The sequence below is a fragment of the Aestuarium sp. genome (assembly GCF_023253315.1).
Lineage (GTDB): Bacteria > Pseudomonadota > Alphaproteobacteria > Rhodobacterales > Rhodobacteraceae > Marivivens > Marivivens donghaensis.
Genome location: NZ_JALRGW010000003.1, coordinates 56,445 through 112,729 on the forward strand (window position 1 = coordinate 56,445; position 56,285 = coordinate 112,729).

The window sequence follows — 56,285 nt, forward strand, 5'->3', positions numbered from 1 at the left end:
GTAAATCGCAACAGGTCCGAGGACGAGCGCGAGAGTGGCGGCGATGGCATGTATCTGAATAGTGGGTGAGGCTGCGAGGAATGGGGCGAACGACATTTGCTTCTCCTTTGGGAATGAGTTGTTTAGGTTGAAGCCGAACCAACCAAGCCGCTCAACGCGGGATACGTGAAAAGGCGTAAGACGACCGTGACCACACAGCCATCGCATTCTGCGCTTCGTGAATTGCGACGCCATTTTAGCCAACCTGTTACGGCGGCTGTGATTGTGGGCGTTGCTGTGGTCCTCACCGTGGTGGCTCCTTTCGGATCGGGAGAGACGATGCGCGCGCTCCCGCGCCTTGGCTACTGGCTGGTGATGATCGCCCTGACCTACGCGGGCGGCTATGGTGTCAGCGCATACTGCCGCGCCGCCATGCCAGACCGCTTTTCCCCGCCTCTCCGCTCTCTCGTCACGGCTGTGGCAAATGGCCTGACCATTATGGCGATCGTTCTTGCGGTGAACTGGGCGCTTATCGATTTTGTGCCGTCAGGTCAGGACGCCTATACCCTACCCTTGTCAGTCTTTGTTATCGGTGCGGTCGTAACCCTGATCCTACAGCTCGTCGCTAAACCATCGACAGCGCCTGCTGCAGCTCCCAGCCTCCCCTCGATCCTCTCGCGTCTGCCGATGGAAAAGCGCGGCGCATTGGTGGCGATTTCGGTCGAGGATCATTATGTCCGTATCCGAACCGATAAGGGCGAAGAGATGATTCTGATGCGATTGGCAGATGCGATCAAAGAGGTGGGGCAGACCGCTGGCCTACAGGTGCATCGGTCCCATTGGGTTGCCACCGCCGCAGTCACATCGGCCAAACGCACGGGCGACCGCGCGATCCTGACGATGTCTTATGGCGCGGATATTCCCGTCAGCCGAACCTATATCCCCGCAATTAAGGAGGCAGGGCTTTTGCCCGCATGAACCATGGTAGAATGGATCACCTCAACTGGATTGACCGACTATAACGAAGCCGTCGCCTTTATGGAGGCGCGCGCCGAAGCCATTCACGCAGGCGAGGCTGAAGAAGCAATTTGGCTGGTCGAACATCCTCCGCTTTACACGGCGGGCACTTCTGCGAAACCTGCGGACCTGCTCGAACCTGATCGGTTCCCTGTCTTTGAGAGCAAACGTGGCGGGCAATATACATACCACGGCCCTGGTCAGCGCGTAGCCTATGTGATGCTCAACGTGGGCGAACGCGGGCGCGATGTGCGGTGCTTTGTGCGCGATATGGAACAGTGGATCATCGCAGCCCTCGCCGAATTCAACGTGCACGGCGAAATTCGCGATGGTCGCGTCGGTGTTTGGGTGCCTCGCCCCGATAAGCCCCTTTTGCCCGATGGATCTGTGCGCGAAGATAAAATCGCGGCCCTTGGTGTTCGGCTCAAGAAATGGGTGAGCTTCCATGGCCTGTCGATCAACGTAGAGCCCGACCTCAGCCATTTTGGCGGGATCGTGCCCTGCGGGATCACTCAGCACGGTGTCACGTCACTTGTTGATCTAGGACTTCCCGTGACAATGGAAGATGTCGACGTTGCGTTGATGTCCACATTCGACCGTGTGGTAACACCGCGCTGCGCGGGTTAACGGCAGCGATCTAGCGCCTCGCGAATTTCCGAATAGAGCCGTTTGCGTTCGCTGACAGTGAGAAACGCCCCTATCTCTACCTCGCGGTCAGACTGGCCTTTCATCGTCAGATATTCTGGCACAGGACCGCCAGTCGCATGGCGGGTCAAACGCACCCAATAGGGGTTGGCCTCCCAATTCTGGGTCGGCTTGCGCGGGTTGTGACGGGTGAGCGTGAGGTGATCGTTCCAGATCAACAGCTCTTCCAATATCTCGCCATCCCGATAACTACGCTGGAGCGCGGCCCACATCGCCCAAGTGACGAGCAAGATAAACGGCAGCAGCCCCCACAGAACCGCCGTCCCAATCACTGCCAAAAGCGGCAGCGACAGCAGTGTCACCGTTCCCCCGACAAACCAGACGAACCCCGCTTTCGGCAGGCTTCGATAAGGCCAGAGGTGCAGTTCAGCCAAGGGCGCGTCGGCCTCCGGCACAGGGTCAATCCATTCGTAAGGCATGTGAGTTTTGCAGCTGTTTCTGCGCGTAACTATAGGCGGGCAGAGACATGGGTAAAGGGGACGCCCTGTCGCGGTCCAACAAATGAAAACCCCGGCGCTGAGGCCGGGGTTTTGCGTATCTTAGTGGGCGTGCTGTTTGTCCCAGTCTTCCTGCTTCGGCAGCTGCTCGAAGGTGTGCTCCGGCGGCGGCGAAGGCAGGGTCCATTCCAGCGTGTCAGCGAATTCGCCCCACGGGTTCGGACGGGTCTCACGACGGCCTGCAAGCAGGGTGTACGCAAGAACGACGATGAAGAAACAGAACGATGCGAAGGCGATGAATGCACCGATCGACGATACGTAGTTCCACTGAGCGAATGCTTCTGGATACTCGATGTAACGACGCGGCATACCCTGACGGCCCAAGAAGTGCTGCGGGAAGAAGGTCAGGTTTGCACCGATGAACATCATCCAGAAGTGCAGCTTTGCGGCCCATTCCGGTGCAGCGCGGCCCGAGAATTTCGGCAGGTAGAAGTAGATACCTGCGAAGATCGCGAACACAGCGCCCAGCGACATCACGTAGTGGAAGTGAGCAACCACGTAGTAAGTGTCATGGTAAGCGCGGTCGACTGCTGCCTGCGACAGAACGATGCCGGTCACGCCGCCAACGGTGAAGAGGAACAAGAAGCCGAACGCCCAGAGCATCGGCGATTTGAACTCTACCGAACCGCCCCACATGGTCGCGATCCACGAGAAGATCTTAACACCAGTCGGAACAGCGATAACCATCGTTGCGAGCATGAAGTAGGACTGCTGGCTCAGCGACATACCAACGGTGTACATGTGGTGTGCCCAAACAACGAAGCCCAGAACACCGATTGCAACCATTGCGTAGACCATCGGGAGGTAGCCGAAGATCGGCTTTTTCGAGAAGGTCGAGATGATGTGGCTGATGATACCAAAGCCCGGGATGATGATGATGTACACTTCCGGGTGGCCAAAGAACCACAGGATGTGCTGATACAGGATCGGGTCACCACCGCCAGCAGGCTGGAAGAACGAGGTACCAAAGTTACGGTCCATCAGGAGCATGGTGATTGCGCCAGCCAGAACAGGCAGCGACAGAAGGATCAGCCATGCAGTCACGAAGACCGACCATGCAAACAGCGGCACTTTGTGCAGGGTCATGCCCGGCGCGCGCATGTTGAGGAAGGTCGTGATGATGTTGATCGCACCAAGGATCGACGACGCACCAGAAACGTGAACCGCAAAGATCGCGAGGTCCATGGAATAGCCACCTTCGGAAGTCGACAGTGGCGGGTAGAGAACCCAGCCAACGCCCGAACCGAGCTGGCCGTTGCCACCCGGCGACAGCATGGACGCAACACCCAGCGCAACACCAGCGACATACATCCAGAACGACAGGTTGTTCATACGTGGGAACGACATGTCCGGAGCGCCGATTTGCAGCGGCATCAGGTAGTTACCGAAGCCACCGAACAGAGCCGGAATAACCACGAAGAACATCATCAAAACACCGTGATAGGTGATCATAACGTTCCAGAGGTGACCGTTCGGAGTACAGGGCGCAGAAGCGTCCGCGATGAAACGCGCACCTTCAAGGCACATGTACTGAACGCCCGGATGCATCAACTCGAGACGCATGTAGACAGTAAAGGCGACCGAGATGAAACCTACGATACCCGATACGAACAGGTACATGATCCCGATGTCTTTGTGGTTGGTGGACATGAACCAACGGGTAAAGAAGCCCCGTTCGTCGTGATGTTCATGGCCATGGATGGCTGCATCTGCCATGTGGCTCTCCCCTTTTGGTCAAATCATGAGCGGACCGAGTCACAGACTCCGCCCGAGCTTTGGGGAGGTTCTAGTGCTTCAACGCGCTTTCGGCAATATTCGAAAGGTCTGATACGTTGAGATATTATGGCGCACCCCAACCGCAGGGGAGGTAGCGTCAAGGCGCGCCGTGGGTTCACGATGCCATTCGCGCTCCCTGAAAACTTTGATGCATGTCAAATTTTACATGTCCAAAAAGAATTTTTTCACGAAACACCATAATATTTGGCGCTAACGGGACTGTTAGGTCAGCTCTATTGACTTAATGACAGGCCAGATCAATTCTCACCCATCACAGACCCCACGGGAGGGAATCATGGACTGGGAACAGGTTTTCGCAACGCGCCAATCACGGATGAAGGCATCTGAAATCCGCGAATTGCTCAAACTTTTGGACCAGCCTGACATTATTTCTTTTGCGGGCGGCATTCCTGACCCCGCACTTTTCCCCAAAGAAGCCTTTGCGGACGCGTTTGCGGACCTGTTTAGTGGCCTTCAGGCTGAACAAGCCCTGCAATACTCTGTGTCCGAAGGCTATCTACCGCTTCGCGATTGGATCGCGAGCCAGATGCGCGACATTGGGATCGACTGCACCACTGAAAACATCCTGATCACCTCAGGGTCGCAGCAAGCCTTAGATTACTTGGGCAAACTGTTTTTATCTCCGGGCGATACAGCTTTGGTGGGTTGGCCAACTTACATGGGCGCACTCGGGGCGTTTAACGCTTACGAACCCTCGTACGACCGCCTTGATCCAGCATCAAACCGCTCTGCCGCCGATTACCGAGCCTCTGCTGAAGAAGCGGGTGGCGAGGTAAAATTCGCATACACCAGCTCTGACTTTGCGAACCCAACAGGTATCACATTGGATGAACGCGCACGCAACGCGCTTCTCGACCTCGCTGAATCGCTCGATATCCCCGTGATCGAAGACGCCGCCTATCAAGGTCTGCGGTATGATGGCGAGGCGGTCCCGCCGATCCTCGCGCTCGATATCCAACGGTCGGGCGGCATTGAAAACACGCGCACTATATACTGTGGCAGTTTCTCCAAAACGCTCGCCCCTGGTCTTCGCGTTGGTTGGGCTGTTGCCGCAAAACCTGTGATCCAGCGTCTCGTTCTGATCAAACAGGCAGCAGACCTGCATTCCTCCACCCTGAACCAAATCGCAATTCATCGCGTCGCCAAAGATGGTTTTGCCGATCAGGTTGCCAAGCTGCGCGAAGTCTATTCGAGCCGTCGAGACAACATGCTCGCCGCGCTGGAACGCGAAATGCCCGAGGGCGTGACTTGGACCCGTCCCGAAGGCGGCATGTTTGTCTGGATCACCCTGCCCGCGCATATCGACGGTGCAACGCTTCTCGCGCAATCGCTTGAAACGGAAAGAGTCGCATTTGTGCCCGGCCGGGCCTTTTTCGCGGATGGGTCGAACGGAAATACGATCCGCCTGTCGTTCTCCTGCGCCCGCCCGCCAGAAATCAACGAAGGCATCGCCCGCTTGGGTCGTTTGATCCGATCTGTCGCGTAAGACAGCAGAAACAAAAAGGGGGGCCAGCGCCCCCCTAATTTTTTATCCCAGTTTTGCTTTGACCATCGGGCCAACAGCGCCAAAGTCCATTTGGCCAGTGTATTTGGCCTTTAAGGCCCCCATCACCTTGCCCATGTCGCGGATCGATTCCGCGCCGACTTCGGCCATAGCAGCAGTGATCGCTGCGTCAACCTCAGCGTCATCCAACTGACGCGGCAGGAAATCTTCGATCACGCTGATCTCGCCGCGTTCTTTCTCGGCCAGTTCCAGACGACCGCCCTCTTCGTATTGGCGGGCACTTTCCTGACGTTGCTTTACCATTTTACCAAGGATCGCGAGAACCTCATCATCACCGATGACCGACTCTTCACCATCCCCACGAGCAGCAATTTCGCGGTCCTTGATCGCAGCACTGATCAAACGAAGTGTCGAAAGCCGTCCCGCGTCTTTCGCCTTCATCGCCTCTTTGAGTGCTGCGTTAATCCGTTCACGCATGTCCATCCCGTTCCCCTTGCGAGCGATAACATCCGCGCAGCTTTACCTGTCCTATCCGTTCGTGACAACCTCATCTGAGGCTTGGAACGTTACGGCCTTGACCCTATGGTGGCTCATGCCTAGTAACGCAGCAATTTGACCATAAGGAGTCGCTGCCATGCCGAACGGAACCGCCCAAAAACCGACCGCCTGCCTCGCGCTAGCTGATGGCACTCTGTTTTATGGTAAGGGGTTCGGCGCGACGGGCCAGACCACCGCAGAGCTTTGCTTTAACACAGCGATGACGGGATATCAGGAAATCATGACCGATCCGTCCTACGCTGGACAGATCGTCACCTTCACCTTCCCACACATCGGCAACACTGGCGTCAACGAAGAAGACGACGAAACAGCCGATCCCGTTTCGGCTGGCATGGTTGTCAAATGGGACCCGACCGAGCCGTCGAACTGGCGTGCGACCGAAGAGTTGACCGCTTGGCTCACTAAGAAAGGTCGCATCGGTATCGGCGGCATCGATACCCGTCGCCTGACCCGCGCTATCCGCCAGCAAGGTGCACCTCACGTCGCTCTCGCCCACGATCCCGAAGGTAACTTCGACGCTGAGGCGCTCGTCGCTGCGGCACGTGGGTTCAAAGGTCTGGTCGGTCTCGACCTCGCCAAAGATGTGACCTGCGCACAGTCCTACAAATGGAACGAAATGCGTTGGGCTTGGCCTGATGGCTATCAGCCGAACACCGCACCGAAACACAAGGTCGTTGCCGTTGACTATGGCGCAAAGCGTAACATCCTGCGCTGCCTTGCTTCCGCGGGCTGCGACGTGATCGTCCTGCCTGCAACAGCAACCGCCGAAGACGTCCTGTCGCACAATCCTGATGGCGTGTTCCTCTCGAACGGCCCTGGTGACCCAGCGGCGACCGGCGAGTACGCTGTTCCGATGATCAAACAGGTTCTGGATACCACCGATCTACCCGTCTTTGGTATCTGCCTCGGGCACCAAATGCTGGCGCTCGCGCTCGGCGCAAAGACTGTGAAAATGAACCACGGCCACCACGGTGCAAACCACCCTGTCAAAGACAAAGACACGGGCAAGGTCGAAATCACGTCAATGAACCACGGCTTTACCGTGGACAGCCAGACGCTCCCCGAAGGTGTTGTCGAAACCCACATCTCGCTGTTTGACGGATCGAACTGCGGCATCCGCATGGCTGATCGTCCGGTGTTCTCGGTTCAGCACCACCCAGAGGCATCGCCGGGTCCGCAGGACAGCTTCTACCTGTTCGAGCGTTTCGCCGACGCCATGGAAGCGCGCAAAGCCTAATCGCGTTAACGCCGCTTTAAGCCGAAATAGAGTGAACTCCCGCCTGAAAAGTCGGGAGTTTTCTTTTTGCAGCACACGCGCAGTTTCAGGACGGTTGTGGTAGAACCGTTTGCACCGTCTCTGAGCCCTTTGGGCAAAGAGGTGATCCGCCGTGGGTTTGCCTCTGCCCAGCGCGTGGCGGTCGCTGAACAGGACGCAAGCAGACAGGGCTGTCGATTGGCGGATACCTTGCGTCTGCGACTGTCGATCAGCGCGGCCAAAATGGCAGAGGTCGAGGCCGCCATCGCAGGTGTCGGCATGGTTGATCCTTGCAAACACAAACCCGACACGCGGCTTCTACATCAAATCGGCGCGACCTACTGTATCGAAAATGCTATTCTTCCTTGGCGGTCTATGGCGGGCGAGGTCATTATCCTAACCGCCCGCCCTGAAGATTTTGCCCGCCACCGCGAAAAGCTAACCTCGCAATTCGGTGCAATTCGATGGGCTGTAACGACCGAAGCTGCGCTTCACGCCGCCATTCGATCCTGTGCCAATGACACCCTCGCCCGCCTTGCCGAAGAAAAAGTGGCGAGCGGGGAAAGCTGCCGCGGCTGGAATGCTCGTCATGCGGCCAATATTACGCTGGGTTTTATCGCGTTCGCCATCGCCAGCCTCTTTGCGTGGTTCGGGCCTACTGCGATTGTGCTCTTTGGCATCATGTTGTTTTGGACCGTTGCCAATACCGCACTTAAGGCTGCCGCCGTCATCATGCAGTTCCGCCCCGAAGCAAAACCAGCGCCCCCAGCCGCGCCCCATCGTTTACCGATCGTGACGATCATGGTGCCTCTCTATCACGAAAGCGAAATCGCGGCGCGTTTAGTGGATCGGCTGTCGGCCTTGGACTATCCGCACGATCTCTTGGACGTGTGTCTTTTGCTCGAAGCGGACGATCAGATGACGCGGCAGGCCCTGTTGGCAACCACGCTCCCCCGTTTTATGCGGGCTATCGTTGTGCCCCAAGGGACGGTGAAAACGAAACCGCGCGCGCTGAACTACGGACTGACTTTTGCCAGAGGGTCCATCATTGGCGTTTATGATGCCGAAGACGCGCCCGATCCTCAGCAGATCCGCGCAATTGTCGCCCGCTTTGCCGCTGTCGGACCTAAGGTCGCCTGCCTTCAGGGGATGCTCGATTTCTACAACGCCAAAACGAACTGGCTGTCGCGTTGCTTCGCACTGGAATACGCCACTTGGTTTCGCGTCATCCTCCCTGGGCTCGAACGCCTCGGCTTTCTGATCCCACTCGGCGGCACCACGTTGTTTTTCCGACGATCCGTTTTAGAAAAGCTTGGCGGTTGGGATGCGCATAACGTGACAGAGGACGCGGATTTGGGCGTGCGCCTCGCCCGACATGGCTATCGCACTGAAATCGTTCGAACTGTCACGGGTGAAGAGGCCAACAGTCACGTCTGGCCGTGGATCAAACAGCGGTCACGATGGCTCAAGGGCTATGCGATCACCTACGGTGTTCACATGCGAAACCCGCGACAATTGCTAAGCGATCTTGGCTGGCGGAAATTCTTAGGATTTCAGGTACAATTCCTCGGTACACTGACCCAATTCGTAACCGCGCCGCTAATGTGGAGTTTTTGGGCCATCCCGCTCGGCCTTTGGCATCCAGTCAGAGACGTTCTACCACCGTCAGGCTTGATCACGCTGTCGGTTTTATTCGCGACCTCCGAAGCCGTCCACCTCACCGCTGCCATCCTCGGGGCTAGGGCATCGGGGCGGCTGTGGCTTTTACCGTGGGTGCCCACGTTGCACCTCTATTTCCCGCTCGCCAGCCTCGCAGCCTACAAGGGGTTAGGCGAACTCCTGCACCGCCCGTTTTACTGGGACAAGACGGCGCATGGAAAATTCGGTGGAGCCTAACTGTTTTCGACCTTCGCAGCGTCCAGCTTCAATCGCGTGACGAAAGCCTTTGAAATGTGTTCGCGCAGCGCTTTATCCGCCGCATCCCCATCCCCCGCCGCAATCGCCTCAACAATCGCATCATGTTCAGCAAGCGCATCATCACCGCGCCCCTCTGCCGCCAATGATGTCGTCGCAAGCAGCGCCATCGATCGATGCACAAGGTCGAGTTGTTGAACCAAGAACCGATTGTGCGAAGCAAGGTGGATTTGTTTGTGGAACCGTTTGTTCGCGCGGCTCAGCGCCGACGGATCACCCAGCAACTTGCGGTCTGCCTGAACCATATCTTTCAACACGCGAATTTCTTCGGGCGTGGCGTGCCGCGCAGCAAGTCGTGCTGCCAGCCCTTCGAGTTCACCACGCACCACGTACAGCTCTGCCATCTGCGTATGATCCAAGGACGCCACAATCAGCGACCGACCATCGCGGGTCAGCAGGCTCTGCGTCTCAAGACGCTGGAGCGCTTCACGGATCGGGGTCCGCGACACACCGAACCGATCTGCAAGGTCACTTTCCACCAACCGGTCACCCGGCTTGTAAATGTGGCTGTCGATTGCCTCGAGGATCAGTTGATAGGCGTCTTTTTGGGCGTGTTTAGGGTCTTGCATGGCCACTTTCGTCATATTGAGTGTTAGAGCCTAGTCATCATTTCGCCCCGCAATCAAGCCAAAGCCGTTGCAGGCGTCAATGCGTCGCTTTACCTGTGTCGTCATGGTTGCTGCATCTTTCAAACATGTCCGCGCGTGGGTCTTTGATTTGGACAACACGCTGTACCCGCCCTCGGCTCGGCTTTTCGACCAGATTGAAGTCAAAATGACCGACTATGTGGCGAAGGCGTTGAACGTCACGCCGGAGGTCGCCGACCACCTGCGCGACACCTATTGGAAACGATACGGGACCACGCTAGCGGGATTGATGACCGAACATTCGATTGACCCAGATCCTTACCTCGATGCGGTCCATGACATAGATTTTTCAGTGCTTTCGCCCGATCCAGCCCTAGCTGCGCGGATTGACGCGCTCCCTGGACGAAAGGTCGTCTACACCAACGGGGCGCGTCCCTATGCACTCAAGGTGTTAGAGGCACGAGGACTGATGGGGCTGTTTGATGCTGTTTACGGCGTTGAACACGCGGGCTATCGCCCCAAACCTGAACAGGCAGCCTTTGAGGCTATCTTTGCTCTCGACAATCTAGCGCCCGAATTCGGCGCGATGTTCGAGGACGATGTTCGTAACCTCGCGGTGCCTCATGCATTGGGTATGCGCACCGTTCACGTAGGCCCTGATCCCTTGCCCGCCCCGCATATTCACCACCACACCGATGATCTCGCGGCTTTTCTGTCGCAGGTGATCTAACAGACCTTTTCCCTGCCCTTAGACAGGCCTATGTCTATCCATATGGAACGGATTTCTGCGGATATTGTGATCGCAGGTGGCGGCGTTGCCGGCCTGTCTTGTGCGGCGGCCTTTGGGGCAGCTGGGTTTTCGGTTGTTTGCGTGGATCCCGCGCCGCCCGTGACGGATAATACCAGCGCAGACTCTGATCACCGCACGACCGCGTTTTTCCAAGGGTCGCGGAATTTCCTCGCCGATGCGGGGATTTGGGACAAGCTGGACGCCCACGCGGCGCCCCTTCAGGTGATGCGGATCGTTGATGCGGGTGGGGTTGATCCCGAACCGCGCGTCATCAAAGATTTCAACGCCTCGGACATTTCTGACCTGCCGTTTGGCTGGAACCTGCCGAACTGGCTCCTTCGCCGTGAAATGGTGGCCCGTTTGGCTGAATTGGATACGGTCGATTTCCGCGCTGGCGTCGGGTTCAAGTCCATGACCACCCGCGAAGCTGAAGCGCTCGTCATGCTGACCGATGGCACCCAAGTGCGGTGCAAGTTGGTGATCGGGGCGGATGGTCGCAACTCTGCCGTTCGTCAGGCCGCTGGTATTGACGCCAAGACCACGCGGTACGGACAAAAGGCCGTGGTCTTTGCCGTAACCCACGAAGCCCCGCACTACAACGTATCTACCGAAGTCCACCGATCTGGCGGCCCTTTCACGCTGGTCCCATTGCCTGATCAAGACGGCAAACCTTGCTCTGCTGTGGTCTGGATGGAAAACGGTGCTGAGGTGTTGCGTTTGCGCGACCTCCCCGAAGATGAATTTAACAAGGCGGCAACCGAACGGTCCGCGGGCATCTACGGCCCCTTGCAAGTCGTCGGCAAACGTCAGGCGTGGCCGATCATCAGCCAAGTTGCCGACCGCATGACCGCGCAGCGTTGTGCCTTGGTGGCGGAAGCCGCGCACGTCGTGCCTCCGATTGGCGCACAGGGGCTGAACATGAGCCTCGGCGATATGATCTGCCTTCTCGACCTCGCCAAAGAACGGCCCGAATGCTTGGGTGATGCGCAGATGTTGGCCACCTACGAACGCCGCCGTCACGGTGAAGTCGTCCTGCGGGTCAAAGGCGTCGATGCCCTGAACCGCGCGTCAATCGCCGGTGCCCAGAGCATCCGCGACCTGCGTGCCAAAGGCATTGAAGCGCTCTATTCCGTGGCACCCGTGCGAAAGGCCCTGATGGAAATGGGCCTCGGCGCGCGCTGATATTAATGATGCCGCTGCATCATCATTTCATGGACAGCCATCATCCCGCGCTCTGCCATGGCAGACACTTCGGCCGCATGGACATGCATCGCTTCGACCAATTCTGGATCGTCTGAGGTTTGAGTCACAACGACACCTTCATCCGTTACATCAATCGTCGTCACAATCTGGTCACCGCGTTCGAAAAAGATGTCCAAGGTTGGGCTTTGGATGAAAATGTCGGGGCTGTCTTTCGCCTCAACCCGCCCGATCATGCCGACGACGTGGCTGGTTAACGCATCCATCACCGCAGGATCAGAGCTCGTCGTAACAGTGCGAATACCGTTCGGGAGGTTCTCTACCGTGCGTGAGAGGGTCGAGAAATTGTTGAACATCACCGCCAGTTCAGCGCTTTCATGCGGCTGCGCGTTTGTCCCCTGCAATCCGGGCATATTGGTCATGTCGTGCATGGGCATGCCGTTGCTATCAACTGGGTGACCATGCATCGATTGCGCGACTACTGGGCCTGCAACAGTGATCATCAGTGCAAAAATAGCGTATTTCATCGGCATCTCCCTCTGTTGAGGAGGTGTTAACCGATTTTACCCAGCAAAGCGCATAACACCTTTGTCACAGAGGGCCGGGGCGGCGCTCCTCAGTCAAAAGCACGTTCGCCTCAACGTTCCCAACCCCAGGGAGGGTCATGATCCGTCGGCGCAGGACGCGTTCAAAATCCGAGAGGTCGGTCGCGACGACACGAAGGCGGTAGTCATAGAGCCCCAATACGTGCTCCACCGTTTGCACTTCACGAATGGCGGACACAGCGCGTTCGAAGTCCTCTAGGCTCACCCGTCCTTTGGCGACCAGTTTAACGCCCAGAAAAACCGTCACCCCAAAGCCGAGCTTTTCACGGTCCAGCACCAAACGCCGCCCCGCGATGGCACCCGCCTCTTCCAACCGTTTAATCCGCCGCCATGTTGCAGGTTGCGACAGATCGAACCGGCGTCCCAACTGGCTTGCCGATTGGGTCGCGTCCTGCTGTAGCGCACGTAGGATTTTGCGGTCGATGTCATCCAGCTCGATCATAGCGGAAGAGACTCCTCCCGTTTGACGGTCGCCACGGTGAGCAATGACTCAATTTCAGCAATGTGAGGCAGTTCGAGAACGCGATCACGATAGATGGACTGCCAATGCGCGAGGTCCCGCGCCACGATATGCAATCGCACATCCACACGCCCGAGGAAGGTTTGGATTTCAATCACTTCGGGCACCTGACGTGCGGCCTCAAGGAAATCGTCAAATGCGCGACCTTGGGTCTTATACAGCGTGCAGCGTAGCGAAACCGCTACGTCGAACCCTAGCGCGCGCCAGTCGATCACGGCCTCCTGCCCCTTGAGGACACCCAATTCGCGCAGTTTATCCAATCGGCGTGTCGCGCGGCCAGTCGTCAACCCGCAGGCCTCTGCCAGATCGGGCAAAGGCATCGTAGGATCAGATTGAAGTAGCCGAAGAATACGGCGATCAAGGTCATCAAGCATGAAATTTACATTATCAGATTACTTGACGAATAACTATCGCGAAAAATCTGCAAATTTCATCGCTTCCGCTATCGCATTTTCCGTAATCCAAACCTAATCTGCGCCCCAATCGAAACCCGATACACAAGGAGCGCCAAAATGCGCGTTTATTACGATCGCGATTGCGATGTGAACCTGATCAAAGAAGCTAAAGTTGCTATCCTCGGCTACGGCTCCCAAGGCCACGCACACGCACTGAACCTGCGTGACTCTGGCGCGAAAAACGTTGTTGTTGCTCTGCGTCCGGGTTCAGCATCGGCTAAAAAAGCCGAAGGTGAAGGCCTCAAAGTGATGGACATCGCTGAAGCTGCAGCATGGTGCGACGTCATCATGTTCACCATGCCCGACGAACATCAGGCAGAGACCTACAAGAAATACGTTCACGACAACCTTCGTGAAGGCGCAGCGATCGCATTCGCTCACGGCCTGAACGTACACTTTGGCCTGATCGAGCCGAAAGCTGGCGTTGACGTGATCATGATGGCGCCGAAAGGCCCAGGTCACACCGTTCGCGGCGAATACCTCAAAGGCGGCGGCGTTCCTTGCCTCGTAGCTGTTCACCAGAACGCAACTGGCAAAGCTCTCGAAATCGGTCTGTCCTACTGCTCCGCTATCGGCGGCGGTCGTTCGGGCATCATCGAAACCAACTTCCGTGAAGAGTGCGAAACCGACCTCTTCGGCGAACAGGCCGTTCTCTGCGGTGGTCTCGTTGAACTGATCCGTTGTGGCTTTGAAACCCTCGTTGAGGCTGGCTACGCACCGGAAATGGCGTACTTCGAATGTCTGCACGAAGTGAAACTGATTGTTGACCTGATCTATGAAGGCGGCATCGCTAACATGGACTACTCGATCTCGAACACTGCAGAATACGGCCAGTACGTCACCGGCCCGCGCATCCTGCCGTACGAGCAGACCAAAGCTGCGATGAAAGAAGTTCTGGCAGACATTCAGCAGGGCAAATTCGTTCGCGACTTCATGCTGGAAAACGCTGTTGGTCAGCCGACCCTCAAAGCGTCGCGTCGTGCAAACGACGAGCACCTGATCGAAGCAACTGGTGCTAAACTTCGCGAAATGATGCCTTGGATCTCCAAAGGCAAAATGGTCGACAAAGCGAAAAACTAATTTGGCCGCGTGGCGGGAAAACCCGCCACCCCAAATGCAAAAGCGCCCCAAACGGGGCGCTTTTTTCATGTCTGGTGTCCTAGCGGTCAGGCTGCGGTTTGAACCTCGGCCACGATCCCGTCAACGACCTGCTCTAGCAGCGCCGCATCTTCGCATTCGGCCATAACACGCACGAGCGGTTCAGTCCCCGATTTACGGATCAAGAGACGCCCTTTGCCGACTAACAGGCCCTCTGCATCAGCAATCGCCTGCTTCACGCTCTCTGCAGAGAGCGGATCACTGCCCGCCGAATAGCGCACGTTTTTGAGCATCTGCGGGACCGTCTCAAACGACTTCGTCAGTTCGCTGGCTTTCTTTCCTGTCGCGATCATAGCGGCGAGGAACTGCAGACCAGCCAAGAGGCCATCCCCAGTCGTCGCAAAATCCGTCATCACGATGTGGCCAGACTGTTCACCACCGAGGTTATAGCCCCCTGCCCGCATCCGTTCGACGACATAGCGGTCACCGACATTGGTGCGTTCTAGCCGCAAACCGCGACCGTCGAGGTAACGCTCTAGGCCAAGGTTCGACATAACCGTCGCAACCAAGGCACCGCCCGACAGACGGCCCTCGTCCGCCCAACGTCCCGCCATCAGCGCCATCAACTGGTCGCCGTCTGCAACATTGCCCTTTTCATCGAGGATCATGATGCGGTCCGCATCGCCATCAAGGCAGATACCAACGTCAGCGCCATGGCTCACGATTGTCTCAGCCGCAGTGCGTGGGCTGGTCGAGCCACAGTTTTCATTGATGTTGTAGCCGTTCGGCGCAACGCCAACGGGGATAACCTCTGCGCCAAGTTCCCAAAGAACCTCAGGCGCAACTTTATGCGCTGCCCCGTTCGCGCAGTCGATCACGACCTTCAAACCCTTGAGGTTCTGCCCCTGAGGGAAGGTCGCCTTGACCCGTTCAGCGTAACGGAAACGACCGTCGTCGATACGCTTTGCACGACCGATATTGATCGACTGAGCGAGCTGGATATCCGCGAACACCATTGCTTCGATCTCGGCCTCAGCTTCGTCCGACAGCTTGAACCCGTCAGGGCCAAAGAACTTGATGCCGTTGTCATGGTGCGGGTTGTGGCTGGCGGAAATCATAATCCCCATATCGGCACGCATCGTCGTGGTGAGCATCCCAACCGCAGGCGTCGGCACAGGACCGAGCAGTAGAACGTTCATACCAGTTGAGGTCAGACCAGCGGTCAGGGCGTTTTCGAACATATAGCCCGACAGACGGGTATCCTTACCAATAACCACACGATGGCCGTTCGATCCGTCGTTGCGGAAAAAACGTCCAGCTGCGGCCCCAATTTTCAGGGCCATATCAGCGGTCATCGGATATTGGTTTGCGGTCCCACGCACCCCATCCGTACCAAATAATTTACGAGTCATTAAAGTGTCCCAAACAATGCAGTCTGCAGGCTAATGGCCTGTCTGGTATGCAAAGTATCATGGACACGCACGATCTGCACCCCTTGGCGAATACCATCGAGCGCGACAGAGACCGATCCAGCCATCCTTTCGGCAGCATCCTGCGCACCGGATATTTCACCAATGAAACGTTTGCGGCTCGCTCCGAGGAGGATCGGACAGCCAAGCGTGTGAAAGATCGACAAGCGCCGCAAAAGCGCAAGGTTATGCTGTTGTGTTTTGCCAAAGCCGATACCCGGATCAACAATAATCTGTGATCGCTTGACCCCAGCGGCGATGGCCACCTCAATCCGTTCCGCCAGATAGTCGTAAACATCGAGCACTACGTCATCATAACGCGGGTCAGCCTGCATGGTTTCGGGCGTGCCCTGCGCATGCATCAAGCAGATCGGCAAACCAGTAGCGGCAGCAACCTCGGCCATCGCTGGATCATAGGACATTGCTGACACATCATTGAGGATCTTGGCCCCCAGTTCAGCAGTCTTTGCAGCGACGGCTGCCTTTCGCGTATCAATCGAAACGCAAACTCCGCCATTCGCCAGCGCCTCAACAACTTGCGCGACACGTGCGGTCTCTTCTTCGACAGGAACGACAGCCGCACCGGGGCGAGTGCTTTCCCCCCCAACGTCAATAATCGTCGCACCTTCGCGGATCATGGTTTGCGCTTGGGACAGCGCGTTTTCAGGGTCGATATATCGTCCACCGTCTGAAAAACTATCTGGGGTGACGTTCAGGATGCCCATCACCTGCGGCTCGGCCATCGACAGCCCCGCGATATCCCCACGGGGCGAGGCAATTGCATGCAGAACGCTCTGCGGAGCTTCGGTCACGGGGATAATCTCGGCAGCTTTGCCGCGTGACAGAACCTCAACCCGATCAAACCAGCACCAGCCCCCCGCGATTGGCAGCGCGCCCGCTGGCCGCGCAGGATCAGTCATCGGGATGGCGCGGTAATAATGGGTCATATCAGATGCTCCGCCGTAACATCCGCCGTTCGAACGGGGATAGAGGCCGATGGCGCATCAGCACCGATTACCAAAAGCTCTGCGGCTTGCATGTGTTCAGCGAACCACGACACCAGCGCCAAGGCCTCACGCGGGCTGGCTGAGGGGCTTTCTACTGCATCGAGGACGATTTTCGACGGCGCCCAAACGCAAATCTGCGAATGTTTCATCGCCCAATCCAATTCGGTCCGCGTCCCGACCACCATGCAACGCTTATCGCGGCCCGCCAAAACCCATGCGTTCTGCTCAATGGCCAAGAGATCAATCCGACGCTGCGCCAATGCGGCAGCAGATTGTGGAGCCGTTGTATCGGCTGCACCAACAGCAATGATAAGCGGCGCCTTCTCTGCCGATAGCTCATCAATCCAGCCTTTGAGACGGTCGGAAACGATGGCCTCGTTCGACAGATACAGAACCCGAGGATGCGGTACCTGAACGTGGTCTTGCCCTTTGCGAGCAACCTCACCTTTGGCACGAACGATTTCGACGCCAAGGGAGAACGGACCGCGATCTAGCTTTTCAATGCGAACAAAGACGCGCAGGGCTTGCGGTTCACGCAAGATGCGTTCGGCCACCCGTGCGGCCAAAGTTTCCAAAAGGTTGATACGCTCGGCACCCAATTCGACATCTATGGATTCCGTAATCGTGTCATAGGACAAAATCCGATCCACATCGTCGTCGATTTCACCCGTCTGCGGCGCGACTTCGACCACGACGTTGAAACGCACCCGCTGAAGATGCCCGCGTTCCTGCTGAAACGCGCCGATTTCAACCTCAACAACATAGTCGCTCAGGGAAATACGGTCACAGGGTTGGGTTGCGCTGGCTTCGGCTCGTTCCGAGGGATGGGCAAAAGCCATGCGGATATCGTCGGTCATTGTCGCACTTTCGGTCGTTCGAGTGTCGGCATACTAGGCCGACACCAAAGGGACAAGCGATCACGCACGCCCCTTTGGTTCCGAAACGCGACTAGTTCGACGCCGTGCGGGTCGGCTGACGATAGAAAAGATGCGAGTCAATCGCTGCCGTCTGCGGGAAACGGCGGGCCCATGTCGGGTTCACGTTACGTGTGTGATAGTGGGTTGCACCTGCGGTCAGGTCACGCGGCGCACCGTCCAGCAACAGGCGGGCGACCTTACCAACCTCTTCCCATGCACCTCGTTCGTTGATCGCTTCGGCGCGACCATCGCAGGTGTAGGAAAACTGGCAGGCGTGCAAACGGCCTGTGCCCTGATTAACAACACCGCAGACCGAATTCGGGTAAGCGCTGCTATCAACACGGTTCAAGATCACTTCGCCGACAGCGAACTGACCTTTGAGGCTTTCACCGCGGGCTTCGAAATAAAGGGCTTCGGCGAGACATTCCCACTGGGCACCGCCGGACGCGCTCGGCATAGCGTCGAGGGTCGCGGTTTCGTACAGGCCAGCTGGGACAGTCGCGATGTTCCGCACTTCGGGCGCGGGCGGGGTCGCCAGAGCAGTCATGCTCGACGACGAAATCTCTGCGATGGCTTCACGCTCTTGCCCCAGCAAAGAGGACAGGCGGCTCGCCAAAAGGTTCTGTGCGGACGCATAAGCGCTGCCCGACAAAAGAAGCGCCGCAGTCATTGCGGCGCGGATCGTCATAGTGACGAGTGACTTCTTCATCACTCTGCTCCGGTTTCACGCGGTCTGCCCCACGCTGGCCGGAGGGGACTACAAGAAACATTAGAACAGAGTCTACCCACCCATTCGTGCAAATTTAAACACGAATGAGTGTTCCAGCAACATATCGCGCAATGGTCGAACTCGACTACCGCATACTGTTTCTGCGAGAGTCAGAAATTGCCAATTGTGCAGCAGAAAGTCGCGCAGATGGAACGCGGAACGGCGAACATGACACGTAATCAAAGCCTTGGCGGCGACAGAAGTCGATCGCGCTGCGGCTTCCGCCATGTTCACCACAGATCGAAAGCACCACATCGCGGCGACCCAAACGCCCCCGTTCAGCCCCGATTTTGAGCAACTCACCGACACCTTCGATGTCGAGAGTATGGAATGGATCTTCGGCGTAAACATGCGCATTGACGTAGGATGACATGAAACGGCCAGCGTCATCGCGGGACAAACCGTAAGTCATCTGGGTCAAATCGTTCGTCCCGAAGGACAAGAAGGCCGCGTATTGAACGATGTCTTCCGCCCGCAAGGCCGCCCGTGGCGTTTCAACCATGACGCCATAGCGATAGGTGAAATTGGTGCCTGTCTCGGCCCGCACGTGACCCGCAACGGCGTCGATCCGGCTCTTGACCAGTTCAACTTCGCGCATCGCGCTGACGAGCGGAATCATGATTTCAGGGACTACGGGGTCACCGGAACGGCTCGCCTCGACGGTCGCTTCAAAAATTGCACGCGCCTGCATGTCGTAAATTTCGGGATAGGTCAGACCCAACCGAACGCCCCGCATGCCAAGCATGGGGTTGTATTCAGACAGGGCTTCGACCCGCGCATTTACTTCGGACAGAGGCAGGGACAACTGTTCCGCCAATTCGCGATGGCCCGATTTGTCGGCGGGCAAGAATTCGTGCAAAGGCGGGTCAAACAGGCGGATACATACGGGTTTGCCCTGCATAATCTCGAACAACTCGATGAAATCGCCACGTTGCATCGGCAATAGGCGCTCGAGCACGGCGCGACGATCCTCTGAAGTATGCGCAAAGATCATCTCGCGCATCACACCCAAACGGTCCCCTTCAAAGAACATATGCTCCGTGCGGCAAAGCCCGATGCCTTGGGCCAGGAAGTTTCGTGCGGTCTGCGCATCGGCAGGCGTATCGGCGTTCGCACGCACGCCAATGTCACGGTATTCATCCGCCCATTTCAGCAATGTTTGGAACGCGTTATCCAGCGCGGGTTCTTCGAGCGTCGCCGTCCCTGCCAGAACATCGCCGGAAGAACCATCGACGGTGATTACCTCACCCTCGGCAAATTCGCGGCCGTCAGGTGCGATCATCACGCGACGTTTTTTATCAATCACGAGGTCTGAGGCGCCAACCACACAGGGCAGACCAAGACCGCGTCCGATCACAGCCGCGTGGCTGGTGATACCGCCGCGGACAGTCAGAACCGCATTGGCCGCATGCATCCCGCGAATATCCTCCGGCGTTGTCTCGCGACGAACGAGGATACAAGGCTCGCTCCGTGCGGCACTGGCCTGCGCATCATTCGCCGAAAACACAATGCGCCCGACCGCAGCACCGGGGCTCGCTGCGATCCCGCGAACGATCCGATCGCGTTCGGTCATCGGCGCGACTTGACGGTGGAGCAATTCAGACAGAACCGCAGGATCAACCCGCATCACGGCTTCATCGGTTGGGATAATCCCATCCTCGGCTAGCGCAACGGCAATACGCACTGACGCGCGGTTGGATCGCTGAACCCGAACACCGTCAAGGATATGCAACTTACCGTTTTCAATCGTGAATTCGATCTGCATTTCCTCGCGCAGACGAACACGAACCAATTCGCCAAATCGGACGAGCTCTGCGAACAACTCGGGCAGTTCCTCTTCGACGGATGGACCGCGCCCGTCTTGAACGAGGTACAGTGCGCCCTTCGCAGCAGACAGGGCCTCGCGGCCTTGGCTTTGGCTTAGGTAACGCCCTTTGATCCGACGTTCGCCCGTGACTTCGTCCACGAATTGAATGACGCCAGACCCAGATGTCCCCTGCCCCACGCCCAAGGCGATCCGCTGAACGACGAGACCAAGACCCGCATCAATCGGCGCACCTTTGGCCTGCCGCAACAAGCGTGCCGTTGTCCCATCCCACGCCCGCGCCATCGAACGCAGAACTTCGCCCAACTGCTGAACGGGGTCTTGGGGGAAAACCTCATCGGTTTCGTATTCAAACGCATCCAACATCACGCGCACCGATTCCAGTGTCGGCGTGTCGGGCAGGTAGAACGGCTCTGGATCGAGGCGGGCCACCTGCACAGCGTAGGACTGAATGAACCGCAGATAAATCGCGGTCGCCGCTTCTTCGCCGATTTCGGCGCACAGAGCAGCGTGGCGTTCGTCGTTCATCCCGATATTCAGAATGGCCGAAGGACCGCCCCAATCGGGATCTTGGCTCGACGGACGGACGGACAGAAGAGGCGCATCACCGAATGGCGCGATCAGCTCTTCCATGTCGGGCATCTGACCGCGTGCAATATCGCGCACCGCATCGAACGACAGCGCGACCGTCGTCGGCACAGGCATGTCCAAGCGCACCAAACGCTGCAAACATTTCGCCCGTCCGCCATGCACCGATGGCGACATCGAAGCGGTCGGGGTGATTAGAGTAATCGGGTCGTAAATACGGTCTTGCTGCACTGCGGCGAACTCCTTGCTGCGATGCACTTTAGAGCAAGCGCGATTCGCAGCAAGGGTAACGTGACGGTTTTATTAACCTTCGACGCGCGAAAGATCGGCCACAGAGGTACAAATCGTCCGAATACGCGACAGAAGGTTCAGTCGGTTGCGACGGATGATCTCGTTCTCCGAGTTCACCTGAACCGCTTCAAAGAACCCATCGATCGGAGCACGCAGGGACGCCATCGCCGACATAGCTGCGGCAAAGTCCTCAGCCTTCATCGCAGGTGCAATCGCGGCCTCTGCGGTATCGAGCGCCGCAAAGAGCGCCTTTTCCGCATCGCCTTCGGCGAATTTCACATCCGCACCGAACGAATATTCGACGCCGTCTTTGTCTTCGGCTTGGGACAGGATGTTCGACGCACGTTTGTAACCTTGCAGAAGGTTGGTGCCGTCCTCGGTGCCCATCATGTCCTGCAGCGCTCGTGCCCGTTTGACCAACAGCGCGATGTCATCGCTGCCGTCCATCGCAAGACAAGCGTCGATCACGTCGTGACGGATGCCTTCGTCGCGGAGGAACACTTTGAGACGATCATGGAAGAACGACAGGAGGTCTGCCGCATCCGCGCCAGCGTTTGCCTTTGCGATGACGTCAGACAGTTTCAAGGTCAGGCCATTCGACAGGATCAAACGGATCACACCGAGGGCTGCACGACGCAGTGCGAACGGGTCTTTGGAACCTGTGGGTTTCTCGTCAATCGCCCAGAATCCAGTCAACGTGTCGAGTTTATCAGCGAGCGCCACAGCCACGGAAACGGCTTCGGTCGGAACGTCGTCAGACGGGCCTAGCGGGCTGTAGTGGTCGCGGCAAGCATCAGCTACCGCATCGGACAGCTTTGCACTTTTCGCGTAATAACGACCCATGATCCCCTGCAATTCAGGGAATTCATAGACCATTTCCGATGACAGGTCACATTTAGCGACTTTCGCTGCCAGCTCTGCCTCTGCCGCATCCGCACCAACAACAGGTGCAAGTTCTTTGGCCAGTGCCGCGATGCGCGCGATGCGTTCAGCCTGCGAACCGAGCTTGTTGTGGAAGGTCACATTGGCGAGCGGAGCGCCCATCGCCTCGAGCCCTTCGCGCTCTACCGTGCGCAGGTCGTTTTCCCAGAAGAACTTTGCATCGGACAGACGCGCAAAGAGAACCTTCTGGTTGCCCTTCAAGATCGTCGCACCTTGATCGGCGGTCTCAATGTTGGCGACCGTGATGAACTTTTCGATACGTCCCGTTTTCGGATTCCGAACCGAGAAGAACTTCTGGTGCTCTTTCATCGAGGTTTGCAGAACCTCTGGCGGGAGACCGAGGAAGGCGTCGTCAATCGAACCCATCAGAACGACGGGCCATTCAACCAGACCCGACACTTCGGCCAACAGGCCTTTGTCATCGACGACTTCCAGACCCGCAGCGAATGCCATGTTGGTGGCGTCCTGCCAGATCGCATCGGCGCGTTCGTCCGCACGCAGGATAACCTTCGCGCGTTTTAGTTTCGCCTCGTAGTCATCAAACCCAGTGACCGTAAAGGCGTCAGGCGCCATGAAACGGTGCCCTTTGGTCGTGTTCGATGAGGTGATGCCGTCGATATCAACAGGAACGACTTCGTTGCCGTCAGCATCAGATAGGATACAAACGATGGAATGCAGCGGACGCACCCAACGCAGCGGGCCAGCGCCCCAGCGCATGGACTTCGGCCATGGGAAATTGCGGATCGTTTGTTCGAGAACCTCTGCGATCACCTCCGCCGCTTTGCGGCCCGGCTTTTCAATCACAGCGAAATAGGCCTGACCCTTTTTCTGGTCACGCACTTCCAACTGATCAATCGTCAGACCTGTCGAACGCAGGAACCCTTCGATGGCTTGTTCTGGTGCGGTGGTCGCTGGGCCCTTGCGCTCTTCGCGCACAGGTTTGGATTCCGCCAGAAGATCATCAATCGACAACGTCAAACGGCGCGGGGTCGAAAAGGCAGCGGCGCCAGCATAGGTCAAACCGGCTTCGACCAGTCCATCGGTGACCATCTTGCGCAGATCGTCAGCCGCTTTGGCCTGCATACGTGCGGGGATTTCTTCAGAGAAAAGTTCGATCAGAAGATTTGGCATTAGTTTGTCCCTTCGACGGGTGTCGGGCATCCTTCGGGCAGCGGATCGCCGTTGAATTTGGCTTCGCCACATTTGTTGATCTGGTGCCAGACATAGCCATGTCCGTCGCCCGTAAAGGCCACCACGCGATCAACGCCGTAGGTGATATTTTCATGACCCATAAAGGCCACAGCTTCACCAGTTTCGAGAGCTGCGCCGACGTTGCTCGCGTCGTAGCAATCGAACCAGTTCGGTCCGTTCAGCGGCACTGGGTCTGCATACATTTCATAATTGTCGGTCAGCGACCCCATGCTGATCGGTGTCGAGAAACACGCGCGGAAACGGATCGGAGAGCTATCGCTATCGATCGCCTCGAACCCTTCGGTCATGATACCTTCTGGCTGGCCAGTATGGATCGAGGTCAGTTCAACCTCGCCAAACGATGCAGCGTCCACGCGATCATAGAAAGCGTAGACCTGATTGTAGTAAAGAACAGCACCAGCCAGAAGCGCAGACACAACAATCCCCGAAAGAGCCACTTTTACCGCATTCATTCGGCAGCCTCGGCGGTATACCCACCGGCCTCTGTCTGAACGAAGGCGTCCGCACACAGCTTTGCCAAGGCACGAACACGGCCGATATAGGCCTGACGTTCGGTGACCGAAATCACGCCACGTGCGTCGAGCAAGTTGAACAGGTGCGATGCCTTAATGCACTGGTCGTATGCAGGGTGCGCCATGACGATGCGCTTGCCCGTTTTCGGATCAACCGCGGGGTTGTCGAGGATACGCTGACATTCAGCCTCTGCATCGATGAAGTGACGCAAGAGCTTTTCGGTATCCGCCGCATCAAAGTTATGGCGCGAATATTCTTCTTCGGTCTGACGGAAGATGTCGCCATATTTCAGCGCAATCGGAGCGTCTGGATCGTTGAATGGCATATCCATCACGTGATCCACGCCAAGGACATACATCGCCAGACGTTCGAGGCCGTAGGTCAATTCGCCCGAGACAGGTTTACAGTCGTGACCGCCAACCTGCTGGAAATAGGTGAACTGCGACACTTCCATGCCATCGCACCAAACTTCCCAGCCAAGGCCCCACGCACCCAAGGTCGGGGATTCCCAGTCGTCCTCAACAAAGCGGACGTCATGCAGACCAAGGTCGATACCGATCGCCTGAAGCGAACCAAGGTAAAGGTCCTGAAGATCAGGCGGCGACGGTTTGATCAGCACTTGATACTGATAGTAGTGCTGCAGACGGTTCGGGTTTTCACCATAGCGACCATCGGTCGGACGGCGGGACGGCTGAACATAGGCCGCAGCCCACGCCCGATCACCGAGCGAACGCAATGTCGTCGCAGGGTGGAAGGTGCCAGCACCAACCTCCATGTCGTAGGGTTGCAGAACTGCGCAGCCCTTTTCAGCCCAGTAGGTCTGGAGCCTCAGGATGATCTCTTGGAAAGAACGGGGTTTATCGGCCATGGTCGCCCTCTTTTCGGTTCCGCGCCTGAATAGGCTGCACATGGGGCGGGGTCAATTGGGGCGTCGGTGTCACATTCGCTTCAATGCAGTTATTTTCGGGCGTCGGGGGCTTGGTAATGCCCGTCGAGTGGTGTCATAAAGCCCCATACTTTGACTGTAGAATTGGGAACAGTATGATCCGTCGCCTATCCGTTTTTCTTATTTTTGTGTTTACGTCCTTTTCTGCGGCTGCCCAGCAGTCGTCTTGGGTCCAACTCGAAGCGCACCCCACATTGACCGCCGCACAGGATGCAGCGCGTAAATATGCGGCTGAGCTGGACGATGTGAACGGATTCTATCTGGGTTCAGATTGGTATGGCGTGGCGCTCGGGCCCTACACCCGTCCTGATGCCGAAGCCCTGCGCCGTCAGCTGCGCAACTCAGGCCAAATCCCGCGTGATGCGTTTGTCAGCGACGGCGAACGCTTTGGCCAACAATTCTGGCCGATTGGCGTTGGTGCACCGATCAAACCGCAACCGCTGCCGACAGAAACGGCCGACCTCCCCGTTGTGACGATTGTTCCTGATGAAGCACCTGCGGAACCCGCCGTTGTCGACGAAACACTGGCCGAGGCCCGCGCGAGCGAAGCGGCGCTGGACCGTGGCGAACGTGAGATGCTTCAGATCGCGCTGAAATGGGCAGGGTTCTACAACTCCTCCATCGACGGCGCCTTTGGTCGTGGCACCCGTGCCTCCATGAGCGCATGGCAAGAAGCGAACGGCTACACCAACACGGGCGTTCTGACCACGCTTCAACGTGCCGACCTCTTGGCGCAATACAACGCCGTCCTCCAGGGTCTGGACATGGAATTGATCCGTGACGACGCCACAGGCATCGCCATTGAAATCCCGACCGGCGCTGTCGAATTCAAAGCATATGACTCCCCCTTCGCGCGGTTCGAAGAAAAGGATGGGTCGGGCGTAACGGTCCTGCTGATTTCGCAGCCTGGTGATCGGACGCGGTTCTTTGGTCTTTATGAAATCCTGCAAACACTGGAAATCGTGCCGACAACGGGTGACCGCAATCGCCGCGATAGCTCGTTTGAAATCGAAGGCGTGAATGACAGCATCCACACCTATGTGACTGCGTCGCTCTCTGGTGGTCAGATCAAGGGGTTTGCCCTCGTTTGGCCCGCTGGTGACGACGAACGCCGCACCCGCGTGACCGAGATCATGAAAGCGAGCTTTGAAACGTTGGACGGCGTTCTCAACCCCGCCCAAGCTGCCGACGAACAGTCCATTGATCTGGTCTCTGGCCTCGCAATCCGTAAACCGCAACTCGCACGCTCTGGATTCTATGTGGACGGCGCGGGCACTGTTGTGACAGCAGCAACCACCGTTGCGAACTGTGAACGGGTGACGCTGGACGATAGTTTCGACGCAGATGTTGTGTTCAACGACGGCAGCGTTGCCATCCTGCGTCCGCAGAGCCGTCTTGCCCCGATGGGGTCGGCGGACATTCAAACCGCCCTGCCCCGCATCCAGTCGCAAATCACCGTGGGTGGTTATCCCTACGGCGGCGCGCTCACCTTGCCGACGCTGACCTTTGGGACACTTGCTGATGTGCGTGGCTTGGACGGAAATGACAGCACCCTGCGCCTAAACATGCAGACCGAGGATGGCGACATTGGTGGTCCGGTGTTCGACAATGGCGGTGCTGTGATCGGCATGCTCTTGCCGCACCCTGCCACGGGTAATCAAGTCCTGCCTGAAGAGGTCAGCTTTGCTTATTCCGCTCAGGGCATTTTGAACGCGCTCACTTCGGCAGGGGTGACGGCAAGAACAACGGACTCGATGGCTTACATGCCGCCAGAAACGCTCACATCCATGGCGTCAGACATGACCGTCTTGGTCAGCTGCTGGTAATGAATTGGGGCGCTTCGGCGCCCCTTTTTACGAGCGCCAGAACCGTGGCAGGATGAGAACGAACACCGAAACGATCTCTAGCCGTCCCAAGAGCATTCCCAAGATCATCAACCATTTCGCCGTATCTGGGAACGGATGCACTGCGCCCGACGGTCCAACCTCTGGGCCGAACACGGGACCGATATTAAAGATCGCTGTCCACGCCCCAGTGATCGCCGCAAAAAAGCTAAGCCCCGTCATGCCCATCAGAACAACCAGAATGCCGAAGGTCATCACAAAGCAGCTAAAAAGCAGCATCACGGAACTTAAGACCTCGTCGCTCACGGCCCGACCTTCGAACCGAACGGATACAACGCGGCTCGGGCTATAAAGACGCTGAATTTGGGCCGAAATCGCACGCAGCATAAACTGATAGCGGAACACTTTGATCGAACAGCCCGTCGACCCCGAACAGCCGCCAATCATGCCTACGGCAAATAAGATCGCAAAGGCAAATGGCCCCCAAGCGACCACATCCCCGTCGCCATAGCCCGTTCCAGAGAAAATCGAGACAACGTTGAACAAGGTCGAGCGGAACATCTCTTCGCTGTAGTCCCCGTGCGAGAACATACGAAACACCACGATCAGCGCAGTCGCGTAGAGCGTCCATGTGAAATAGGCCCGCACCTGCGCGTCTTGGAACAAGGGTTTCGGATCACCTGTGACCATTTGCAAAAATCGCAAGAACGGCACTGAGGCAAGGAACATAAAGACCACAGCGACATACTGCGGCGCACCAGGGAACGCGGCGAAGGATGCATCCGAGGTCGAATAGCCCCCCGTCGCAATCGTCGTGAAGGCATGCACGATCGATTCCTGCATGTTCATCCCAGAGATCCCGTAACAAACCGCACAGAGCACCGTGAGACCGATGTAGATATTCAGCAGGCCCTTTGCGATGTCCAAGGCACGGGGCAGCGATTTGCCCGAGGTATCAAAGCCCTCGGACTGAAAGAACTGCATCCCGCCGACTTTCATCACGGGCAGAAAAATCATTGCAACAATGACAATCCCAAGCCCACCAAGCCATTGCAGGATTCCGCGCCAAAGTAGAATGCCGTAAGAGTGGGTTTCGAGCCCTTCAATCGCCGTGGCCCCTGTCGTGGTCATGCCCGACATGGATTCGAACATCGCATCAACGAGCGAAAGCTGGGTTTCCCCGATCATAAACGGAATAGCCCCGAAGGCGGGCAAAGCGATCCAAACACCTGTGGTGAGGATAAAGCTCTGTTTGAGCGTCAACCCATCGCCCAATTGGTTCGAGCAGGCCAAGGCGAGAAACACCCCAGCCATAGTTGTCAGTACCGAACTTTGCAGAAAGGTCTGCCATTCGGGGTCGTTGTGAAAAAGGTCGAACAGCATCGGGGCGACCATGGTCAACCCCATTACGGCTGTCAGCAATCCTATCACGTATCCAACTGGGCGCATATCAATCATGGCCGAAGGCTTGGCGTTAGGCTGCTTGTCTGTCAAGCCGCGACACGGGCAAATTCCCTGCCGCGGATCACATCATCATCAAACGTAGAACATATCGCGGAAGACGTGAACGGCGATCTGATCACGACGAAGACCCATCGCAGCCAGCTGTTCATCGGTCTTTGCGTTAAGAGCAGCAAATTCGCCAGCGCGGGATTTGCGTTCCCCATAAGCCTTAAAACCGCGACCAAGAGCAGAAACGAACTGGTCGAATTTCTCGCGAAGCGGCGCTGCGTCAAAGGTCGGATTAACTGCGATTTGTGCCATTTTGGAACATCCATGTAGAACGGGTTGTTTCCCTCATACATGAACGATAGCGCCAATAGGTCAGTATGCGCACCGTTGTTTTTGCATTGCAGCATTTCGCCTGCTGCAATGCAGAACTTATCCGACGTGGAACAACGTTGTGAACAAACGCGGGTCAATGCTGTCGCTATCAAAGGTCTCCCCCTCGACCAAGACCGACACAGCGTCATGGCTGTGCAGGCTCTCTTGGTGGCTGGCCACTACGCGGAAATCGCCAACACGCGGGTCCCGCTGAAGCTGCTCGCAGAAGAGACGCGCCGCATCTTCGACAAAGATCGGATTGGCTGCGTTGAGTTCGGCGAATGCCTGTTCGTCTTCGCGCTTAACCATCACTTGGGTCTCGGTCGGGACAGCAACACGCGCCATGTCGATCAGATCTTCGAACCATAGCATCGGGCCGTCTTCCATCACCGCCGACATACGGGCCACAGAGCGCTGCGAATGCGGCGTGGCCAACTGACCACGGAATTGGCGCGCGTGTTCGGACAGTTCGAGCGAACAGGGGCATGTCGACGAATAGACGTAATCGAGATGGATTATCTTTTTGCGCACGCCTGCGCGTTCAACCAGTTCGAGCGCGATATCGTAATACTGGAACCCCTCAAGCCCCGAACGCAGCGAACGAACCTTCATCGGAAAACGGAACCGCATCTGGATACGCGCATCAAAGCTTTCGAGATCGGCCATATAGGCGTCCAGCGCGTTCTCCATAACCTCAAAGCTGAACGTCTGCTCGGAGTGCTTGTAGAAGGACCGCATGATGCGGGACATGTTGATGCCCTTCTTTTCCGCTTCAAGGCTCACCGTCCCCGTCACAGAGGTTTCGAGCGTCACATCACCATTGTCGCGGGTGTGAAACCGGATAGGAAGGCGGAAGTTCGATATCCCGACGTGCTGGATTTGCTGCTTTGCCCCTTTGATCAGGCTGCTCGGCCCGTTCTGGAGGTCAGGCATAGACGCCTTGTAGTCCTCATCCACCACGAAATCTTCGGGATAGGCGCGAGCGAGGGCTGGGTAGTTTGAAACCTCTTGCCCAGGGATCAGGCGCGACACGAGAGGATCGAGCGTTGCCACCTCTTCGGGTGTGGCATCGCCTGCCCAGCGCCGCAAAAGCGCCAGCGCCGCCTCGGCTTCTTCGCGCGACGGTTCGCGGTCCATGTCAGACGAGTGGATATTCATGTCGGAGCCTCCCGCAGGTGCAGCACGCCCCACTATATGGGATGCGCGCGACAGTTTTCCATCAAATGCGAAGGGAATACGCTTGGAACCGTCGCGCGGATCACTCATCAGATGGCATCCAATGCTTGTTTCAGGTCTGCCAACAGATCGTCAGCATCCTCAAGGCCACAGGACACACGCACCAAACCAGGTGTGATACCCAACGTGTCTTTCTGATCCTGAGGCAAACGCTGGTGCGTTGTGGTCGCAGGATGGGTCACCAGCGACTTGCTGTCCGCAAAGTTGTTGGTGATCGTGAAAATCTTGAGCGCGTTGAGGAACCGGAAGCATTCTTCTTTGCCGCCTTTCACATCGATCGCCAGAACAGTGCCGACGCCCTCGTATTGCGACTTCGCCAATTCGTACTGAGGATGACGCGGATCAAGAGGGTAGCTCACCGAGTTCAGCTTTGTATGACCGGCAAGCGCATCAGCCAATTTCAACGCGGTTTCAGACTGCTGACCCACGCGCAGGAACAGAGTATCGAGCGATTTCAGCATGACCCAAGCGTTGAACGGGCTCATCGCGCCGCCCGTGTGTTTGAGGTATGCCTCGACCGGCCCACGAACGAGCTCTTTTTTGCCCAGAACCATACCGCCAAGGCAGCGACCCTGGCCGTCTACGTGTTTGGTGGTCGAATAGACGATAAGATCAACACCCAACTCGCCAGCGATCGAATATGCAGGCGTGACCATCGCGTTGTCACACACAACAATCGCGCCATTGGCATGCGCCAGTTCAACGACAGACTTCATGTCGATCACTTCGAGCGTCGGGTTCGAAATCGATTCAAAGAAGACAACTTTGGTGTCGGGACGGATCGCAGCCTTCCACGCATCCAGATCACGACCATCGACCAGCGTCAGTTCGACGCCAAACCGTTGCAGCACGTCCTCGAGGATATAGAGGCACGATCCGAACAACGCGCGGCTCGACACAATGTGATCGCCAGCCTTCAGCATCGACATCAGCGCACCGTTCACCGCCGCCATACCCGAAGCTGTGGCAAATCCTGCCTCAACGCCCTCAAGGTCGGCCATACGATCTTCGAGCATAGCAACGGTCGGGTTGCCATAGCGCGCATAGATAAATTCATCTTCGCCGAGTTTCACAAAACGGGCCTCTGCCTGTTCTGCGGTTTCGTAGACAAAGCCCTGCGTCAGAAAAATCGCCTCGGACAGTTCGTTATACTGGCTGCGGCGGGTGCCCGAATGCACGGCGCGAGTACGTTTGGAAAGTTTGTCCATGTCTTTGTTCCTTACGGCCATTAAAAAACCCCTACACCGAATAAAGGGAGCAGGGGTTGGCCTGTTTCCTTTTTAGCGGTTTGTTTAACGTGGCCCGCAATCCGGTTCAAATCGCCACGGCAGAGTGGTTACGCCGTTGTGACATTCTGGTCAAGGAAAACGGCCTTGCGGCCCAGCGCGAAACGCGCATTGTGACCCCACCTTGCGAACAGGAGTTTCAGATGACCGCTGCAATCGATCTCTACTACTGGCCGACGCCAAACGGCAAAAAGATCACCATAGCCTTGGGTGAGATGGGCTTGGACTACAACCTGATCCCGATCAACATCGGGGCGGGCGACCAATTCGCACCAGACTTCCTTGCCATTGCGCCGAACAATCGCATGCCCGCCATCGTTGACCGTGATGGCCCCGACGGCGAACCGATCTCTATTTTTGAATCGGGGGCGATCCTGCAATACCTCGCGCGGAAAACTGGACAATTCGGCGGTTTGACAGAGCGCGAACGGGTGATGATCGAACAGTGGCTGATGTGGCAAATGGGCGGCGTGGGGCCGATGGCAGGTCAGGCGCATCACTTCCTCAAATACGCGCCCGATATGTCCCCGCCCCAAGTGCTCCCCTACGCGCAAGACCGTTATCGCAATGAGGTTGGCCGCCTCTATCGCATCTTGGACAAGCAGCTCCAGGACAAAGAGTACGTCTGCGGCGAATATTCAATCGCGGATATGGCGATCTACCCTTGGGCCGCTAGCTGGGAAGGTCAGCAGCAAACGCTTGACGACAAACCGAACTTTGCCGCGTGGTTGGCGCGTATGGCCGCACGTCCCGAAGTTGCAAAAGGGATGGAAGTCGGAGCCGAACTGCGCCAAAAGGCCTTCTCAAAAGAAGAAATGGAACGGCTGTTCAAACAAAAATGATACGTCACATCGTCTTTTTCACAGCGAAGTCACCAGATGATCGCGACACCGTTTTCCAAGGGCTCAAACTCTTGGAAAACATCAAAGAGTGCCGCCATATCGAAATCGGTGAAAACCTGAACTCTGATCCCATCAGCCCCAATGGCCCAGATTTCATTGTCTATGCTGAATTTGACGATGCCGAACAGCTAGCGGCCTACAAGGCTGACCCGCTCTACGCTGAATCGATCCGCATTGTGCGCCCTCTGCGCGACATGCGGATCGCCGCGGATTTCTTTACTTAGGCTCTTCGATCAAGAACCGCTGGAGCGTCACAATCTGCGACCAGAGGAACAAGAACAGGACCACGGGGAACGCAAAGGTTTCGAGCGTGACCCAAAGTTCCTCGCTCTGCGTACGCCAGATGAATTCATTAGCGGCTGCCAGACCTGCAAAGAACACAGTCAGACGGCGGGTGAGGATCATCCACCCTTCGCGCTGCATAGGCAGAAACTCTCCCATCACATATTCGAGCCAGCTCTGACCACGTAGCAACCCGATACCGAGCAGCAGCGAGAAGAGCCCGTAAACAATTGAGGTCTTCATTTTAAAGAAGGCCTCATCATTGAACCATGCGGTCAACCCACCGAAGAAGATCACCATGATCGCGGTGAAGACCTGCATCCGCGATAGTTTTTTCGTGAGAAACCAAAGCACGGCCATGGCTGCCAGAAGCACAGGAATGAACACGACTGCCGCGACGATAAAGCCGGAATAGTCAGTGCCTGCAATAGTATAGGTGTTATCTTTGATCTTAATGTAGAGCAGGAAGAACACCAATGTCGGCCCCAGTTCCAGCACCTGTTTCAGGATCGGATTGATCGGTTTTGCTGACATTCTAGCCTCCCATTTCCACAATGATTGCCCCTATGGCAATCAAAGTCATCAGCGCCAAACGGCGCGGCCCCACCTTTTCACCCAAGATGAACCATCCAATCAAGGCCGCAAAAACGGTAGAAGTTTCACGAAGCACCGCTGCTTCGCCGACCTTGACCAACCGCGTCGCGATCATCACGCCGCCAAAGCTGATCCACCCAATCACAGCCCCCGCAAATCCACGCCACATCAGCGGGCCGATTTGGGGACGTTCACCAGATTTGCGCAACTTCAGGATCGCGATGATGGGCATATCTACGCCCGACAGGAAAAAGAACCACGCAAGGAAGGTAAACGGATCAGTCGCCTGACGAATGCCCCACGCGTCATAGGTCGTGTAGACCGCAACCATCAAACCACAAAGGACCGCCCAGACGAGCGCGACTTTGACCCGCCACGGGTCGATCACTTCTTCGCTCAGGTTGCGCAGCGCCAAAAGGAGGATCCCCCCCGACAGGCACGCCACGCCGAGCCATTGAACCAGTGTGAAATGTTCGTGAAAGACGACCGAGGCAAAAATCACTGTGACCAGCGGGCCAGAGCCGCGCACAACGGGATAGACCACCGTGTAGGCCGCGTATTCGTAGGCCAGCGCCATCGTCACCTTGTAGATGAAATGGATCACCATAGCGCCAGCGAGGACACCCCACATCGCGCCTTCAGGCCACGGAACAACGAACAGCGCGACAGGGGCTGAGACGAGCGTGAACCACAGGTCAATCGACCCACGCGCCACCCACGGATCGTGTTTGCCCTTTTGCAACGCACCGAAAGCTGCGTGGGCCAAAGCTGCCGTCAAAACCAACAGTGTCGCTAGTTGCCGACCTTGGTCCGTGCCTTCGAGAGAAACGAGCCACTCACCCATTGGACAGACGGACTAGTTTCGGCATTTAGTTCAGACCAACCAGTGCTTTGGCGAAATCTTCGGGATCGAAGGGTGCAAGGTCGTCGATCTGTTCACCGACACCGATCGCGTGGATCGGCAGGCCGAATTTATCAGCAAGCGCGACCAGAACGCCGCCTTTTGCCGTGCCGTCAAGTTTCGTCATCACTAGGCCCGATACATCCGCGAGTTTCTGGAACGCATCGACCTGCATGATCGCGTTTTGACCCGTAGTCGCATCCAACACCAACAGCGTGTTATGCGGCGCATCGGGGTCTTTCTTACGGATCACGCGGACGATTTTCGACAGTTCTTCCATCAAATCCTGACGGTTCTGCAAACGGCCCGCTGTATCAATCATCAGCAGGTCAGCACCATCCTCGTGAGCCTTTGTCATCGCGTCAAAAGCGAGACTCGCAGGGTCCGACCCTTCGGGTGCGGTCAGGACAGGCACGCCAGCGCGCTGCCCCCAAACTTGCAATTGTTCAACAGCCGCCGCACGGAACGTATCGCCAGCTGCGATCACCACCGATTTACCAGCGGCCTTAAACTGGCTCGCCAACTTACCGATGGTCGTGGTTTTGCCCGACCCATTCACGCCGACCACCAAAACCACCTGCGGTTTCTTTGCATAGATCGGCAGGGGACGAGCCACGGGTTCCATGATGCGGGTGACTTCGTCGGCGAGAAGCTGTTTGATTTCTTCGACCGACAGCTTTTTGCCCATACGACCTTCGGCCATGCTCGACGTGACACGGAGCGCGGTATCGACACCCATATCAGCGGCAATCAACAACTCTTCGAGCTGTTCGAGCATATCATCGTCAAGCGTCCGGCGCGGCGCATCAGGCTTGCGCCCGAGCATAAGACCCAAGATGCCGGGCTTCGCGGATTCCTCGGTGGGCGCGTCTTCGATCAATGGCATCGGCGTGACGGTCAACTGAACCGGAGCGACAGGCGCAGGTGCAACCTCAGGCTCGTCCTCTACCTCAACCTTAGGCTCGTCGTCTTCGACTTCAACGGACTGCTCTTCGATCACCTCTTCAACGATGGGATCAAGCTCTTCCTCGGCGGGTAGATAATCCTCTGCCTCTTCGACAATAGCCTCCAGCCCCTCATCGATTTTCGACGAAGATTTGGTTAAACGGTCACGAAGTTTCTTGAAGAACGACATAAGTAAGCCCTGAACCGGTTTTACCATCACCTAATGGCAACGGAGAGCGATGGAAAGACCTGCGCCACTGGTCAGTCGCGATTAGGGGGCATATCACTGCACCAACAGGAGAGTCCCATGCGCCCAATGACGCTTTTTACGATTGCGACACTGACACCGCTGCCCCTGATCGTGCTTGCTGCGCTGACGGGCGGATGGTGGGCGCTGCTCGCGCCGCTTTACATGACCCTGATGACCGCATCGCTGGACGAATTGGTGAAACGGATCACGCCCACCGTGCCCGAGGCCGAATTTCCTGTGGCAGATCGGTTATCAGTCGCAATCGCCCTTGGTCAGTTTTGTGTATTAGCAGCAGTCACTTACGGGATGGGTCTCGGCCTAAGCGGTTGGGAAAAGGTCGGGGTATTTGTGGCAACAGGGCTCTACCTCGGGCAGGTTGGCAATTCGAATGCCCATGAACTGATCCATCGCGGCAGCCGTTTTCTGCACGACTTGGGTATGTGGGCCTATATCTCGGTCCTCTTTGGGCATCACACTTCGGCGCACGTTCTGATCCACCACCGCTTTGTCGCAACCAAGTCGGACCCCAATTCCGCTCGCAAAGGTGAAAGTTTCTACCGATTTGCTCCTCGGGCATGGGTCGGATCGTTCCGTGCGGGCCTCAAAGCGGAATCAGAGCGGCTGAAACGTGCGGAACGGGCCTCGTGGAGGCATCCCTACATCATTTACATCGGCGGGGCGCTTTTGATGATCTGCGCGGCCTATTTGATTGGCGGTAAGATCGGCCTCTTTTGGTATCTCGCCATTGCAGGTTTCGCCCAAGTGCAGTTACTGATGTCGGACTATGTTCAGCATTACGGCCTCCAACGCCATGTGACCGAGGACGGTAAAGCTGAACCTGTTGCGGGCCGTCACAGTTGGAACAGCCCGCATTGGTTTTCATCCGCGCTGATGCTCAATGCGCCGCGCCATTCGGACCACCACGCGCACCCTGCCCGCCCCTACCCTGCCTTGGAGTTGGGCGAAAACCCGATGCTACCGCGTTCGCTCCCCGTTATGGCCTGCGTCGCGCTATATCCACGGTTCTGGCGCAAGGTCATGGACCCACGCGCAGCAAAATGGCGGTCGGTCACCAAAACCTGAATTGAGCGCGGACGGAAAACAGTGAACACTCCCATCATGCGGACCATCACACTCATCCTTTCCCTCTGCGCCCTGCCCGTTTCGGCACAAACGGCACTTACCGCCGAGCAATTCGAAGCCCGCGTCGAAGGCAAAACGCTCGACTTTGGCTATGACGGCGAAACGCCCTACGGATTGGAACGCTACCTGCCCGACCGCCGCGTTTTATGGAGTTGGGGTGACAACACCTGTGAGCCCGGAAAGTGGTATGAAAATGACGGCGAGATTTGTTTCGTCTATGAATTTGACCCCACACCCCAATGCTGGACCTACTACGACATGGACGGTCGTCTCATGGCGGTCTTTATGAATGACATCGACACAGCCACGGGCACGGTTGTCTATGAACTCTCACCCGTGGCCCGTGAACTGATTTGCGATAACTTTGGTATGTGATCAGACAGGGATCAGCGCATCATCGCGCTGAACAGTCGCGACACTTCGGATGTCTGCCGCAGACAACCCTGCTTCAATTGTAAAGCTGCCCGCCTCGATCCGCCATTGCCCGACTGTCACGTCAAAGAACGCGAAGGCTCGCGGCGGTAGCGCAATTCGAACGGTTGTGGTTTCACCTGCGTCTAGGTCAACTTTCGCAAAAGCCTTCAACTCTCGCGATGGCCGTTCGACCGAAGCCTCAAGATCGCCAACATAGACCTGCACCACCGTTGAACCGCGCCGCGCCCCTGTGTTGGTGACAGGGATCGTGCAGATGATGTCGTGACCATCCTCTGACAGGTCCAACTGTCCAAGATCGAAGTCCGTGAAAGATAGACCAAAACCGAACGGGAACATCGGTACGATACCGTGTTTGTCGTAGTGGCGGTATCCTGTCATCACCCCTTCTGCGTATCGAACATGCCCATTGAGACCCGGATAGATTTCAGGATCTTGCGAGTGGGCTGGATTGTCCGACAGCTTGATCGGGAAGGTCTGGGGCAAACGCCCTGCGGGCTCCGCATCCCCGTAGAGCACATCAACGATAGAGTTGCCCGCTTCTTGCCCGCCATACCACGCTTGCAAAATAGCTGCTACATCAGAGACCCAAGGCATCTCGACCGGCCCACCCGTTTGTAGAACCACGACCGTATTCGGATTGGACGCCGTTACCGCAGCGACCAATTCGTTCTGACGACCGGGAAGGTGGATATCCTCCATATCCCAACCCTCGGTATCCCATTCGCCCGAACGCCCAATCACAACGACAGCCACATCAGCCTGCGCTGCGATCTCAGCCGCCTGCGCAATATCAGCTTCAGTCATCGGCACCGAAATACCGACACGCAAAGCCGAATGGTTCAGGTTGTCAGGCGTTTTCGAACGGAACTCGATCCGAATGTCATGCGCCTGACCCGCCGTTAGCTCGACCGCACCGACGACTTCATCGTTGCCTTCCTCAAAGAAGGTGCGCCCTTTGGTCCATGCGTCTTCCCAACAATCCACAATCAGTTTGTCATCAACATAAACACGCGCATAGCCCGCAGCATGTGCACCGATGTGATGGATGCCCGATGTGGTCGGCGTAAAAGTGCCCGTGATCTTAGCCGCAAAGTTGGTCGGATCTACCTGATCGCCCGCAAACGGCGGGACCCAGAACGCATTTACGCTGTCCATCGATTGAGTGTGAGCGGGTTCAGAGGTGAGGTCGTGACCGCGATAGAACGAAAGTTCGAAATCACCCGTCAGGATCGGTTCCCAACGGTGATTGGTGCAGCCTTTGGCAAAGCTGAGTTGATCAGCCCCAATGCGGGCCAAAAGCGCATCGTAAGGCGACACCATGTAGTGCGGGTTCAGCTGGGCAGAGCCACCGCCCATGATCTTAACCTCTTTGGCGTTTGGACCGATCAAAGCGACTTTAGCCTCGGACGGGAGCGGCAAAACACCATCGTTTTTGAGCATGACCATGCCGTCTGCCCCCGCCTTGCGGATCAAGTCGCGGTGTTCGGGGCGATCATCCGCACGCTCGTTGAACGGTGTCGTGTCGGTAAGGCTCCCCACCCGATCCATCAGGCGCAGCATGTTCAGCGCTGCAGTGCGCACTGTTTCACGGCTGACTTCGCCTGCGTGAACGGCAGCGACAAGTTTGTCGCCACGATCACGGGTCGGCCCAGGCATTTCTAGATCGAGCCCCGCATTGACGGTCGGCGCGGTGCTGCGTGACCCGAACCAATCGGACATGACGATACCATCGTAGCCCCACTCTTTGCGCAGCACATCCGTGAGCAGCCATTCGTTTTCAGCCGTGTAGGTGCCGTTCAGACGATTGTAGGAAGACATGATCGCCCATGTGCCCGCCTTTTTCACAGCGTCCTCGAACGGGCGCAGATAAAGCTCGCGCATGGTGCGTTCGTCGATATCTGAACTGATGGTCGTACGTTCAATCTCGCTTTCATTCCCGACGAAATGCTTGGGCGATGCGGCGACACCTTTGGACTGCAGGCCGCGAATATAGCCAACCGCGAGAGCCGAGGTCAGCTCTGGATCCTCAGAGTAGCACTCAAAGTTCCGCCCGTTCGTCACCCCACGATGTAGGTTAATCGTCGGCGCCAAGGCGACATGCGCGCATTTCGATTTCACCTCATCCGCGATGGCACTGCCGATTTGTTCGGCCAGTTCAGGGTCCCACGAGGCCCCAATCGCGATACCGACAGGAAACGCTGCAGCCGTGACACCACCGAACAGAGATCCGCCCCCACGCGCCCCGTTCGGGCCATCGGTGACGCGCATTTTAGCTATCCCGAGGCGTTCGATCTCTGGTGTCGACCAAAAATCTGCCCCCGCCAGAATGGCGACTTGTTCTTCCAGCGTCATTTCATCCACGATAGCTTCAATCGATTGGGTCGCCATTTTGAGTGCTCCGTCAGAGGGAATCTGAAATCTAAAACGTTATAGATTTTTCTATAACGATTATGTAGGGTCCAACAATAGGAATAAAAGGAACGTTTTTAACATGACCGACGCGGGAAAGACCACCGACACTAATGCCGCGCAGGTCACAGGGAAGCCCACACTCAAAACGATTTCACAACTGAGCGGATTGGCGATCCCGACGGTATCTCGCGCCCTCAGCGATGCGCCCGACATCAGCGAAAAAACAAAGAAGAAGATACGTGAAATCGCGGCAGAGATTGGCTATGTGCCAAATCGTGCGGGCGTTCGACTGCGGACAGGCAAGACGCTGGTGATCAGCCTGATCCTCGCACCAGATTCCGAATTGATGCCCCATACCGCGCAACTTATCGGATCAATCGCCCGCGCCTTGCGAGAGACACCCTATCACCTAAACGTCACGCCTTATTTACCTGACGATGACCCGATGAAGCCCATTCGGCAGATCGTCGAAAATCGACTGGCAGATGCGGTAATCCTGAACAGAACCCAAGCGGACGATCCTCGTGTCGCTTATCTGTTGGAAAAGCAATTTCCATTTGCCACGCACGGTCGAACAAACATGTCCGATCGCCATGCCTATTTTGACTATGACAACGCGGCATTTGGGGACTTTGCCGTTCGCCACTTGGCCGCGCGTGGGCGCAAATGCATCGCACTCCTCGCGCCGAAACAGGACCAGCTTTACGCAACTCACATGATCGAAGGGGCTCTGACTGCTGCCACGGATTGCGGCGTATCGCTGACAGTTTTGGATGATGTCGATAGCGACGCACGGATTGACGAAATTCGTGCCGCAATTGCGCTGCGGCTAAAGGACAACCCTGATGTCGATGCGCTGATAACCGCTTCGGGCGTTGCTGCGATGGCCGCTGCCGCTGGTGCTAAATCGGCAGGGCGGGAAGTCGACATTTTTGGCAAAGAAGCAACGTCGATCCTGAGGTTCTGCAACCCTAACATCCTCACCCTGCGCGAGGATGCAGCACGCGCTGGCGCGTTTCTCGCCGAGGCCGTGGTTGCGGCACTCAATGACCCACTAGGCGCACCGAAACAAGGGCTTCAAGTGCCAAGCGAGGCTGACTTCAACCTCGCTTGAGTCTGAGATTTCAGAGCGCGCGCCAACCGATATCGCTGCGATAGAACCCTTCGGCCCAATCGATCTGCTCAACCATCGCGTAGGCACGCGCACGCGCCTCGGCCAAGGTCGCGCCACGAGCGGTCACGTTCAGAACACGCCCACCCGTCGCAACAATCGCGCCGTCTTTTTCGGCGGTGCCCGCGTGGAAGCAATATTCGCTGCTGGTCTCAGGCAAGTCGCCCAGACCCTTGATCACGGTGCCTTTTTGATAGGTGCCCGGATAGCCGTTCGACGCCATCACGACGGTGAGCGCATGATCATCTGCCCATTGCGCCTGAACTTCGTTCAAACGACCCTCAGAGCAGGCAAGCATCAGGTCGAGAGCCTGACCACCCAAGCGCATCATCAAAACCTGACATTCGGGGTCACCGAAACGGCAGTTATATTCAACAAGACGGGGTTGCCCGTCTTTAATCATCAGACCCGCATAAAGGACGCCCTGATAGGGCATGCCCTGATCTTTCATCGCTTTCATGGTCGGAATAACGATTTCGTTCAGGGCTTTTGCGGCAACCTCGTCCGACAAAACAGGAGCAGGCGAGTAAGCACCCATCCCGCCCGTATTCGGACCAGTGTCGCCGTCGCCGACACGCTTGTGGTCCTGCGCGGTGCCAATCGGCAGCACGTTTTCACCGTCCACGAGGAGGAAGTAGGACGCCTCTTCGCCGTCCATAAACTCTTCGATCACGACCTCAGCGCCAGCTTCACCGAATTCGCCACCGAACATATCGTCGATGGCATCCAGCGCGTCTTGTTCGTTCATCGCAACGATCACGCCCTTACCCGCAGCCAGACCGTCGGCCTTCACGACAATCGGCGCGCCCTGTTCGCGGATGTAATCCTTAGCTGGGGCCGCCGAAGTAAAGCGCGCATAGGCCGCCGTCGGTGCATTCGCCGCATCACAAATCGCTTTGGTAAAGGCTTTGGACGCTTCCAACTGCGCTGCGGCCTTGGACGGGCCAAACACCTTTAGGCCAGCTTCGCGCAGACGGTCAGCGACGCCAGCGGCCAGAGGGGCCTCAGGCCCGATGATAACGAAATCAATCGCGTTCTCTTCGGCGAACGTCGCAACAACATCGCCATCCAGAATGTCGATTGCCGCACATTCAGCAATTTGCGCGATACCAGCGTTACCTGGCGCAACGATCAGTCGATCACATTTCGGGTTCTGTTTCACAGCCCAAGCAAGACTATGTTCACGTCCACCACTACCCAAAATTAGGATGTTCATTGCGCCCTCCGCTTGGCCTTTGCTTGCGGGCGTTCTAAGGTTGCAGGACGAATATAACAAGGGCGAGCAGATGGACCTTTTCGAAGAGCCGAACGACAACGCACATGAATTTTCCGTCTCGGAAATTTCTGGGGCGATCAAACGCACGCTCGAAGGTGAATTTGGCAACGTCCGTGTCAAAGGCGAGGTTGGCCGCGTGGTCATTGCCCGCACGGGTCACATGTATTTCGACCTCAAGGATGATCGCAGCGTTATCGCTTCGGTCAGCTGGAAAGGCCAAGTTTCCAAGCTATCCCACATGCCCGAAGAAGGGATGGAGGTTGTCGCCACTGGCCGCCTGACGACCTTTGGCCCACAATCGAAATACCAGCTCAACGTCGAAGATATTCGCCCTGCGGGTGCGGGTGCGCTTATGGCGATGTTGGAAAAACGTAAGGCCGCTCTCGCTGCCGAGGGACTGTTCGCGACCGAACGCAAACGCCCCCTGCCCTATCTGCCCGAAGTGATCGGCGTTGTGACGTCCCCAACTGGCGCAGTCATCCGCGATATCCTTCACCGTCTGCGGGATCGTTTCCCGCGCAAAGTGCTCGTTTGGCCCGTTGCCGTCCAAGGCAAAGACTGCGCTCCTCAGGTGGCCCACGCCATCAAAGGGTTCAACCAGATGACCCCAGGCGGCGCATTACCTCGGCCAGACGTCATCATCGTCGCCCGTGGCGGTGGTAGCATTGAAGACCTCTGGGGTTTTAACGAAGAGATCGTCGTTCGCGCTGCTGCCGCGAGCCAGATCCCATTGATCTCTGCTGTCGGCCACGAAACCGACACGACGCTGATCGACTATGCTTCGGACATGCGCGCACCGACCCCGACGGCAGCGGCTGAATTGGCTGTTCCTGTACGCCTCGAACTTTTGAACTGGGTTGAAAATCAGGGCATGCGCCTCACCCGTTCGGGAACGCAGGCCGTCACCTTGCGCCAACAACGCTTATCTGACCTGTCCCGCGCCATGCCCAAAGCGACCGAACTTCTCGAAGGGCCCAGTCAGCGGTTGGACATCCTGTCCGATAAACTCGACAACGCCTTGCGCGACTTCACCCGCCAAAAGCGGCTCAAACTAACTGAGGCGTCTGGTCATCTCCGCCCTTCGGTCCTGACAAATCGGATCGCCGAACAAAACCGCCGCCTCGATGATCGTTCGAACCGCTTGGCACCTGCCCTGTCTCGCGGAACGCGCCAGCACCGCCGTGATTTCACAGCACTGACCAGTCGAATCCGCCCTGCGGCTCTCAAAGAGAAAACCGCGCTTTTGTCGGAACGGCTCGTCCCGCTTGCCCGCCGACTGACTGACCACGCGAACCGCGATCTCGCTGATCGCAAGGCAAAGCTGACCGCATTAGACCGCCTGCGGCTGACCCTCGGCTACGAATCCACGCTGCAACGGGGCTACGCCGTGATCCGCAACGGCGACAAAGTCATCACAACCACCAAAGAAGCCAAATCCGCCGACGCCCTCGAAATCCAGTTCGCGGACGGACGGATCACGCTCGACGACACCCCAAAAGCCGCCCCCAAGACCAAGAATCCAAAACCACCTGAACAAGGCAGCCTCTTTTAACCTGCCTTTGTGCCCAAAATATCCCGGGGGTTTGGGGGCAGCGCCCCCAAGACCAAAAACGAAAAAGCCGCGCAACTTGCGCGACTTTTCCTTAATCAAAACTTCAACCAATCAGGCGGCGCGACCAACCAGAACGCTGTCGATTTCTTTTGCAGCGTCTTGCTCGTTGTGACCACCAACAGCCGCGATTTCGCGGGTCAGGCGCTCAAGCGCAGCTTCGTACAACTGACGCTCAGAATAGGACTGCTCGCGCTGATCGTCCGCACGGTGAAGGTCACGAACAACCTCAGCAATCGCGATCAGATCGCCAGAGTTGATCTTCTGTTCATATTCCTGAGCGCGACGCGACCACATCGCTTTCTTCACCTTCGCCTTACCCTTCAGGGTTTTCATCGCATGAGCGACAACGTCAGGCGACGACAGGCTACGCATACCCACTTCGGTTGCTTTGTTTGTCGGCACGCGAAGGGTCATTTTGTCTTTTTCGAAGGAAATCACGAACATTTCGAGTTCGAACCCAGCGACTTCCTGCTTTTCGATGTTCACGATCTGGCCAACGCCATGAGCGGGATAGACCACAAATTCGTTCGGGCTGAAGTCGTTCTTCTTGGATTTAGTCATTTTTGTCCTTCCTATGGACCGACCCCAAACAGTCACAAAATCCGGCGGGGCAAAAGCCTCCGTCGGAGTAAGTTGGATATAGGGATGGATCAGTTTTCCGGCAGCATTTGTAAAACTTATATCACAAAATCCGACTGCTTGGAAGCGCCGCACCGCAGCAGGGGCAAACCCAATAGCCCCATATAAAACAAGGCGATTCTATCGCGCCGATAGAATCGCCTCGAATCAATTTGGTCGAATCAGATCAGTTGCCTTCGCCGGGAGCCTCAGAGAAAAGCTCCATCTTGCCAGGCTTGCCGTCCATCTCTTCTGCGGTCGGCATCGGGTCTTTCTTGGCCGTGATAACAGGCCAGAGTTCCGAATACTTGCGGTTGAATTCAACCCATTTTTCCATATCCGGCTCAGTGTCCGGACGGATTGCGTCTGCAGGGCACTCTGGCTCGCACACGCCGCAATCGATGCATTCATCGGGGTGGATGACGAGGAAATTCTCGCCTTCGTAGAAACAGTCTACTGGGCAGACTTCAACGCAGTCTGTGTATTTGCAGGCAATGCAGTTTTCCGTAACGACGTAGGTCATGGATCGGTCCTATGATGTTCGGGCGCCTTGCTAGACCGCCCTGCCCAATCATTCAAGCGCGAATGGATCGTCAGAGCCCAGATGCGACGCCATGTTCCGTCTCTCGCGTTTTCCGGGGCGTCCTTTCCCATCAAATGCGGGATTTTTAGGAGCTTTTTCCGTCGCATCCTTGGTGATTGGCGCCAAATCTTCGTAAAGCGCCTGCGCTTCGGGGGCAGGACCGCGCCGTTCGCCGATCGCGAGGATTCGGACAACACGGATATCGTGCCCTTGAGCAAAGGTCAGAACGTTGTCCGGACCGACCATGCGCGCTGGTTTGGAAATGGGTTGGCTGTCGATCCGCACCTTGCCCTGTTTCACCACATCGGCTGCTAGCGTGCGCGTCTTGAAAAAACGCGCATGCCAGAGCCATTTGTCGATGCGGATAGTGGGCCGCGGATCGTCCACGCCTTACTTGGCCTTAAAGCCCGACAGAGCGGCCGCGAACGGGTTGTTCGGGTCGATCTGTTTTTCTTTGCGTGGTTTCGCCTCAAACGTCTGAGGCTTGTTGCCACCTTTGCCGCCTTTGCCTTTCGGGCCACCTTTGCCACCTTCGCGGCGCGGTTTGCCCTGCTGACCCTGCGGTTTACCGCCCTGACGACGCGCGCCAGCTGGACGACCACCCCAAGTAAATGTGAAGAAAACTTCCATTTCCTCGGGCGCTGCATCTGCTGGGGTTTCAGCAACCTCAGCAACGGCTTCTTCGGTCGCTTCGGCTTCAGGCTTTGCAGCATCTGCTGCTTTAACCTTTGCACGCTCACCGCGTTCAGCCTTGTAGCCCAGACCCTGCATCAGGTCAGCGAACTGTTCGAGCGTCATACCCGTGATCGACAGCATGTCGGGGTTCGCTTCGAACCCACCACGGCTGTCTTTGTCGCGCAGCATGTCAGCGAGGCGCTCTAGCATGTCGATGCGCACAGCGCGTTCACCAGCCGCACGATAACCCGCCATCGCATAGTAACCCGGAACCGCATCCTTGGACGCCGGCACAGTCACCAGACCCGGAGGCGGAGCTTCGGGGAATTCGTCGAGTTTGTTCGCCAGCGACCACAGAACCAAACGCAGACGGGTCGGCGCAGGTTTCAGAAGAAGAGGCATGAAAATAGTGAACTGACCAAAACGCACGCCGTGTTTGCGCAGCGCGCCACGGGCATCTTGGTCGAGTTGTTTAACGTCATCGGCAACTTCGCCACGCGGCAAAATACCGAAACCTTCGGCCAAACGGAACGCAAAGCCTTTGGCCATGCCAGACAGAGCCTCATCGCGCTGCATGTTCAGCATCGGCTCGAACAGAGCAGCGATCTTGCGGTCGATGAAGTGTTGCAGACGGCGCTGAACCTTTTGGGCCACGTCATCGCCAGCTTCTTCGTCAACAAAGGCAACGACCTGCGGCTTCATCGCGTCTTGGGTCGCGACCAGTTTACCAACCGCGTGTTCACCCCACATCAGACCACCCTGTTCGGTGTAGTCGATTTCGGTGTCCGGCGCGTTGTAGAAACGGTCTGCGCGCAGGTGGAACTGCGGTGCCAATGCCTGAACCGACGCCTGACGCAGGGTCTTGGCCTCGTCCGGGCTGCCAGTTTTGTCCATACGGAAACGGAAGCCTTCCAACTTGCCGACGTATTCACCGCCAACAGTTACTTCACCCTGATCGTTTACTTCGGCCACAAGGCCCTCCTTCTGCTTGAGCCGGCGAAGCAAAACGCTGGTCCGCCGGTCCACAAATCTTTGCGTTAACGCGTCGTGCAACGCGTCAGATAGTCGGTCTTCTACAGCGCGAGTCGCGTCACGCCAATGGGTTTCGTCCCTCAGCCACTCGCGGCGTTGCGCCACATAAGTCCAAGTGCGGATATAGGCCAATCGTTTTGACAGCGTGTCAATGTCGCCGTCAGTTCGATCAATGCGCTTAACTTGCCGCGCAAACCAATCATCGGGCACCTGTCCATGCTGATGAAGGAAGTTGAAAATCTCACGCAACAGGTTCGCATGTTCATTGCGCGAAATTCCGCGAAAATCAGGTATACGGCAAACATCCCAGAGCAATTGAACGGACGGCCCATCTGAGGCTCGCGCGACAACTTCGGCGTCCTGCGACAGGTTTCGCAGCGCGGCGAGGTCATCTGATTCCCGCACCCGCGTCAGCCACGGATCATCGGTGCGCTGTTCAAGTGTCTGGATCAGTCGCGTGACCGACCCAAACTGAAGCCGCCCATTTCGCCATTGCAGTTTCTTGATCGGACGGAACTGGTGGTTCTCAATCGCCTTCACGACCTCATCGTCTAGGTCGTGTGCTTCTCCCGTCACACCAAAGGTGCCGTCCGTCATGTGGCGCCCAGCGCGACCCGCGATCTGTGCCAGCTCGTCAGGTTCGAGATACCGCATCCGCTGACCGTCGAATTTGGTCAGAGCCGAAAACGCCACGTGATTGATATCGAGGTTCAGCCCCATGCCAATCGCATCAGTCGCAACGAGGTAGTCCACATCCCCGTTCTGGTACATTTCAACCTGAGCGTTTCTCGTGCGTGGCGACAATGCGCCCATTACGACAGCGGCCCCACCTTTGGTACGGCGCAACAGCTCTGCAATTGCATACACATTTTCAACTGAAAATCCGACGATTGCCGTCCTCGCAGGCATCCGACTTATCTTTTTCGAACCTGCATAGGTCAGAGTCGAAAAGCGATCCTTTTTCATGAACTGCGCTTCGGGCACCATTGCGGCAATCGCATTGCGCATGGTCTCTGAGCCAAGGAAAACAGTCTCTTTCAACCCACGGGCGTTCATTAAACGGTCGGTAAAGACGTGGCCGCGTTCAGGATCAGAGCAGAGCTGGATCTCATCGACGGCCAGAAAATCACAGCCCATTCCGGGGGGCATCGCTTCGACGGTGCAGACCCAGTATTTGGCACGGGGCGGCACGATACGCTCTTCGCCCGTGATCAAAGCGACCACCATCGCGCCACGTTTTTCGACGATCCGATCATAGACCTCGCGCGCCAAAAGGCGTAGCGGCAAGCCGATGATGCCCGTCGGATAGGCCAACATCCGTTCAATCGCGTAATGCGTTTTACCCGTGTTGGTGGGGCCTAAAACGGCCGTGATGCGCGAAGGCGTCGTCATGTGCATCCCCGGCGGTGCGGAAGGTCAGAGGGTCTGGCCTTCGAGGTCGAGTTTCAGTCGCTCAATGGCTTCTTGCACATTTGTAGCGGCGGGGACCAGATCAAGAATCTGCTCATAGACCTCAAGCGCCTCTTTCGGTCGGTCAAGTTCTTCGAGGATCACCGCGAACCCGCTCATCGCCCCAAAGTGACGTGGATTGAGAACGAGCGTCTCGCGAATATCATCGAGCGAGGGACCGATCTGGTTCATCAAATAATAGGCTGTTGCGCGACCATTATAGGCCTCCGCAAAGGTCGGATCATGGTCAATGGCCGCTGTGAAATGTTCAATCGCGGCTGCGAATTCGCCCGCCTCGATTGCTTCACCACCACGACGCACCAGCAAATCAATCGTGGCAGAGCCGCTCTTGCTCCATTCTTCGTAGATCTGTCCCTCAATTCGAGCCCAATCCGACGGATCAGCGTCCTGAAGCTGTTCGAACAAATCATCCACGACCGCCGAATCCGCCTTAGCGGGTCCGGAAATCCCGACTGCAACCATCAGTGCCGCAACGGTAAGTTTGCTAGACTGTTTCAATACGCTCATAACAATACTGTAGCGGAAACACCGCCGTCCGCCAGTGGCGGCGTGAACACATCGACGAAAGGTATTAAAATGAGCGACATCGTAACCGAGGCCGTAGCAGCCCTGACCGAAAAACTAGGATCTGAAGGCTTTGACGGTTCGGCGAAATTCGTCATCGAAGGCGAAGGCGCACTGGTTATTGACGGATCGGGCGTTCACGCGGGCGACGATGATACAGATGTGACCCTGACCGCTTCTGCAGAAACATTCAAAGCGATCTTGGACGGCGAAGAGAACGCCACGACCGCCTTCATGACAGGCAAACTGTCAGTGGACGGCGATATGGGCACCGCGATGAAGCTCGCAGGCGTGCTCGCCTAATATGTCTCAGATTGCGCCCCTTTTTAACGATTTGGCGGAAGGCCCCGAGGGCGGATCCGCCGCTTGGTTAACCACCAAAGACGATGTCACGATTCGCGTGGGCCATTGGCAGCGCGCGGGATCAAAGGGCACTGTTCTGCTATTTCCTGGGCGCACTGAATACATCGAAAAATATGGCAAGGACGCTGGGCTTCTGCTGGATCAGGGGCTCGACGTCATTGCCATTGATTGGCGCGGACAGGGGCTATCAGACCGCCCCTTGCCGAACCGCCTCTTGGGGCATGTGGAAAAATTTACGGACTATCAGCACGATGTGGATGCGGTCGTTGCCTACGCTCGCGCACAATCCTGCCCTGAACCCTTCTTTCTATTGGCCCATTCAATGGGGGGATGCATTGGTCTCCGCGCCCTGCACAACAGACTGCCGGTAAAGGCTGCCGTTTTCTCTGCCCCAATGTGGGGCATCAAATTCGCGCCGTTTATCAAAACCGTTGCGTGGGGGCTGACCTCACTCGCTCGGCCGATTGGGCTGTCACGTACCTTGGCACCTGGGCAGCTCGAGGAAACATACGTTGCCCGCGCACCGTTTGAGGGCAACAGCCTGACCACCGATAAATCGATGTTTAACTACATGAAACGTCAGGTGGAATTGATGCCTGATCTGGCGTTGGGTGGGCCGACGATGCAATGGCTGCACGAGGCAATGGTGGAAATGAGCGCCCTCGGCGACATGACACCGCCACCAATCCCGACGATCACGCTGCTCGGCACAGATGAATCAATCGTCGATTCAAACGCTGTGAAAGCCGTCATGCAGCATTGGGCCAATGGCACACTGCACATGTTCGACAGCGCACAGCACGAAATTCTGATGGAGCGTCCTGCAATCCGCGAGGCGGCCTTTGCCCTACTCGCAGCACATTTTCACGCACATCTGACCGATTCAAACATTCCCGAACCCGCCTGAGCCTTTCATCTGTCGATCACCGCGACTATCTGTTGAGCAACAGATGAAGAAAAGGATCCGTCATGTTCGCAAAGACCCGTGTTTTCGACGCCAACCCATCGGGCGGCAAAGACCTTGGCCAATTGCCTGAATGGGACCTGACCGACCTTTATACCGCCGACGATAGCGCGGAATTGAAACGGGATATGGCATGGCTCGAAAGGGAATGCGCCGCTTTCGCTGCCGACTACGAAGGCAAGCTCGCCACCCTATCCGCAAACGAACTGCTGACCGCCATCCAGCGTAACGAAAAGATCAGCGAAATCGCGGGCCGCATCATGTCTTACGCTGGGCTGCGCTATTATCAGCTGACCACCGACGCTGGCCGCGCGAAATTTATGTCCGACTGTCAGGACAAGATCACTACTTTCACCACGCCGCTCGTGTTCTGGAGCCTTGAATTCAACCGTATTGAAGATGCCCATTACGACGCGCTGATAGAATCGAACGCTGACCTAGCGCGTTATAAACCCGTCCTCGACCGCATGCGCGCGATGAAGCCTTACCAGCTCTCGGATGAGTTAGAGAAATATCTCCACGATGCCTCTGTCGTTGGATCGACGGCATGGAACAAACTGTTCGATGAAACCATCGCGGGGCTAAAATTCACCATCGATGGTGAAGAGAAAAACATCGAAGCCACGCTCGACCTGCTGTCCGATCAAAACCGTGACGAGCGCGAAAAAGGCGCACGTGAATTGGCGCGGGTCTTTGGTGAGAACATCAAAACTTTTGCCCGCGTTCACAACACGCTCGCCAAAGAGAAAGAGATCGACGACCGCTGGCGTGGGTTTGAAAGCCCGCAGATGGCGCGGCACCTGTCAAACCACGTCGAACCCGAAGTGGTCGAAGCACTGCGCACCGCCGTTGTTGAAGCCTACCCGCGCCTGTCGCACCGCTACTACGCGCTCAAGGCAAAATGGCTGGGCCTCGACAAGCTGCAGGTCTGGGACCGCAACGCCCCCCTCCCGATGGAAGCGGACCGCATCGTAAAATGGGACGAAGCTGAGAAGATCGTCATGGATGCCTACGGCGCCTTTGATCCGCGCATGGCCGACATTGCCGAACCATTCTTTAGCAAGGGCTGGATCGACGCTGGCGTCAAAGCGGGCAAGGCCCCCGGTGCATTTGCACACCCGACCGTAACGACCGTGCACCCTTATGTGATGCTGAACTATCTGGGCAAGCCACGTGACGTGATGACTTTGGCTCATGAACTGGGTCATGGGGTCCATCAGGTTCTCGCGGCAAAACAAGGCGAATTCCTATCCGACACGCCACTAACACTTGCGGAAACCGCATCAGTGTTCGGTGAAATGCTGACCTTCCGCAAACTTCTGGCAGGCGCAAAGGATGATACCGAACGCAAGGTGATGCTTGCGGGTAAGGTCGAGGACATGATCAACACGGTCGTTCGTCAGATCGCTTTCTACGACTTCGAATGCAAACTCCACGCGGCCCGTCGCGAAGGCGAACTGACGCCAGAGGACATCAACGCCCTGTGGATGAGCGTTCAGGGCGAAAGCCTCGGCCCAGTGTTCGAATTCATGCCAGGGTATGAGACCTTCTGGGCCTACATCCCGCACTTCGTGCATTCGCCGTTCTACGTCTACGCCTACGCCTTTGGCGATAGCCTCGTGAACGCGCTCTACACGGCATACACCGAACAGGGCGACGCGTTTAAGGACAAGTATTTCGACATGCTGTCTGCTGGCGGGTCGAAGCACCACAAAGAACTGCTCGAACCCTTCGGCCTTGATGCCTCTGATCCTGCGTTCTGGAACAAGGGGCTGTCGATGATCGAAGGCTTCATCGACGAGCTGGAAGCCATGGAAGGCTAACAGTTTCCCCAAGGTTTCGCTTGCGCGAATGGGTTGGCTAACGCACCCTCCTTCGCAACTTGGGGGAGGGTTTTCTTATGCTGCGGTTCATCAAACGTCTCTTGGCCGTCGTGCTGGTTTTGATCGTCGTTGGTGCGGTAGGATTTTTTACGTTCGCGCCCGCCTACGTCGAAAAGTCCCGCAACAACGTCATTGCACACGCCCCCTACCCTGTGTCTGACGCAGGTGCCGCACTGCACGCTGACCTTATCATTGGGGATTGGCACGCCGATAGCCTATTGTGGAACCGTGACCTGACCGAACGTGGGAGCTATGGACAAGTTGACCTGCCACGTCTGACCGAAGGCAATGTTGCGGTCCAAATGTTCACCGCTGTCACGAAATCTCCAGCGGGTCAGAACTACGACGAAAACTCGGGCGATGCGCTCGACAACATTACGCTCTTGGCTATCGGGCAGTTGTGGCCGCCGCGCACATGGAACAGCCTATTAGAACGGGCGCTCTACCAGTCCGAAAAGCTGCACGGCTTTGCCGAAGACGCCCCAGATCAGCTCTACATCGTGACAACCAAAACCGAACTGGATGCCGTTATTGCGGAACGTGCGGCAGGGTCGCAGGTCACCGCTGGCCTTTTGGGGATCGAAGGCGGGCATCCGCTAGAGGGCGAATTGGTAAACATGGATGTGCTCTATGCTGCGGGCTATCGCCTAATCGGTCTCCAGCATTTTTTCGACAACGAACTCGGCGGGTCACTGCATGGCACAGGGAACCACGGCCTTACCGATTTTGGCAAACAGGTGGTGGAGAAAGCCGTGGCTGACGGCTGGATCATCGACCTCGCCCATTCGTCCGAACAGGTTGCCCGCGATGTTCTCGCCATGACCGATGTGCCAATTGTGGTCAGCCACGGCGGGCTTCATGGTCATTGCCCTGTCAAACGTAACTTCCCTGATGCCTTGATGCGCCAAATTGCGGAAACGGGCGGCGTGATCGGGATGGGATATTGGGCAGATGTGGTCTGCGGGGACATAACGCTCGAGGGCATCGCGGACATGATCGTCGCGGCGATTGCAGCCGTGGGAGAGGATCACGTGTCACTTGGTTCGGACTTTGACGGATCAGTTGAAACGGCGTTCGATACGTCCGAACTGCCCGCATTGACCACGGCGCTTTTGAACCGTGGTCTGGACGATGACACCATCGCAAAGGTGATGGGCGGCAACATGCTCCGCGTGCTGCGCGCCCGTCTGAATTAAGCGTTACTCTGCCGCCAGAACCATATCGGTCATCGCCTGCGTGCCACGGCTGAACTCTAGCGGACACGGATAAGCAGCGCCTGTGCGGATGGTTTTACCAAAGTTTTCGACCTGCAGCACATACTGGTTCACCGTCGGCCAGCGCTCCACATGGCGTTCCGTGGTGGGTGCTTCGAGGATGAGTTCGGCAATATCGTAGACGCCCGCATTGAAAGGTGCCGTGAGGGTGATATGCCCTGCGGTTCCATGGAACGTGAGGTGCTGACGGTTCGCCATGCGCATCGACACGGTGCCCTGATACGCAAACGACGGGAATTCGGCCATGACTTGGGTAAACACGTCGACGCCGTTTTCGCGGACGATATGCGCGTTGCGGATGCTGACAGGTTCCTCACCCGTCACAAAACGGGCAGAGCCGAAGGCATAGACACCAATGTCACCCAACGCACCGCCACCTGTTTCAGGCTTGTTGCGGATGTTGTTGGTGTCCTCCGCATTGTTAAAGCTGAACACGGTATCCACGAGCATCAGATCCCCGATCACACCACTGGCGAGCAGTTCCTTAGCGCGGGTGAATTGCGGGTGGTGGACGATCATATAGGCTTCGGCAGCCAAAAGACCCGACGCATCACGAGCAGCGATGATCGCGTCAAAATCCGCCTCTTTCATCGCCATCGGCTTTTCGCAGAGAACGTGCTTACCAGCAGCCAGCGCTTTGAGCGTCCATTCGACATGGAGGTGGTTCGGCAGCGGAATATAGACGGCTTCGACCTCGGGATCAGCGAGAAGCGCATCGTAGCTGTCATGGATCACAAGGTTCGGGTTGAAGGCCTGAAAATCAGCGGCTTTCTCGGCGCTGGATGTGGCGAGCGCGTAGAACTCCGCCCCCTCAGCAGCATGGATCGCCCGCGCCATGTGTTCGCGCGCGAATTTCGCGGCCCCCAAAATACCCCACTTTACAGATTTCATTGCGGACCTCCCTGTTCGCGCTAACAAAAACAACCTAGACCGCACCAAACCCAAGGGCAAGGTGCGGCCAAGGCCGAGGGAGGAAACAGTAGGTTATGCTGGGATCAGCATACCCTTTTCGATGGCCAGTTCTTGCATCCGCTTTTGGAGCTTTTCAAAAGCGCGGACTTCGATCTGGCGAATACGTTCGCGGCTGACGTCATATTGCGCCGACAAATCCTCGAGTGTGACTGTCTCATCGGCAAGGCGGCGCTGAACGAGGATGTCTTTTTCGCGGTCGTTCAAGACCTCCATTGCCTGCGCCAACAATTCGCGACGTGCGGTGAGTTCATCATGCTCTTCATAAGCAACAGCCTGATTGGCGTCCTCGTCTTCGAGCCAGTCCTGCCATTGGGTTGAACTGCCGTCCTCGGTGCCGACAGTCGCGTTCAGCGATGCGTCAGCACCCGACATACGGCGGTTCATGGAAATCACTTCTTCCTCTGTCACGCCCAGATCGGTGGCGATCCGTTTGACGTTGTCGGGATGCAGATCACCCTCTTCAAGCGCACCAATGCGGTTCTTTGCCTTACGCAGGTTAAAGAACAACTTCTTCTGCGCAGAGGTTGTCCCCAGTTTCACAAGGCTCCACGAGCGCAGGATGTATTCCTGAATAGACGCACGAATCCACCACATGGCGTAGGTCGCCAGACGGAAGCCTTTTTCAGGGTCAAACCGTTTGACTGCCTGCATCAGACCGACGTTCGCTTCAGAGATCACCTCTGCTTGCGGCAGGCCATAACCACGGTAGCCCATCGCGATTTTCGCCGCGAGGCGCAGGTGCGAGGTCACAAGTTTATGTGCCGCACCGCTGTCTTCGTGATCCACCCACCGTTTGGCGAGCATGTATTCTTCTTCTGGCTCCAGCATCGGAAAACGCCGAATTTCCTGCATATAGCGGTTTAATCCTTGTTCCGGCGACGGTGCCGGCAGGTTGGTATAACTACTCATTCCAATCCCCCAATTCACTCGAACCCTTCGATGTTTAAGGGCTTAACATCCATATGGTGGCGCTATCATCCCCATTCAAGGGGTCATCAACGATCCTTCTACGCAAATGTAGCAAGCCTCCGTCGCTCTGCTAGGGGCAAAGCGGCGCAGTCACGCAGTCGGGAAAGATGTTTCAGTCGATTATGAGCCGCCCAAAGCGGTCAAAAGAGCCTGCATATCCTCGGGCAAATCGGATTCGAATTCGATCCATTCACCTGTGACAGGATGTTCAAACCCCAACGTCGCTGCATGGAGCGCTTGACGCGAAAATGCTGCAGCAGCCTCGGCACCTGCTTCGCCGATGGCTTTGACGTTCAGTTTGCGACGGCCACCATAAACAGGATCACCGATCAAAGAGTGCCCAACGTGGGCCATGTGCACGCGAATCTGGTGCGTACGGCCTGTTTCCAGCCAGCACTCCAACAGCGCAGCCACCGGCGGCACGCCAAGAGATTCGATAATCCGCGCGCGTGTTACCGCATGGCGGCCTTGGGTAAAGCTCACCGCTTGCCGCTGGCGGTCGGTTTTATGGCGACCGAGGAACGTTTGAACCTTGAGGATATTTCCCGGTTCAAAGTTCGTCCCTTTGACGCCATGGATACGCGGGTCATTCTGGTCAGGCGCACCGTAGCAGATTGCGAGGTAGCGCCGATTAACGCTGTGATCCTCGAACTGCGCGGCAAGGCCATGGTGGGCGCGGTCGCTCTTTGCTGCAACCAAAAGACCGCTCGTGTCCTTGTCGATGCGATGCACGATACCGGGGCGCTTTTCGCCGCCAACACCCGATAGGCTATCGCCGCAATGGTGGATCAGTGCGTTAACCACAGTACCGTTGGGCGTGCCCGGTGCAGGATGAACCACCATGCCAGCGGGTTTATCAATCACGATCAGATCGTCATCCTCATAAACCACGACCAGCGGAATATCTTCGCCAACGATATCACTCTCGATGGCCGCTTCGACGGTTACTGTGATTTCATCACCCTCAGAGACCTTGAATCGTGGGTTTTCGACCACCGCACCGTTGACTGTCACAGCCCCCGTTTCGATCAAACGCCCCAGACGCGAACGGCTCAGATCGGCCTCTGCTGGCACATCACGCGAAAGCGCCTTATCAAGACGCGGAGGCGGATTTTCCGCGATGGTAAACGATACAAGGGTATGGGCCATGGATCAGGCTCCTGAAAACGATAGCGACCAGCCGCTCGTCACCTATCTGAAACGATTGGTCTCGGCGATGGCCTTTGTGATGATTGCGGGGTTCGTAGTCCTTATCGGCACGCTTGTCATCCGCTTGAACGCAGATCCGATCCCCCTACCCGACCGCGTCACCCTTCCCGCAGGCGTTTCTGCTGTCGCATTTACCCAAGGCGCGGACTGGTACGCTGTTGTGACCGATGCGGATACGATCCTCATTTACGACCGTAGCACAGACGCGCTGGCACAAACTGTCACCATCGACCGCTAACCTACTGGAAGTAAGGGATGGTACCACCTCCCCGGCTCGAACGGGGGACCTCTTGATCCACAATCAAGCGCTCTAACCAACTGAGCTAAGGCGGCACTGGCGCGGGATTTAGACCGTGTGCCGACGGATTGCAAGCGGCTAACACCGCTTTTTCTCACATCCCCTTGCAAGTTTCTTATTCGCTGGGATAGTCACGACCATCGACAGACAGGAGGCCACCATGGGCATCAATACCGAACGCGACATCGAAGCGAATCTCCAGATCGGGCCGACCGACGCAGGTATGGTCCGTTTGTTCATCGAAGCGGATGGTGTAGAAATCCCGATGGATTTCGAAC

General features: G+C 56.9%; 54 protein-coding genes, 1 tRNA gene and 1 riboswitch (2 of these 56 cut by a window edge). Of the genes, 21 read left to right on the forward strand and 34 right to left on the reverse strand.

The annotated features are described in order from the left end of the window. Positions 1-96: the beginning of a DUF2306 domain-containing protein gene (locus tag AC1QQ2_RS03150; RefSeq protein WP_105234547.1), read on the reverse strand. It extends 396 nt beyond the left edge of the window; only the first 96 of its 492 coding nucleotides appear in the window; its start codon is at positions 94-96; its stop codon lies off the left edge, out of view. A gap of 90 nt (positions 97-186) precedes the next feature. On the opposite strand from AC1QQ2_RS03150, the gene AC1QQ2_RS03155 reads away from it, so the two are divergent. Both AC1QQ2_RS03155 and lipB read left to right on the forward strand, forming a co-directional pair. Then, entirely contained in the window at positions 187-957 is a 771-nt protein-coding gene (locus AC1QQ2_RS03155; protein WP_479712047.1) for a LytTR family DNA-binding domain-containing protein, read from the forward strand. Between the two features lie 3 nt (positions 958-960). Then, positions 961-1,623, forward strand: a complete 663-nt coding sequence (lipB, locus tag AC1QQ2_RS03160; RefSeq protein WP_479712048.1) for a lipoyl(octanoyl) transferase LipB — start codon at positions 961-963, stop codon at positions 1,621-1,623. Here lipB and AC1QQ2_RS03165 read toward each other — a convergent pair. Together AC1QQ2_RS03165 and ctaD are read right to left on the reverse strand one after the other, a co-directional pair. Beyond that, positions 1,620-2,120 (reverse strand): DUF2244 domain-containing protein, encoded by a 501-nt coding sequence (locus AC1QQ2_RS03165; protein WP_438987612.1) that lies wholly within the window; start codon positions 2,118-2,120, stop codon positions 1,620-1,622. The two genes, lipB and AC1QQ2_RS03165, sit on opposite strands and share 4 nt — an antisense overlap. 120 nt (positions 2,121-2,240) lie before the next feature. Then, complete coding sequence (gene ctaD, locus AC1QQ2_RS03170) at positions 2,241-3,914, reverse strand: cytochrome c oxidase subunit I (RefSeq protein ID WP_067550981.1); 1,674 nt, start codon at positions 3,912-3,914, stop codon at positions 2,241-2,243. 355 nt (positions 3,915-4,269) lie between these two features. Between ctaD and AC1QQ2_RS03175 the strand changes: the two genes are divergently transcribed. Continuing rightward, positions 4,270-5,481 carry an aminotransferase-like domain-containing protein gene (locus AC1QQ2_RS03175; RefSeq protein ID WP_479712049.1) on the forward strand — a complete coding sequence of 404 codons (1,212 nt, stop codon included), beginning with the start codon at positions 4,270-4,272 and terminating at the stop codon, positions 5,479-5,481. Between the two features lie 42 nt (positions 5,482-5,523). Here the strand turns inward: AC1QQ2_RS03175 and AC1QQ2_RS03180 are convergent, their stop codons facing one another. Beyond that, positions 5,524-5,982 carry a GatB/YqeY domain-containing protein gene (locus tag AC1QQ2_RS03180; RefSeq protein WP_249944330.1) on the reverse strand — a complete coding sequence of 153 codons (459 nt, stop codon included), beginning with the start codon at positions 5,980-5,982 and terminating at the stop codon, positions 5,524-5,526. A 151-nt stretch (positions 5,983-6,133) separates the two neighbouring features. Here AC1QQ2_RS03180 and carA point away from each other — a divergent pair, with 151 nt between their 5' ends. Together carA and AC1QQ2_RS03190 are read left to right on the forward strand one after the other, a co-directional pair. Next, the gene (gene carA / locus AC1QQ2_RS03185) at positions 6,134-7,294 is read left to right on the forward strand and encodes a glutamine-hydrolyzing carbamoyl-phosphate synthase small subunit (RefSeq protein ID WP_105234541.1); all 1,161 of its coding nucleotides are present in this window, start codon (positions 6,134-6,136) and stop codon (positions 7,292-7,294) included. A gap of 96 nt (positions 7,295-7,390) precedes the next feature. Beyond that, the gene (locus AC1QQ2_RS03190; protein ID WP_479712050.1) at positions 7,391-9,208 is read left to right on the forward strand and encodes a glycosyltransferase; all 1,818 of its coding nucleotides are present in this window, start codon (positions 7,391-7,393) and stop codon (positions 9,206-9,208) included. Here AC1QQ2_RS03190 and AC1QQ2_RS03195 read toward each other — a convergent pair. Further along, positions 9,205-9,855: a GntR family transcriptional regulator gene (locus AC1QQ2_RS03195; protein WP_067550996.1), complete on the reverse strand. Its 651-nt coding sequence runs from the start codon at positions 9,853-9,855 to the stop codon at positions 9,205-9,207. The two genes, AC1QQ2_RS03190 and AC1QQ2_RS03195, sit on opposite strands and share 4 nt — an antisense overlap. A 103-nt stretch (positions 9,856-9,958) precedes the next feature. On the opposite strand from AC1QQ2_RS03195, the gene AC1QQ2_RS03200 reads away from it, so the two are divergent. Next, positions 9,959-10,603 carry a pyrimidine 5'-nucleotidase gene (locus AC1QQ2_RS03200; protein ID WP_479712120.1) on the forward strand — a complete coding sequence of 215 codons (645 nt, stop codon included), beginning with the start codon at positions 9,959-9,961 and terminating at the stop codon, positions 10,601-10,603. A 30-nt stretch (positions 10,604-10,633) separates the two neighbouring features. Next, positions 10,634-11,845 carry a UbiH/UbiF family hydroxylase gene (locus AC1QQ2_RS03205; protein WP_479712051.1) on the forward strand — a complete coding sequence of 404 codons (1,212 nt, stop codon included), beginning with the start codon at positions 10,634-10,636 and terminating at the stop codon, positions 11,843-11,845. A 2-nt stretch (positions 11,846-11,847) separates the two neighbouring features. On the opposite strand, the gene AC1QQ2_RS03210 is transcribed toward AC1QQ2_RS03205, so the two are convergent. From AC1QQ2_RS03210 to AC1QQ2_RS03220, 3 genes are all read right to left on the reverse strand, one after another. After that, positions 11,848-12,390 carry a hypothetical protein gene (locus AC1QQ2_RS03210; protein WP_479712052.1) on the reverse strand — a complete coding sequence of 181 codons (543 nt, stop codon included), beginning with the start codon at positions 12,388-12,390 and terminating at the stop codon, positions 11,848-11,850. A 64-nt stretch (positions 12,391-12,454) separates the two neighbouring features. Beyond that, positions 12,455-12,910, reverse strand: a complete 456-nt coding sequence (locus AC1QQ2_RS03215) for an Lrp/AsnC family transcriptional regulator (RefSeq protein ID WP_249945304.1) — start codon at positions 12,908-12,910, stop codon at positions 12,455-12,457. Further along, entirely contained in the window at positions 12,907-13,362 is a 456-nt protein-coding gene (locus AC1QQ2_RS03220) for an Lrp/AsnC family transcriptional regulator (RefSeq protein ID WP_479712053.1), read from the reverse strand. Before AC1QQ2_RS03220 ends, AC1QQ2_RS03215 begins: the two co-directional genes overlap by 4 nt. A 138-nt stretch (positions 13,363-13,500) precedes the next feature. Between AC1QQ2_RS03220 and ilvC the strand changes: the two genes are divergently transcribed. Then, positions 13,501-14,523: a ketol-acid reductoisomerase gene (gene ilvC / locus AC1QQ2_RS03225; protein ID WP_067551008.1), complete on the forward strand. Its 1,023-nt coding sequence runs from the start codon at positions 13,501-13,503 to the stop codon at positions 14,521-14,523. Positions 14,524-14,609: 86 nt separating this feature from the next. Here ilvC and glmM read toward each other — a convergent pair whose 3' ends face one another. From glmM to AC1QQ2_RS03265, 8 genes are all read right to left on the reverse strand, one after another. After that, positions 14,610-15,953 (reverse strand): phosphoglucosamine mutase, encoded by a 1,344-nt coding sequence (glmM, locus tag AC1QQ2_RS03230; RefSeq protein ID WP_479712054.1) that lies wholly within the window; start codon positions 15,951-15,953, stop codon positions 14,610-14,612. Then, positions 15,953-16,957: a dihydropteroate synthase gene (gene folP / locus AC1QQ2_RS03235; RefSeq protein ID WP_479712055.1), complete on the reverse strand. Its 1,005-nt coding sequence runs from the start codon at positions 16,955-16,957 to the stop codon at positions 15,953-15,955. The genes glmM and folP overlap by 1 nt, the downstream gene beginning before the upstream one ends. Then, on the reverse strand, positions 16,954-17,874 hold the full coding sequence (locus AC1QQ2_RS03240) for a dihydroneopterin aldolase (RefSeq protein WP_479712056.1): 921 nt from the start codon (positions 17,872-17,874) through the stop codon (positions 16,954-16,956). The genes folP and AC1QQ2_RS03240 overlap by 4 nt, the downstream gene beginning before the upstream one ends. 91 nt (positions 17,875-17,965) lie before the next feature. After that, positions 17,966-18,643 (reverse strand): cell wall hydrolase, encoded by a 678-nt coding sequence (locus AC1QQ2_RS03245; RefSeq protein ID WP_245918116.1) that lies wholly within the window; start codon positions 18,641-18,643, stop codon positions 17,966-17,968. A 145-nt stretch (positions 18,644-18,788) separates the two neighbouring features. Continuing rightward, positions 18,789-21,293: a putative PEP-binding protein gene (locus AC1QQ2_RS03250; protein WP_105236296.1), complete on the reverse strand. Its 2,505-nt coding sequence runs from the start codon at positions 21,291-21,293 to the stop codon at positions 18,789-18,791. Between the two features lie 126 nt (positions 21,294-21,419). Beyond that, positions 21,420-23,480, reverse strand: coding sequence for a glycine--tRNA ligase subunit beta (glyS, locus tag AC1QQ2_RS03255; RefSeq protein ID WP_479712057.1), 2,061 nt, complete (start codon positions 23,478-23,480; stop codon positions 21,420-21,422). Further along, on the reverse strand, positions 23,480-23,977 hold the full coding sequence (locus AC1QQ2_RS03260) for a DUF6446 family protein (protein ID WP_479712058.1): 498 nt from the start codon (positions 23,975-23,977) through the stop codon (positions 23,480-23,482). The genes glyS and AC1QQ2_RS03260 overlap by 1 nt, the downstream gene beginning before the upstream one ends. Before the next feature lie 32 nt (positions 23,978-24,009). Further along, on the reverse strand, positions 24,010-24,942 hold the full coding sequence (locus AC1QQ2_RS03265) for a glycine--tRNA ligase subunit alpha (RefSeq protein WP_249945298.1): 933 nt from the start codon (positions 24,940-24,942) through the stop codon (positions 24,010-24,012). Between the two features lie 173 nt (positions 24,943-25,115). On the opposite strand from AC1QQ2_RS03265, the gene AC1QQ2_RS03270 reads away from it, so the two are divergent. Then, positions 25,116-26,846: a trypsin-like peptidase domain-containing protein gene (locus AC1QQ2_RS03270; RefSeq protein WP_479712059.1), complete on the forward strand. Its 1,731-nt coding sequence runs from the start codon at positions 25,116-25,118 to the stop codon at positions 26,844-26,846. Between the two features lie 27 nt (positions 26,847-26,873). Here AC1QQ2_RS03270 and AC1QQ2_RS03275 read toward each other — a convergent pair whose 3' ends face one another. The 4 genes from AC1QQ2_RS03275 to metZ form a co-directional block, all read right to left on the reverse strand. Further along, positions 26,874-28,322, reverse strand: coding sequence for a TrkH family potassium uptake protein (locus tag AC1QQ2_RS03275; protein WP_479712060.1), 1,449 nt, complete (start codon positions 28,320-28,322; stop codon positions 26,874-26,876). Positions 28,323-28,400: 78 nt separating this feature from the next. Beyond that, complete coding sequence (locus AC1QQ2_RS03280) at positions 28,401-28,628, reverse strand: hypothetical protein (RefSeq protein ID WP_105234529.1); 228 nt, start codon at positions 28,626-28,628, stop codon at positions 28,401-28,403. A 117-nt stretch (positions 28,629-28,745) separates the two neighbouring features. After that, positions 28,746-29,846, reverse strand: coding sequence for a GTP cyclohydrolase FolE2 (gene folE2, locus AC1QQ2_RS03285; protein ID WP_479712121.1), 1,101 nt, complete (start codon positions 29,844-29,846; stop codon positions 28,746-28,748). Positions 29,847-29,953: 107 nt separating this feature from the next. Next, a complete protein-coding gene (gene metZ / locus AC1QQ2_RS03290; RefSeq protein WP_479712061.1) occupies positions 29,954-31,132 on the reverse strand; it encodes an O-succinylhomoserine sulfhydrylase in 1,179 nt (392 codons plus the stop codon). Between the two features lie 51 nt (positions 31,133-31,183). After that, a riboswitch (SAM riboswitch) is annotated at positions 31,184-31,260 on the reverse strand. A gap of 93 nt (positions 31,261-31,353) precedes the next feature. Here metZ and AC1QQ2_RS03295 point away from each other — a divergent pair. Continuing rightward, positions 31,354-32,052, forward strand: coding sequence for a glutathione S-transferase N-terminal domain-containing protein (locus tag AC1QQ2_RS03295; protein WP_479712062.1), 699 nt, complete (start codon positions 31,354-31,356; stop codon positions 32,050-32,052). Further along, the gene (locus tag AC1QQ2_RS03300) at positions 32,049-32,336 is read left to right on the forward strand and encodes a Dabb family protein (RefSeq protein WP_105234526.1); all 288 of its coding nucleotides are present in this window, start codon (positions 32,049-32,051) and stop codon (positions 32,334-32,336) included. Before AC1QQ2_RS03295 ends, AC1QQ2_RS03300 begins: the two co-directional genes overlap by 4 nt. Here the strand turns inward: AC1QQ2_RS03300 and AC1QQ2_RS03305 are convergent. The 3 genes from AC1QQ2_RS03305 to ftsY are packed head-to-tail and all read right to left on the reverse strand — an operon-like array spanning position 32,329 to position 35,024. Next, positions 32,329-32,928 (reverse strand): inner membrane-spanning protein YciB, encoded by a 600-nt coding sequence (locus tag AC1QQ2_RS03305; protein ID WP_479712063.1) that lies wholly within the window; start codon positions 32,926-32,928, stop codon positions 32,329-32,331. The two genes, AC1QQ2_RS03300 and AC1QQ2_RS03305, sit on opposite strands and share 8 nt — an antisense overlap. A 1-nt stretch (position 32,929) precedes the next feature. Further along, complete coding sequence (locus tag AC1QQ2_RS03310) at positions 32,930-33,832, reverse strand: DMT family transporter (RefSeq protein WP_479712064.1); 903 nt, start codon at positions 33,830-33,832, stop codon at positions 32,930-32,932. Positions 33,833-33,857: 25 nt separating this feature from the next. Then, the gene (gene ftsY / locus AC1QQ2_RS03315; protein ID WP_479712065.1) at positions 33,858-35,024 is read right to left on the reverse strand and encodes a signal recognition particle-docking protein FtsY; all 1,167 of its coding nucleotides are present in this window, start codon (positions 35,022-35,024) and stop codon (positions 33,858-33,860) included. Between the two features lie 117 nt (positions 35,025-35,141). Here ftsY and AC1QQ2_RS03320 point away from each other — a divergent pair, with 117 nt between their 5' ends. Both AC1QQ2_RS03320 and AC1QQ2_RS03325 read left to right on the forward strand, forming a co-directional pair. Next, positions 35,142-36,167: an alkane 1-monooxygenase gene (locus AC1QQ2_RS03320; RefSeq protein ID WP_479712066.1), complete on the forward strand. Its 1,026-nt coding sequence runs from the start codon at positions 35,142-35,144 to the stop codon at positions 36,165-36,167. A 36-nt stretch (positions 36,168-36,203) separates the two neighbouring features. Beyond that, positions 36,204-36,602: a hypothetical protein gene (locus AC1QQ2_RS03325; protein WP_479712067.1), complete on the forward strand. Its 399-nt coding sequence runs from the start codon at positions 36,204-36,206 to the stop codon at positions 36,600-36,602. Here the strand turns inward: AC1QQ2_RS03325 and AC1QQ2_RS03330 are convergent, their stop codons facing one another. Further along, positions 36,603-39,050, reverse strand: a complete 2,448-nt coding sequence (locus AC1QQ2_RS03330) for a beta-glucosidase (RefSeq protein ID WP_479712068.1) — start codon at positions 39,048-39,050, stop codon at positions 36,603-36,605. It abuts the gene before it with no gap. A gap of 103 nt (positions 39,051-39,153) precedes the next feature. On the opposite strand from AC1QQ2_RS03330, the gene AC1QQ2_RS03335 reads away from it, so the two are divergent. Next, positions 39,154-40,188, forward strand: coding sequence for a LacI family transcriptional regulator (locus AC1QQ2_RS03335; protein WP_479712069.1), 1,035 nt, complete (start codon positions 39,154-39,156; stop codon positions 40,186-40,188). Positions 40,189-40,198: 10 nt separating this feature from the next. On the opposite strand, the gene purD is transcribed toward AC1QQ2_RS03335, so the two are convergent. Continuing rightward, positions 40,199-41,461, reverse strand: coding sequence for a phosphoribosylamine--glycine ligase (purD, locus tag AC1QQ2_RS03340; RefSeq protein ID WP_479712070.1), 1,263 nt, complete (start codon positions 41,459-41,461; stop codon positions 40,199-40,201). Between the two features lie 70 nt (positions 41,462-41,531). On the opposite strand from purD, the gene xseA reads away from it, so the two are divergent. Continuing rightward, positions 41,532-43,073, forward strand: a complete 1,542-nt coding sequence (gene xseA / locus AC1QQ2_RS03345) for an exodeoxyribonuclease VII large subunit (protein WP_479712071.1) — start codon at positions 41,532-41,534, stop codon at positions 43,071-43,073. 111 nt (positions 43,074-43,184) lie between these two features. Here the strand turns inward: xseA and AC1QQ2_RS03350 are convergent, their stop codons facing one another. The 5 genes from AC1QQ2_RS03350 to AC1QQ2_RS03370 form a co-directional block, all read right to left on the reverse strand. Next, positions 43,185-43,694: a CarD family transcriptional regulator gene (locus AC1QQ2_RS03350; RefSeq protein ID WP_067551068.1), complete on the reverse strand. Its 510-nt coding sequence runs from the start codon at positions 43,692-43,694 to the stop codon at positions 43,185-43,187. Positions 43,695-43,938: 244 nt separating this feature from the next. Then, positions 43,939-44,274, reverse strand: a complete 336-nt coding sequence (fdxA, locus tag AC1QQ2_RS03355) for a ferredoxin FdxA (RefSeq protein ID WP_292312716.1) — start codon at positions 44,272-44,274, stop codon at positions 43,939-43,941. Between the two features lie 48 nt (positions 44,275-44,322). Next, positions 44,323-44,721: an RNA-binding S4 domain-containing protein gene (locus AC1QQ2_RS03360; RefSeq protein WP_249945282.1), complete on the reverse strand. Its 399-nt coding sequence runs from the start codon at positions 44,719-44,721 to the stop codon at positions 44,323-44,325. 3 nt (positions 44,722-44,724) lie between these two features. Next, on the reverse strand, positions 44,725-47,433 hold the full coding sequence (locus tag AC1QQ2_RS03365) for a helicase-related protein (protein ID WP_479712072.1): 2,709 nt from the start codon (positions 47,431-47,433) through the stop codon (positions 44,725-44,727). Between the two features lie 24 nt (positions 47,434-47,457). Continuing rightward, positions 47,458-48,018, reverse strand: coding sequence for a tetratricopeptide repeat protein (locus AC1QQ2_RS03370; protein WP_479712073.1), 561 nt, complete (start codon positions 48,016-48,018; stop codon positions 47,458-47,460). Between the two features lie 69 nt (positions 48,019-48,087). Between AC1QQ2_RS03370 and AC1QQ2_RS03375 the strand changes: the two genes are divergently transcribed. The 4 genes from AC1QQ2_RS03375 to AC1QQ2_RS03390 all read left to right on the forward strand — a co-directional run bounded on the left by AC1QQ2_RS03375 (position 48,088) and on the right by AC1QQ2_RS03390 (position 52,481). Then, a complete protein-coding gene (locus tag AC1QQ2_RS03375) occupies positions 48,088-48,378 on the forward strand; it encodes an SCP2 sterol-binding domain-containing protein (RefSeq protein ID WP_105234515.1) in 291 nt (96 codons plus the stop codon). A gap of 1 nt (position 48,379) precedes the next feature. Then, positions 48,380-49,345: an alpha/beta hydrolase gene (locus AC1QQ2_RS03380; protein WP_479712074.1), complete on the forward strand. Its 966-nt coding sequence runs from the start codon at positions 48,380-48,382 to the stop codon at positions 49,343-49,345. 62 nt (positions 49,346-49,407) lie between these two features. Continuing rightward, on the forward strand, positions 49,408-51,225 hold the full coding sequence (locus AC1QQ2_RS03385) for a M3 family oligoendopeptidase (protein WP_479712075.1): 1,818 nt from the start codon (positions 49,408-49,410) through the stop codon (positions 51,223-51,225). Positions 51,226-51,302: 77 nt separating this feature from the next. After that, positions 51,303-52,481 (forward strand): dipeptidase, encoded by a 1,179-nt coding sequence (locus AC1QQ2_RS03390; protein WP_479712076.1) that lies wholly within the window; start codon positions 51,303-51,305, stop codon positions 52,479-52,481. 3 nt (positions 52,482-52,484) lie between these two features. Here AC1QQ2_RS03390 and AC1QQ2_RS03395 read toward each other — a convergent pair whose 3' ends face one another. From AC1QQ2_RS03395 to AC1QQ2_RS03405, 3 genes are all read right to left on the reverse strand, one after another. Next, positions 52,485-53,450, reverse strand: a complete 966-nt coding sequence (locus tag AC1QQ2_RS03395) for a Gfo/Idh/MocA family protein (protein WP_479712077.1) — start codon at positions 53,448-53,450, stop codon at positions 52,485-52,487. Between the two features lie 93 nt (positions 53,451-53,543). Next, a complete protein-coding gene (rpoH, locus tag AC1QQ2_RS03400) occupies positions 53,544-54,440 on the reverse strand; it encodes an RNA polymerase sigma factor RpoH (protein WP_067551092.1) in 897 nt (298 codons plus the stop codon). 180 nt (positions 54,441-54,620) lie between these two features. After that, positions 54,621-55,649, reverse strand: a complete 1,029-nt coding sequence (locus tag AC1QQ2_RS03405) for an RluA family pseudouridine synthase (RefSeq protein ID WP_479712078.1) — start codon at positions 55,647-55,649, stop codon at positions 54,621-54,623. On the opposite strand from AC1QQ2_RS03405, the gene AC1QQ2_RS03410 reads away from it, so the two are divergent. Continuing rightward, positions 55,648-55,947, forward strand: a complete 300-nt coding sequence (locus AC1QQ2_RS03410) for a DUF6476 family protein (protein WP_479712079.1) — start codon at positions 55,648-55,650, stop codon at positions 55,945-55,947. The genes AC1QQ2_RS03405 and AC1QQ2_RS03410 overlap by 2 nt on opposite strands. An 18-nt stretch (positions 55,948-55,965) precedes the next feature. Here the strand turns inward: AC1QQ2_RS03410 and AC1QQ2_RS03415 are convergent. Then, positions 55,966-56,042, reverse strand: a tRNA-His gene (locus AC1QQ2_RS03415). A 125-nt stretch (positions 56,043-56,167) separates the two neighbouring features. Between AC1QQ2_RS03415 and AC1QQ2_RS03420 the strand changes: the two genes are divergently transcribed. Then, positions 56,168-56,285, forward strand: partial view of a DUF6324 family protein gene (locus AC1QQ2_RS03420; protein ID WP_067551101.1) — the 5' portion only. 77 nt of this gene lie beyond the right edge of the window; 118 of the gene's 195 nt are visible here — the first part of the coding sequence; its start codon is at positions 56,168-56,170; the stop codon falls past the right edge of the window.

Excerpts from the sequence above, each read along its gene's own strand:
- lipB (WP_479712048.1), top strand. The coding sequence starts at position 961 with ATGGTAGAATGGATCACCTCAACTGGATTGACCGACTATAACGAAGCC.
- AC1QQ2_RS03165 (WP_438987612.1), bottom strand. The coding sequence starts at position 2,120 with ATGCCTTACGAATGGATTGACCCTGTGCCGGAGGCCGACGCGCCCTTG.
- ctaD (WP_067550981.1), bottom strand. The coding sequence starts at position 3,914 with ATGGCAGATGCAGCCATCCATGGCCATGAACATCACGACGAACGGGGC.
- AC1QQ2_RS03175 (WP_479712049.1), top strand. The coding sequence starts at position 4,270 with ATGGACTGGGAACAGGTTTTCGCAACGCGCCAATCACGGATGAAGGCA.
- AC1QQ2_RS03180 (WP_249944330.1), bottom strand. The coding sequence starts at position 5,982 with ATGGACATGCGTGAACGGATTAACGCAGCACTCAAAGAGGCGATGAAG.
- carA (WP_105234541.1), top strand. The coding sequence starts at position 6,134 with ATGCCGAACGGAACCGCCCAAAAACCGACCGCCTGCCTCGCGCTAGCT.
- AC1QQ2_RS03195 (WP_067550996.1), bottom strand. The coding sequence starts at position 9,855 with ATGCAAGACCCTAAACACGCCCAAAAAGACGCCTATCAACTGATCCTC.
- AC1QQ2_RS03200 (WP_479712120.1), top strand. The coding sequence starts at position 9,959 with ATGGTTGCTGCATCTTTCAAACATGTCCGCGCGTGGGTCTTTGATTTG.
- AC1QQ2_RS03205 (WP_479712051.1), top strand. The coding sequence starts at position 10,634 with ATGTCTATCCATATGGAACGGATTTCTGCGGATATTGTGATCGCAGGT.
- AC1QQ2_RS03210 (WP_479712052.1), bottom strand. The coding sequence starts at position 12,390 with ATGAAATACGCTATTTTTGCACTGATGATCACTGTTGCAGGCCCAGTA.
- AC1QQ2_RS03215 (WP_249945304.1), bottom strand. The coding sequence starts at position 12,910 with ATGATCGAGCTGGATGACATCGACCGCAAAATCCTACGTGCGCTACAG.
- AC1QQ2_RS03220 (WP_479712053.1), bottom strand. The coding sequence starts at position 13,362 with ATGCTTGATGACCTTGATCGCCGTATTCTTCGGCTACTTCAATCTGAT.
- ilvC (WP_067551008.1), top strand. The coding sequence starts at position 13,501 with ATGCGCGTTTATTACGATCGCGATTGCGATGTGAACCTGATCAAAGAA.
- glmM (WP_479712054.1), bottom strand. The coding sequence starts at position 15,953 with ATGACTCGTAAATTATTTGGTACGGATGGGGTGCGTGGGACCGCAAAC.
- folP (WP_479712055.1), bottom strand. The coding sequence starts at position 16,957 with ATGACCCATTATTACCGCGCCATCCCGATGACTGATCCTGCGCGGCCA.
- AC1QQ2_RS03240 (WP_479712056.1), bottom strand. The coding sequence starts at position 17,874 with ATGACCGACGATATCCGCATGGCTTTTGCCCATCCCTCGGAACGAGCC.
- AC1QQ2_RS03245 (WP_245918116.1), bottom strand. The coding sequence starts at position 18,643 with ATGAAGAAGTCACTCGTCACTATGACGATCCGCGCCGCAATGACTGCG.
- AC1QQ2_RS03250 (WP_105236296.1), bottom strand. The coding sequence starts at position 21,293 with ATGTCGCCATCGGTGCATGGCGGACGGGCGAAATGTTTGCAGCGTTTG.
- glyS (WP_479712057.1), bottom strand. The coding sequence starts at position 23,480 with ATGCCAAATCTTCTGATCGAACTTTTCTCTGAAGAAATCCCCGCACGT.
- AC1QQ2_RS03265 (WP_249945298.1), bottom strand. The coding sequence starts at position 24,942 with ATGGCCGATAAACCCCGTTCTTTCCAAGAGATCATCCTGAGGCTCCAG.
- AC1QQ2_RS03270 (WP_479712059.1), top strand. The coding sequence starts at position 25,116 with ATGATCCGTCGCCTATCCGTTTTTCTTATTTTTGTGTTTACGTCCTTT.
- AC1QQ2_RS03275 (WP_479712060.1), bottom strand. The coding sequence starts at position 28,322 with ATGATTGATATGCGCCCAGTTGGATACGTGATAGGATTGCTGACAGCC.
- AC1QQ2_RS03280 (WP_105234529.1), bottom strand. The coding sequence starts at position 28,628 with ATGGCACAAATCGCAGTTAATCCGACCTTTGACGCAGCGCCGCTTCGC.
- folE2 (WP_479712121.1), bottom strand. The coding sequence starts at position 29,846 with ATGAATATCCACTCGTCTGACATGGACCGCGAACCGTCGCGCGAAGAA.
- metZ (WP_479712061.1), bottom strand. The coding sequence starts at position 31,132 with ATGGACAAACTTTCCAAACGTACTCGCGCCGTGCATTCGGGCACCCGC.
- AC1QQ2_RS03295 (WP_479712062.1), top strand. The coding sequence starts at position 31,354 with ATGACCGCTGCAATCGATCTCTACTACTGGCCGACGCCAAACGGCAAA.
- AC1QQ2_RS03300 (WP_105234526.1), top strand. The coding sequence starts at position 32,049 with ATGATACGTCACATCGTCTTTTTCACAGCGAAGTCACCAGATGATCGC.
- AC1QQ2_RS03305 (WP_479712063.1), bottom strand. The coding sequence starts at position 32,928 with ATGTCAGCAAAACCGATCAATCCGATCCTGAAACAGGTGCTGGAACTG.
- AC1QQ2_RS03310 (WP_479712064.1), bottom strand. The coding sequence starts at position 33,832 with ATGGGTGAGTGGCTCGTTTCTCTCGAAGGCACGGACCAAGGTCGGCAA.
- ftsY (WP_479712065.1), bottom strand. The coding sequence starts at position 35,024 with ATGTCGTTCTTCAAGAAACTTCGTGACCGTTTAACCAAATCTTCGTCG.
- AC1QQ2_RS03320 (WP_479712066.1), top strand. The coding sequence starts at position 35,142 with ATGCGCCCAATGACGCTTTTTACGATTGCGACACTGACACCGCTGCCC.
- AC1QQ2_RS03325 (WP_479712067.1), top strand. The coding sequence starts at position 36,204 with ATGCGGACCATCACACTCATCCTTTCCCTCTGCGCCCTGCCCGTTTCG.
- AC1QQ2_RS03330 (WP_479712068.1), bottom strand. The coding sequence starts at position 39,050 with ATGGCGACCCAATCGATTGAAGCTATCGTGGATGAAATGACGCTGGAA.
- AC1QQ2_RS03335 (WP_479712069.1), top strand. The coding sequence starts at position 39,154 with ATGACCGACGCGGGAAAGACCACCGACACTAATGCCGCGCAGGTCACA.
- purD (WP_479712070.1), bottom strand. The coding sequence starts at position 41,461 with ATGAACATCCTAATTTTGGGTAGTGGTGGACGTGAACATAGTCTTGCT.
- xseA (WP_479712071.1), top strand. The coding sequence starts at position 41,532 with ATGGACCTTTTCGAAGAGCCGAACGACAACGCACATGAATTTTCCGTC.
- AC1QQ2_RS03350 (WP_067551068.1), bottom strand. The coding sequence starts at position 43,694 with ATGACTAAATCCAAGAAGAACGACTTCAGCCCGAACGAATTTGTGGTC.
- fdxA (WP_292312716.1), bottom strand. The coding sequence starts at position 44,274 with ATGACCTACGTCGTTACGGAAAACTGCATTGCCTGCAAATACACAGAC.
- AC1QQ2_RS03365 (WP_479712072.1), bottom strand. The coding sequence starts at position 47,433 with ATGACGACGCCTTCGCGCATCACGGCCGTTTTAGGCCCCACCAACACG.
- AC1QQ2_RS03370 (WP_479712073.1), bottom strand. The coding sequence starts at position 48,018 with ATGAGCGTATTGAAACAGTCTAGCAAACTTACCGTTGCGGCACTGATG.
- AC1QQ2_RS03375 (WP_105234515.1), top strand. The coding sequence starts at position 48,088 with ATGAGCGACATCGTAACCGAGGCCGTAGCAGCCCTGACCGAAAAACTA.
- AC1QQ2_RS03380 (WP_479712074.1), top strand. The coding sequence starts at position 48,380 with ATGTCTCAGATTGCGCCCCTTTTTAACGATTTGGCGGAAGGCCCCGAG.
- AC1QQ2_RS03385 (WP_479712075.1), top strand. The coding sequence starts at position 49,408 with ATGTTCGCAAAGACCCGTGTTTTCGACGCCAACCCATCGGGCGGCAAA.
- AC1QQ2_RS03390 (WP_479712076.1), top strand. The coding sequence starts at position 51,303 with ATGCTGCGGTTCATCAAACGTCTCTTGGCCGTCGTGCTGGTTTTGATC.
- AC1QQ2_RS03395 (WP_479712077.1), bottom strand. The coding sequence starts at position 53,450 with ATGAAATCTGTAAAGTGGGGTATTTTGGGGGCCGCGAAATTCGCGCGC.
- rpoH (WP_067551092.1), bottom strand. The coding sequence starts at position 54,440 with ATGAGTAGTTATACCAACCTGCCGGCACCGTCGCCGGAACAAGGATTA.
- AC1QQ2_RS03410 (WP_479712079.1), top strand. The coding sequence starts at position 55,648 with ATGGATCAGGCTCCTGAAAACGATAGCGACCAGCCGCTCGTCACCTAT.
- AC1QQ2_RS03405 (WP_479712078.1), bottom strand. The coding sequence starts at position 55,649 with ATGGCCCATACCCTTGTATCGTTTACCATCGCGGAAAATCCGCCTCCG.